Genomic DNA, 57,671 nt, shown 5'->3' with positions numbered 1-57,671 from the left:
ACAGTTGTGAAAGGCGGTACGGATTCCAGCACAATGGACCCCGCTCCAATTTTCGCCCCTTCACCGAGTTCGATATTACCCAGAACCTTGGCTCCCGCACCAATCAGCACACCCCGGCGCACTTTGGGGTGGCGGTCACCGCTATGTTTCCCTGTTCCTCCAAGAGTGACCTCCTGCAGCAGGGAGACATCATCTTCGATAATGCAGGTTTCCCCCACCACAATACCGGTTCCGTGGTCAAACAGAATACGCCGACCCAACTGGGCTGCGGGGTGAATATCCACGCCAAACAGTTCAGACGCACGGCTTTGCAGATGCAGCGCTAAATGCCGCCGGCCCCCAAGCCATAGCCAGTGGGCTACACGGTAGCTTTGTACAGCATGAAAACCTTTGAAAAACAGGAAAGGCGTCACAAAATCCGGGCACGCGGGGTCACGCTCGCGTATGGCCACCATATCGGCGGCGGCGGCACAGACAATTTCAGGCTGCGCCTCGAACCCTTCCGCAACAAGTTCGGTCAGCGCATCGGCCGCCACTGAGCGATCACCCAGCTTACGGCCCAAAAGCGCTGCCAGTGCAGAGGCAAAATCTGAATGACTGCGGATACCTGTTGCCAGCAACCCACGCACCAAAGGGTCATTACAGACGCAGGCCTGCGCGACCATCTGCTGCCACAAAACCCCCAGTTGGGAAGCGCAGGCCGTGCTGGTTTCATCAAAGTGGCTGGATAGAACGGAAGGACTATGCACCTGATCCATTGGTGAGTTCTCTCCAGAATATAACAGTGAAAGGGATTATCAAATTCCCATGGCGTGACGCACAAACGCCTTACGCAGCTTTGGAAACCGATTAACACCCGCAATACCCAGATCTCGGGCAAGACGCACAACAGGGTTGTTGTTGCTGAACAGTCTATCAAGCGTGTCCGTGGCTGCAAGCATCAACATATTGGCAGGGCGACACCGGGCCTGATACCGCGCCAGCAACGCGGGCGAACCAAGATCTTCTCCCTTGCCGTGGGCTGTGATCAGAATTTCGCTTAACGCGATAATATCACGGAACCCCAGATTAAGGCCCTGCCCCGCAATAGGATGAATACCATGCGCGGCATCGCCCACCAGAAGCAGCCGTGTATCGGTGTAACGCTGGGCATATTGGGCGGATAGCGGATACGTCCATCTTCTGCCCACAGGTGTAACCTTGCCTAGGCGCGTATTGCCCATACGGCGCTCAATCTCACGCGCGAAAGCCTGATCTGGCAATGCCGCAAAGCGTTCAGCCAGACCGTCTTTATCGCTCCATACAATAGCAGACAGGTAGGGATGGTTCTCCGTCCCGGCCATGGGAAGCTGTGCAAACGGGCCTGCTGGCAGAAAATGTTCCAATGCGCCGTTATCATGCGGGAATTCATGGGCAATCGCGCAGACAATGGCTGTCTGGCCGTATGACAGCTTGGTCAAGGGAATACCGGCTTCCGAGCGCAGGCGGCTTTTGCGCCCATCAGCCGCCACAACCACAGACGCTCTGAACTGCCGTCCATCTGTCAGCCTGATAATGGCCCCTTCCGCCTTACGCTCAATTTTTGCTTCGGCCGGAGCCAGCACCGTCAGGTTCGGATGGTCATGCATGGTTTCGTTCAATGCAACGCGCAACGCCCGTGCTTCTGCCATCCAGCCGAACGGCTGCGAGGCATCATCCCGCGTAAACTCCAGAAAAAGAGATGATGCAGGCTCACCAGGGCGGCCATCCGTGACCAGAATTTCTTCAATCGGGCAGGAATCCAGCGGCAGGACGTCCCATACCCCGGCCTCCTCAAGCAGCTTTTTGGGGCCAGCAGCAATGGCATAGGCCCGGCCGTCAAAATCAGGGTGCTCCATAGGGGCAAGCGCCACCCGGTCTATGATTGCAACCTGAATCCCTTCCTTGGCCAATCGACACGCCAAGGTCGCCCCAACCGGCCCCGCACCGACAATGCAGACATCAACATCCGGCACCGGCGGGCAAGCGGCCCCGGTGTCATGAACGGCGGATGCGGTGGTAGCAACCATGACTTTACATTCCTTAATTCACTCAGCCTGAAGCGCAAAAGAGAGGCCGCCTTCAGAAACCATGTGTTTCTTTTAACCCACCCAGCAGAAAGGCCAAAGAGGGAGGCTCGTCAACGATAGAAAAATCTGGCATGCTGGTATCGAAATGAATTAGCGTTCATGTGCTTTGCTGGTCTCTAGGCCATTGTGTTGCCATGTTCGAAGCCCGAAGGAAGACTGCCCAGATGAAGCTGGTGACCGCGATTATAAAGCCCTTCAAGCTTGATGATGTTCGGGAAGCGCTGGCCCCCCTTGGCATTCAGGGCCTGACAGTATCTGAAGTCAAAGGCTTTGGCCGCCAGAAAGGACAGACTGAAATCTACCGTGGCGCTGAATATCGCATCAGCTTTCTGCCTAAAATCAAGGTCGAAGTCGCGGTGTCAGACGCCTTGGTTGATCAGGTTATTGAAGCCATTCTTGACGCCGCGCATACGGGTAAAATTGGCGACGGCAAGATTTTTGTCAGCGAACTTGACCGCGTCATTCGTATCCGCACACGCGAAACAGGGGATGAAGCCCTGTAAAAACCATTTATTAACGAACAAATAAAAGGCACTGCTTTTAGTAACCCGAAAACAGTGCCTTTTTTAACTTTAATAATTATTTATATATTCCATTAAAATTTTCAACCTTGGTATATTATAAAAAATATTCACGTCAAATACCTCGTTACGGTCTGCGTATTCAAATCCTTCTAATATTTTACTATCATCAAAATTAGATGTATCCATATCATGGTATCCTCTTTTTATTTTAGATACCCACTCATTTTTACTTCTAGTATAGTAATGATTTATTTGGCAAATATCATATATTGGATTACCATTTATAATTCCCTCTTTTTCCCAAACCGGTTCATTTTTTAATACGTCAACGACTTTACCATTCATTTTAAAAAAATGGGCATTAATGCAATGTTCTGCCATTTTCGGATTGATAATACTTTTTATATGCTTCGCATTGTAAAATTGAGAATTTGATCTCCAAACAAAATTTTCGATAACTAACCCTGATGGAGGAGAAATAAAGCCAGAGGAGCCGAACATGGCCCAGTTTATGACTACCCCAGAAAACTCTTCATAACGAGACAGGAATTTCTTTATACAGTGCTCACCATACGGAACAATAAATTCATCTGAATCTAAAAAAGCTATCCATCTAAAATTTTCTCTCTGTGTCTTTATGCAGTCATTATAAGCGTCCATTTGATAATAAAAGTCGTTTCTATCCCATTTTTGATATCTAACATCGAATAAATTCCCAATTTTTTTTACTATTGATTCAGTTTTATCACTTGAATTGTTGTCATAAATAAATATCGTATCAAATCCCATAGATAAATAATACGATATCCACTCTTTTATTCTATTTTCTTCATTTTTCACAACGACACAAACTGCAATTTTTTCCATTTCGACATCACCTAATGCTTTGTGAAAAATGAATTTCTAACTAGGGCATCATTCCCGTCATTTATTAGCCAGTCAATAATCCATCACTTTATTTGGATCCAACTCTCTTGAGGGAATCATTCCGCCAAGGCTACGATAACGGTGCAAAACATGCTATCGACGCAGTCTGAAGATGCCCTCGGTCTGGCATAATGCGTTAACGGGAGAACAGAAATCCATGGCCTTACGGTCTTTCATGGCTTTGCCTGCAACTGGCGGGGTTAACAAATGGGCAGTTGTTTCCGCTGTTGCCGGAAGTGTTCTGTTGCTTCCTTCTGGTTTTGCCCACGCTGCGGACTCTGCCCCCGCCATTGATACGGGCGATACCGCGTGGATGCTGATCAGCACAGCCTTGGTGCTAATGATGACCATTCCCGGTCTTGCATTATTTTATGCGGGTATGGTGCGGAAAAAGAACGTACTGGCCACCCTGATGCAGTCTTTTGCCCTGTGCTGCATTATGTCCATTGTCTGGATGGTTGCCGGGTATTCTTTGGCCTTTACAACAGGCTCGCCTTGGATTGGTGGTTTTTCCCGCATCTTCCTGAACGGGTTGGGCGCTCATATCCACAACGGCGCAGACATTGCTTTTACGCTCGGCGCGGATTCCCCAAACGCCACGACAATGACCATTCCTGAGAGCATCTTCATGATGTTCCAGATGACGTTTGCCATTATCACCCCTGCCCTAATTTCCGGTGCTTACGCTGAACGAATGAAGTTTAGCGCGATGTGCGTTTTTTCCGTTATCTGGTCTTTGGTTGTGTATGCCCCAATCGCCCATTGGGTCTGGAGCCCTATTGGCTGGCTGGCTGGGTTAGGCACTGCTGACTTTGCCGGGGGCACCGTTGTGCATATCAATGCCGGTATTGCCGGTCTTGTCTGCGCCCTGGTACTTGGCCGCCGCAAAGGGTATGGTCATGATGATCTTTCCCCCTTCAATCTGACGTATGCCATTATCGGCGCATCGCTGCTGTGGGTGGGCTGGTTTGGCTTCAATGCGGGCTCTGCCGTGGGGGCAAATGGTCGTGCTGGCATGGCCATGGCCACCACCCAGATTGCAGCGGCTGGCGCAGGCGTTGCCTGGATGTTGGCTGAATGGCTGCGCACCGGCAAACCAACCGTTCTGGGTGTAATTTCTGGCGCTGTTGGTGGTCTTGTTGCCATCACCCCCGCCGCAGGCTTTGTGCTACCCGGTAGCGCGCTGATTATCGGCCTGATTACAGGCGTAATCTGCTTCTGGAGCGCGACCTCCCTCAAACATCTGCTCGGCTATGATGATAGTCTGGATGCGTTTGGCGTGCATGGTGTGGGCGGTATTGTGGGAGCGCTTTTGACCGGGCTTTTTGCCTACGGTCCGCTTTCTGCAACAGATGCCAACCCCACAGGCATTGTCGGCTCATTGCACCAGTTTATGGTACAGTGCGAAGCCGTGATTGTAACCATTATCTGGTGTGGTGCCATTTCCTTTATTCTGCTGAAGCTGATTGACATGACCATTGGTCTACGCGTCACCGCTGATCAGGAACTGGAAGGGCTGGATATGTCCCTGCATGGGGAGCGCATCAACTAATATTCTCCTTCCTAGTTTAAGCATTTTTACCCCTCCCCACTGCGAATAGTCGGGAGGGGTTTTTATTTTTCAGGCCGCGCCCTGCGCACGCAACACAGACGTTTCCAAAGTATTCGGTTCGGCATATGCTGCGGATATTCAGGGCGTTACGGCATGGGGCCGTTTATTCTCCCTGGTTTTGGATGAGGTTTTGTCCACATGACATCTTCTGCCCGCATTATGCTCGCCACACTGGCGCTTAGCTGTGCCACGGCCCTTTCCGCACCAGCAGCGCACGCTCTGAGCGCAAAAGAATGCCACAAGAACTTTGCCGCTGCCCGTACCGCTGGCACACTGAACGGCCAGAGCTACAAGGACTTTAAAGCCGCTACCTGTGATGCTCCAGCAGCAGCGACAACCCCTGCCACCACTACGGCACCTGCGGCGGCTGCACCAACAGCAACCAAAGAAACACCAGCCGCCAGCACGGCTGCCCCGGCTGAAGCCGCAAAGCCTGCTGCCGCTGCGGCAACCACCACGGCGGGTGTGGTCTTCCCGTCAGCCATTGCCTCACAATACTCCAGCCTGAGTGCTGGCAAAGGCCGCATGAAAACCTGCCTTGACCAGTATAACGCCAACAAAACAACGGGCGGTAACGGTTCTCTGAAATGGATTCAGAAAGGCGGCGGTTACTACAGCCAGTGCAACACGCACCTTAAAGCAGGCTAAAACCCCTACGCCGGAGCATTATTGCAATGCTCCGGTTTTTATTTGAGTATTCTATTTTTATAAATGTATGTGACTGTTCAAGTCTGCTTTGCTTGCACAGATAACCTGATGCAAATCTGCTTACCGCTTCAAAGACGGCATAACGTATAGCTTGCCCGTGCGGTAGGAAATCCAGATTTTGTGGGCTGCAAACCAGTCTGACCCTAACAGCATGTCAACGGAATCCTGAATGGGTGCAACGGTTAGTACCGGGGCTTTTTCTTCTTCCAGACCATATTTAAGCGTGTGAAATTTGTGCCAGTGATACATCTGGCGATGCCCATCTACCCCACTGGTAATGCCGCCCGGGTCTGCTGCAAGCGTTGCTTCAGAAACCCCTAATCGCGCCACTGCCGCTTCTGAAACAATCCGCGACCGTGCCCCACTATCGACCAATGCCTTCATGGGGTGTCCATCCAGTTCAACCTGAATGGTTACACGCCGCCCGTCAAACTGCATGGGCAGCGCACGATAGATAACATGCCAGCCTTGCGGCCCTGCGCACCCCGTACCGTTTCTGGCTGGCCGCCAGAAGGTCAGGGTGTGCCCTGCCACATCAAACTCCACATCGTAACGCGAGAGCATGTCGCCCCCGACCAATCCTTCTATCGGGGGTTGGGTCTGTGGCTTTCCCGGCAGCGAGCCGACCGGTATGGAAAGGGGACCATTTTCCAGCCCGCCAATCTTGAAAGACCTGACAAGCACGTTCGGCACCAAACGCCCTATACCGCCTGTTCCCCGCACCATTGTGTGCATGGATGGGTCAAGCGGCAGATTGATTTGCGCTGCCCCTTCGGGTGAGATCAGGCTGCCTTCTGACCCGGTATCAACAATCATGCTGGCAGCGTAGCCGTTTATCTGAACAGGCGTATTCAGAAAACCAGCGTCATTCCTTAGCGGAACGCGGGCAACGCGTTCCTGCTGGCATCCGCTTTCTCCGTCTTCAGCAGCACGAGCAGCAGTTGGCAGACACGTTGTCAGAACAGCCATTGCGACACACCCGAAGGAGAAAAAGCGCAGGATGGACATGGTTCAGGCCAGTTCTTCCGCAAAGCGGTCTGTCGCGTTCAGCAACGCTGTCAGGATACCGGGTTCAAACAGGGCATGACCGGCCGCATCAATCAGATGAAAGTTGGCTTCGGGCCACGCTTCGTGCAGATCCCACGCGGTGCGGACCGGGGTTGCCATATCGTAACGCCCCTGCACGATAACAGTGGGAATATGCCGAATACGGTCAACATTGCGGATCAACTGACCTTCTTCCAGCCAGCCAGCATGCACAAAATAATGGTTTTCAATCCGTGAAAACGCCAACGCGTAGTCAGCATCTTCATGCTGCTGTTCAATATCTGGTGCAGGCAACAGGGTAAGGGTCCGCCCCTCCCACAGACTCCAGGCCAGAGCCGCTTTATGACGAACGGTCACATCTTCTGACACCAGCCGCTTACGGTACGCCGCCATCATATCCCCCCGTTCAGCGGGCGGAATGGGGGCAAGAAAATCGGCCCATTTATCCGGGAAGATCCACGATGCGCCTTCCTGATAATACCAGAGCAATTCCGCCCGGCGCAGTGTGAAAATACCCCGCAACATCAGGGCTGTTACGCGGTCTGGGTGCGTTTCGGCATATGCCAGAGCCAAGGTGGAGCCCCATGAGCCACCAAACACAGCCCATTTCTCAACCCCGGCCTGAACACGCAGACGCTCAATATCAGCGACCAGATGCCACGTCGTGTTGTTCTCCAAAGACGCATGAGGCTTCGACCGCCCGCAACCACGCTGATCAAACAGCACGATACGGTAACGGGATGGGTCAAACAGTCTGCGCTGGGCCGCGTTACACCCGCCACCGGGGCCGCCATGCAGAAACACGACGGGAATACCCTCCGGGTTGCCACATTCTTCCCAATAGACCTGATGGCCTTCTCCGGTATCAAGATACCCGTGTTTATAGGGTTCGATTTCGGGCCACGGGGCGCGGTAGGCTGGCATCATGGTGGTTTCTCTTATCCTTCTTGGCTATGCTGGTTGCCCTGCGCACGGGGGTGCGCCCGGTTCCAGACATCCAGCAAACGGGCTTCATCAGCCAATGTATAGCGTTGTGTTGTTGAAAGGCTGGCATGACCTAGTAATTCCTGAATCACACGTAAATCAGCCCCGCCTTCCATAAGGTGCGTCGCAAAGGAATGGCGTAGCGCATGGGGGGTGACATGATCTGGCAACCCTGCCAGACCGCGCCATTCCCGCATGGCTTTCTGCGCAATGCCGGGCTGTAGCCGACCACCGCGCACACCGGGGAACAACGGTTCATCCGGCAAGGGGGAAGGATGATGTTTTTTCCAGCCTTCCAGCACCTGCTGCACCTGCGGTAACACGGGCACCAGACGTTCCTTGTTGCCTTTTCCTTTTATGCGTAGCACGCCGCTGGCTTTCATCAGCGTCAGGTCTGCCACGTTCAGATTCAATGCCTCGGAAATACGTAATCCGCAGCCATACAACAGCAGAAACAAGGCTCCGTCGCGCTGACGCGCCATGTCTGTATGCGCCAGAGACGCAATATCTTCCGGCACAGCCTTGGCGTCTTCTTTGCTCAATGGGCGCGGAAGCGGCTTTTTGGTGCGAGGCGTAGCCAGTAATCCCACTGCCGGATTTTCCACCCCGTGCCGGCGGGCCAGATACCGAAAAAACGACCGCACGGCAGATACCCGGCGAGAGCGCGTCCGGGCGGCCCGATCTGGCGTGGTTTTACGCACTTTGGCCGTAGCGGCCCGCGCCTGTTCCTGTGCAAGCCAGGCGCGCATGTCCCGCAGGCTGATTTTGGCAAGGCCAGCCATGTCTGGCAGCCCGTTCAGATGTTCGGCCATGAACCCCAGAAACCGGGCCAGATCACTGCGATACGCCTCAACCGTCAGCGGCGAGGCGCGTCTTTCCGTGGCCATCCACCCCAGAAATGTCTGCACGGCCTCGTCTGCTGTCATGCTCTCCCCTTCCGCACACAAAGGCTGTGCGGCACGCTGAAACACGGCCTTACTTGTTCAGAGTTTTTCTGCTGACGCAAGCACTGTTCTTTAGACGCCCAGCCGCTTAAACAGAACGGTATGGAGCCTGCATCGTTTTCCTCCCTACTGCCAGAACAGGACAAGCCGCCCACACCGGGACGGCAGAGGGTTTCCGTGCTGCTGCCCATGCCTTTCCCCGGCCCGTTTGATTATGTCGCCCCCACCAACATGCCGCTGAAAGCCGGGGATATTGTGGTGGTGCCACTGGGCAGACGGCGGGAAACCGGCGTGGTGTGGGAACCCAACCCCGCCCTGCCAGCAGATTTTGCGCCCCCACCCCAGCGTAGCGTGGATATGGCGCGTCTGCGCCCCGTGGCCGAACTGCTTGACCTGCCCCCGCTATCAGCAGAACTGCGTCATTTCATAGATTGGGTTGCCGCCTACACGCTGTCCCCCCCCGGTATGGTGTTGGCCATGACGTTGCGCCTGCATATGCGGGGCGTGCCCACACCCAGCACCGGCTGGCTTCCTGTATCACCGTTACCCGATACCTTGCGCATCACCCCGGCCCGGCAGAAAATTCTGGACCTGCTGCAAGACGGCACTGCCCGCACCACCACGGATATTGCAACCGCAGCCGCCGTTGGTCCGGGCGTTGTCAAAGGACTGGCTGATGCTGGAGCGCTAAAAGCAGTCAAACTGGGGCCAGAACGGCCCTTTGCCGCGCCTGACCCGCATCACAACCCACCGGTGCTGGAGGGCGAACAGGCCACGGCGACAGCCGCCCTGCATGAAACAGTTGATAACGGCGGGTTTTCTGTCACGCTGCTGGAAGGTGTGACCGGGTCGGGCAAGACTGAAATCTATCTGGAAGCCATTGCCGCGTGTCTGGAAAAAGGCAAACAGGCGTTGGTGCTGCTGCCCGAAATTGCCCTTTCTGCCCAATGGATGCAGCGTTTTACCCGGCGCTTTGGCACGCAACCCGCCATCTGGCATTCAGAAGTCGGGCAACGCGCCCGCCGTCTGACGTGGCATGCCGCGGCCAATGGCAGCGCCACAGTTGTAGTCGGCGCACGGTCAGCCCTGTTTCTGCCGTTTGAAAATCTCGGCCTGATTATTGTGGATGAAGAGCATGAATCCCTCTTCAAGCAAGAAGAAGGCGTCATTTACAATGCGCGGGATATGGCCGTAGTACGGGCTCGGCTTTCCGGGTTTCCCATTGCGCTGGTGTCTGCCACCCCCAGCCTTGAAACACTGGCAAATGTTGAGGCCGGGCGTTACCGGCACCTTATTCTGCCCTCACGCCACGGTGGTGCATCCATGCCGGAAACCCGGATTGTGGATATGCGCGACCATCCCCCCCCGCGTGGGCTGTTCCTCTCACCCGCATTGACCGAGGAAATGGCCGCCACCTTTGACCGGCAGGAACAAGCCATGCTGTTCCTGAACCGGCGCGGCTATGCCCCGCTGACCCTTTGCCGGGCCTGTGGTCACCGGATGGAATGCCCGCACTGCACCGCATGGCTGGTTGAACACCGGGCGAAAAAAATATTGTCGTGTCATTATTGCGACCATACCGAACCCATGCCGCCCACCTGCCCCACCTGCGGTGCAGAAAACAGCCTGACCGCCATTGGGCCGGGCATTGAACGCATTACGGAAGAAGCGCGAAACCTGTTCCCGGATGCCCGTATTCTGGTGATGGCCAGTGATACTCTGGGTGGCCCCGCTGCCACGGCGGAGGCTGTGGCCAAGATTTCCCGACGCGAGGTTGACCTGGTTATCGGCACACAGATTGTCGCCAAAGGCTGGCACTTTCCGCACCTGACGCTGGTAGGCATTGTCGATGCTGATCTGGGCCTTGGCGGCGGGGACCTTCGGGCGGGTGAACGCACCATCCAGCTGCTGCATCAGGTTGCCGGACGCGCCGGGCGCGCCACCACACCGGGGCGCGTGCTGCTGCAAAGCTATACGCCAGAGCACCCTGTCATGCAGGCTCTGCTGTCAGGGGATTTTGATGCCTTTATGGCGCAGGAAGCTGCACAACGCCGCCCCGGTTTCTGGCCACCCTACGGGCGACTGGCAGCCCTGATTATCAGCGCCGAAGATGCGCGCGAGGCTGACAGCACGGCTGCGGAACTGGGCCGCAAAGCCCCGTATGGGGAGGGTATTCAGGTTCTGGGGCCAGCACCTGCCCCGATTGCCGTCTTACGCAACCGCCACCGCCGCCGCATTCTGTTGCGCACGGTGCGCAGCATTGCGGTACAGCCGATCCTTCGCCGCTGGCTGGGTATGGTCAAACCCGGCAAGGGGGTTCGCATTGACGTGGATATTGACCCGGTCTCTTTCCTGTAGAAATCAACCGGGTTCTGAAGGTGTTGTTCTAAAAACAGGCCGTCCGAAAACAACCCGTTTAGTCAGGATCAGTCTTTTGTGCTGGCAGCTTTAGTGGCAGCATCAATTTCCAGCGCCAGTTGCGCCATTTTCACAGCCCCGGCGCGGCTGCCTGCCCCGCAGATAAAACGGGCCGGATGTGCAAACACGGCGTCAGGCACGCCTGATACATCCGCCAGTTTCTGACGTTCCAACCCGCCCCATGCTTCGGGCAGAGACACACGTTGGCCGAAATCACCCCGCACCGGTGGAATGGCTTTGACATTCCACTGATCAGGCCCTGCGGGGGAAACCACATACACAACCGGCAGGTCATTTTCGAAAATAACCTTTTCAGTCGGCATCCCCGTGTCCATGACAAGAATACGTTTATCTTCAGCAGCATTATAAGCGGCCATGACACGACTGGCGGCTTTCAGGCTGGCGCGCACACGGTCAACCATATTGACCAGATGGGACGCCACCGCAAAAGCGGCATTGGCAAAGCCCTGAGCTTCACGGCTTTTGGCTTCTTTCTGCCCATACAGTTCTGCCGTATCCCATGCCGGGCCACATGCAGACACAATATCAGCCAGCGACAGCTTGCCCATTTTCACAACGCCGTTGTCATCCTGATCAATCGGCAGAACCAGTGATTTATCAAGTGACTTCCAGATTGCAGCCACCGTTGCATCCTCAACGGGTTCTTTCAGAATGGCGCGTATGGCGGCTGCACCATAATCTTTCCACAACAAACCTGCGGCACTGTAGGGGGTGCCATCTTCACGCAGGGGTTTGTCTTTCATGTGGTGGTCATACCGGCCAGTAGCCGGGTCAAACACACCCCCCACATCAAAAACGATATCAGCGGTTTTAATAATGTCTGGTGTGCGTGTACGCACAAATTCCAGCCGGTCGCCTGATTTTCCATTCAGAACACGGGCTTTCAGGTCCCCTTCTGGCTCCAGCGCATAGTGCAGAATGACGTAGCCCAGAGTCTCGTCCACATGGAAGTTGCCCGAGTGGGTCAGGGCTTTGATGGGGCCCTTGCTGTTATCAAGACCAATGGGAGTATGTTCTGACATGAAAAACCTGTGAAAAAATGAAGAGTGTCGGTTTGATGCCCCCTGTCATGCAGCACGCCGTGCGCCTGCACAATGTCTATCATCAGAAAACTGCCAAATACCGCCTGTCGGCACACGGCCCGTTGTCAGACCGAGTCACGAAGAATTTGTGCAGGCTTTGCTGGTTTTCATTGGAAGCTGTCGTTTGAAATCCTGCCAAAGCAGACTCTCAACCTTGCAGCTATTTCTTCGAAAAATGCTTTTTTCGCTTCTGGTTCAGGTCATGCATCCCGGTTCGTAACGCGGCCCAGCCTTTGAATAATCCACGGCGATGCGGCGCTTCAAAAATTTCGTCCGGACCATGTGGGTCAAGGACTTCATTATCTGCCAGCCATTCTTCCACGCCAGACAGTTTCGGCATTTTATAGGGCACCAATGTCCGTCCACCCCGCAGACGCAGCGCTTCAATTGTTGCGATCAGCGAACCTGTCTGTGTGATGTGGTCAGCTATTTCCTGCCCGCTGACACCCAGATGCTCTGCCAGCAGATCATTCCGTAGACGCAGAATTTCATCATGCAAGTCCTCATTCCCAACCTCATCGGTACTGAGGATAACATCACACTCCGTATCCAGCCGGAGTGAGCGGTTATTGAAGTTTGAAGACCCGACGCGCAGGGCGCTCTCATCCACCACGGTAACTTTGGCATGAACATATATAGGTTCCTGCGCCTCAGTTACGGGATGATACAGGCGGAAACGCCCCTTCCTGTCCAACCGCTGCAAGGCTTCAACCAGCCGGGCTCGGGCAGTGTCCATGGCCACAGGTTCAAGCCACCCTTCGGCCGAAACAGGATTGATGACCACAATTTCTGGTCCGTCCTCTTCCACCAGCCGCATAGCCAGAGCATGCGCAACCTTACGGGACGCGAAATACTGACTTTCCGCATAAATGACGTGACGTGCCCGCGCGATCAGGCTGAGATAGGCTTCCTCAATTTCATGAACGGGGCGGATATCGTCCATTTTGGGAATAGTGCGGGCAATGCCCAGCCGCATATCATGAAAGGACGGTTCAACCCCCTGTGGCCAACAGTCCTGCCCTCCGGTGCTGACAGGCAAGGTTTCGCCCGTCACAATGCGCCACCGCTCCCGCGCCAGGTCCCCCACTGCGTGCGCCGCTTCGCCATCAAACACGCTGGTGGCGTCGTGCCAGGGTTTCAGGTCTTCACCATCCGGCCCCTTGCGCCTTGGGTCATGATCAAGATGCTGTCTGGTATCCCAACGCCCTACGGTCATATCAATGCCACCGCAGAAGGCGACACGGTCATCTATCACCACAATCTTGTGGTGTTGCGACCCGGCAAAAGGGTGTTTGCCATCAAGCCGGAGCGTGATGCGCGGATGTCTGGCCCACCGCGCCACAGTCAGCAGGGACCGCCAGCAGAACAGGGTTTTCAGTGCCCCCGTATCCCACCGAAGCAGCCTGATTTCCAACTTGGGTGATCTGTCTGCCAGCCAGAGAATAAACTCACCCAGACTTTCCGGCTGGCTGTCTTCCGGCTCGCCGAACGTAATGCGGGGGTCAAAATCCCAACCAAGCAGCAAAATGCTCTGGCGCGCCTGAAGCATGGCCTGACGGGCGGCCACAAAGTAGTTTTCAGCATCCACAATAAAGCCAAACCGGTTGGCATGTTCCACACGCCAGCAGCTTTTACCGGGCTGCAATACCCGTCCTGTTTCTTCTGTCTGACTTTCTGGTTGCCTGTCTGCCACGTTTTACACCCCGCTGGTCTGCGCAGTCTTTTGCAAAGGCCGCCAAACTTTTTCAGGCTGCTTCAGCATGGTTCGTTTTATGCGACAGGATGTACCGCAAAACCAGAGCAGACCATAGACTATCCAATGGCCTTGATCGCATATAAGCCCACTCGGATACGTTGACTTGGTTGATTGTAACCCAACAAAAAAGCGGGCCAAAGCCCGCTTTCCGTTTGAATCAGATTATCAAAAAATCTTTTATTTTTTCGGCAGTGCCGCATCATTGGCTGGCTTGGCTGTGCTGGTCAGAACAGTGCTGATGGTATCCCGCATCACCAGAACGCGGACGTTCGGTGCAATTTCCACTTCAACTTCTGCGGCATCGTCCCGGCTTTTCTGCACAACGCCAACAACACCGCCTGCGGTCACAATGCGGTCACCCCGACGCAGGGATTTCAGTTCATTCCGCAACTGCTTCTGCCGCTGCTGCTGGGGGCGGATAAGCAGGAAATACATGATGGCAAAAACGGCAACAAACGGCAGAAAAGACATGATGCTGGACAGACCACCACCGCCCCCGGCTGTTTGCGCATAAGCGGTAGAGATAAAGAAATCAGACATAATCGCAGGCCTTCCACAGGGCGGGTTTTCATCAACTGAGTGGCTGACCATAATTTTCGCTGCTCGCGCGTCAAGCGTCTGTGTGCATGCAAATGCTTTCTTCATGACAAAGGTTGCCCTACGCTGCCGCACTAAACCTGACCAAAAGTGCCGCAAGGACGCCGCCCTGATGACCTTCCCCCCCGATCAGCTTTCTGTTCTGGAACGTATTGCCGCTGCCCTTGAACGGCTTTCTCCCCCCGCGCCCAGTCTGGCCGGGGTGGATAAGGCTGATGCGTTTGTCTGGCACCCGGAGGGAGGGCAGCTTCTGCCCGTAGCCCATGTTTCCCACGTTCCGGCTGCGGTATTGCAGGGTGTGGACTCCCAACGTCAGACGTTGGTGGACAACACCGAACATTTTGCCCGTGGGTTACCTGCCAATAACGCCATGCTTTGGGGGTCACGTGGGATGGGCAAGTCCTCGCTGGTCAAAGGGGTGCATGCGCTGGTCAATAGTGTTAATGGCAAACCGTGCGAGCCCGGAAAGGGACGTATCGCGCTGATTGAAATTCAGCGTGAAGATCTGTCCACCCTGCCAGAACTTCTGGCCCTGCTACGCCAGAGCCCTCGCCGCTTCATTCTGTTCTGTGATGATCTGTCCTTTGAAAAAGAAGACCGGGATTACAAAGCCCTGAAATCTGTGCTGGATGGCGGCATTGCCGGGCGGCCCGAAAATGTTCTGTTCTATGCGACATCCAACCGCCGCCACCTGATGCCGCGTGACATGATTGAGAACGAACGCGCCACCGCCATCAACCCGTCAGAGGCGACTGAAGAAAAGGTCTCGCTGTCTGATCGCTTTGGTCTGTGGCTGGGGTTCCATGCCTGCCCGCAGGATGTCTTCCTTGACATGGTGCGCACCTATGCGAGAGAACGCGCCCTTCCCATCAGCGATGATGATCTGGCCGCCCGCGCCAATATGTGGGCCATCAGCCGTGGTGGCCGTTCTGGCCGTGTGGCGTTCCAGTTCATTGAAGACCTAACTGCCCAGATGGCGGAAAACCCGGACGCAACGCGTTCGTAAGCCGCCATTTCCCTTCCGTCACAACACCGAGGAAAAGAGTTTATGGCCCTCCCCATTTTTGGAGGTATTGCAGCCGAGCCCGTTGATAGCGTTGCCCACATTATCCAGATTGCGCTGACACCTGTTTTTATGCTGTCGGGTATCGGGACGTTGCTTAACCTGTTCAACACCCGTCTGGCGCGGGTGTCTGACCATATTGAACAGGCCAACGCCCTACTGTTGGATGACAACCCCGATATGGCGCGCAACCAGATACTGGAACGGCATCTGGTCAGGCTACACAGACGCACCTTAATGCTGGATGGGGCCATTCTGGCTGGCGGCCTTGGCGGCGCGTCGTCCTGCGGGGCAGCCTTCGTGCTGTTTATGGGCAGTGTGCGCGATTCCTCAGTTGCGAACTGGCTGGTGCTGATGTTTGGCGTAGCACTGGCCTGCACAGTGGGCGCACTGGCCCTGTTTCTGGGTGACAGTCTGATCTCTTGGCATGGCCTAAAACGCGAAGGGCCCCTGCCTCGCCCTGCTCCAAAAACGACATAGACGCCCGTATCTGTGCTTCGCCTTGCCTCTTTCCGTGATATGGGGTTGCATGTAGCGCAGTACGGCAGTGTCAGAGTGATGCCGCCCCGTTAGTCATAGTGATTGAGGCGAGATGGACCACACCGTTCAGACCGAAACTGAAGACCGGACAGACACAAACGGGCCGGAACGTCCAAAGACTGATCTGCGGCGCGTCCGTTCCAATCCTGATTTCTGGTACCCTGTTGCGTGGTCCAAGGAACTGAAGCCCGGCAAGACAATCGGCACACGCTATGCTGGCACACCGATTGCGCTGGTACGCCCCACCGAAGGGGCCATCTTCGCACTTGAAGACCGCTGCGCCCATCGTCAGGTGCCGCTTAGCAAGGGAAAAGTCTGCGGGCAGTCCGTTCAGTGCTGTTACCACGGGTGGGCCTATGGTCGCTCCGGCCGCTGCATTGACGTGCCTTATCTTGGCAAAGGCAAGCTGCCCAACGGCGTTCGCACCTTCCCCTGCAAAGAGCAGGATGGCCTGATTTTTGTCTTCCCCGGAGACCCCGAAAAAGCTGACTCCGTGCCTCTGTCACCCCGATTGGCCCGTGTGGGCGATGCGGCCTACAAAACCCGCTCTTTCGGACGGGAAGTGAAGTGCCACTATAGTTTCATGCATGAAAACCTGATGGATATGAATCATCAGTTCATGCACATGAAGCAAATGGGACAGATGCGCCCGCGCTTTCTGGGCCAGAAACGTGAACCCGGACTGGTGGAGGCGCGATATTCCTTCGCCCGCACCAGCGGCAAACAGCCTTTGGGTGAAGCCCTGATTTTTGGTGAACGACGCGATTCATCAGAAAAATTCCAGCACCGTGACGTCATGACAATCCGTACGGAATATCCGTATCAGACATTGTGCATCCAGACGGGTGATGAAGACCCGGTGATGGATCTGTGGATTGTCTATACCCCGCAGGACGCGGAAGAACTGACCAACCGCACATTTGGCCTGCTGTCTGTCAAGCGGCCGAAAGTGCCGGGTGTTCTTGAACTGGCATGGCCGTTCCTTGTAGCCTTTACCGAACGCATTTTTGCCGAAGACCGCGAGATTGTGGAGCTTGAGCAGAATGCGTGGCGTGAACTGGGTGGCGACCACAATGTGGAAGTCTTCCCCGTCATCAACGCATTGCGCGGATTGCTGGCAGAATGTGGTATCGCCCCCGCCCCAGCCAAAAATGCCTGACATTGCGTCTTTAATGCTCGAGGCGCCGCCTTACCGGTTGCGCCCCCTTCTGCCTGATGATGCAACAGCGCTCCACCGCCTGGTCAATGACTGGGAAGTGGTGCGTATGCTCAGCCGCCTGCCGTTTCCCTACCCGCGTGATCTGGCTGATGAATGGATTGCCTCTACCCTCAGCCTGCACCGGGCAAAGGAAGGGTGCCACTTTGCCATTCTGGATGATCAGGATCGTCTGATGGGCTGTGTCGGGCTACGGATCGAAACCCTGCCGAACATAGGCCGCGTTGGTATTCTGGGGTATTGGGTCGGGCGTCCCTATTGGGGGCAAGGCGTAGCGTCACTCACCGCCGCGCGCGTGGCACGCTGGGCCTTTGCCAATCTGGACATCACGCGCCTTCGCGCCACGGTTGCAGAAGATAATATCGCCTCGGCCCGGGTGCTGGGCCATATTGGGTTTACCCAGATTGGCACGGACAAACAGATGTTTGTCGCCCGTGGTACGGAATATCCGGTTCAGGTATTTGAAATGACCCGATCGCAACTGGAAGCCCCTGCAGAGCCAGACCCGGCTGCATCCGCAGTGCGGCGGCTTGTTCTAGTTTCAGCGGCAGCCCTGATTAACAATGATGGGGATATTCTTCTGGCCCGCAGACCGGAAGGAAAGAGTATGGCTGGCCTGTGGGAATTTCCCGGCGGCAAGGTCGAGCCCGGAGAAACCCCGGAAGCAGCACTGGTGCGCGAACTGGAAGAAGAGCTGGGTCTTGATGTGTCCCGCGCATGCCTTGCGCCTTTCACGTTTGCCTCCCACGCCTACAGCACGTTCAATTTGCTGATGCCGCTTTATCTGTGCCGTCGCTGGAGTGGTATCCCTACCCCGCGTGAAGGCCAGACGCTTGCATGGGTCAGCCCGAAAGACCTGCACACTTACGCCATGCCAGAAGCAGATCTGCCTTTTGTTCCACTGTTGCAGGAGCTGCTCTAACCTGCCGCAAGGCTCACTCTGGCCTGCGTTCCGTATGCCTCGCGCAAGCTACCCGGCCAGAGCAAAGCAGCCCGTGGCCTATTCCACTCTTGACGAATAGCGGCTGCCTTCGCATAAACCTTTCTGTTCGGTGCTTTACATTTTTCTGCGCCGGGCCCTCGTGATTTGTAAGGCCGGCTTGCGGCGAGGTAAAACAAACGCGCTAAAGAGGCTTTGGGCAGGCGTACCCTGTTCCATTGTTTCCACGGTCAGATGAGCAAGTATGACTGAAGCGGAAACACCTTATTCTCCGTGCTTCTCTTCAGGCCATCAGAGCAGAAAAGAACCGGATACTTCATCATGAGTGACAGCAAGACCTCCTCATTCTCCACATGGCGTCCTGCGACGCGTCTTCTCCATGCCGGTATGGAACGGACCGAGTTTGGTGAAACCAGCGAAGCCCTGTTTCTGACGTCTGGCTTTGTGTACGATAACGCTGAACAGGCTGCCAAAACCTTCACGGGTGAGGTTCAGCACTACCAGTACAGCCGCTTTGCTAACCCGACTGTCACTGCGCTTGAACGCCGTTTGGCTGACCTGGAAGGCGCTGAAGCCTGCGTTGCGACATCGACTGGCATGGGTGCTGTGTCTTCCGCACTGCTGTCGCATGTTAAAGCCGGTGAACGGGTTGTTGCCTCACGCGCGCTGTTTGGCTCATGTCACTGGATTGTTGCCAACCTGCTGCCTCGCTACGGCGTGGAAACCGTGTTTGTTGATGGAGCAGACCTGACCGCATGGGATGAGGCCCTGTCAAAACCCACAGCCGCCGTGCTGCTGGAAAGCCCATCAAACCCGATGCTGGATGTGCTGGACATCGCCGCCATTGCGGAACGGGCGCATAAGGCTGGTGCCATTGTTGTCGTTGATAACGTGTTTGCCTCCCCCATTTACCAGAAGCCACTGCAACTGGGGGCAGATGTGGTTGTGTACTCCTGTACCAAACACATTGATGGTCAGGGCCGTGTGCTGGGCGGTGCTGTTCTGGGCCGTCAGGACTGGATTACCGAAACGCTTCAGCCCTTTACCCGCAACACGGGCAATGCGCTGTCTCCGTTCAACGCATGGGTCATGCTGAAGGGGCTTGAAACGCTGTCCCTGCGTGTGGACGCCATGACCCGTAATGCGGCTGCGGTGGCAGATTATCTGGCCAGTGCACCCGGTATTGTCAGCGTGCGCTACCCCGGCCGCAAAGACCACCCACAGTATGATCTGGCCCAACGCCAGATGAGTGGCGGCGGCAGTCTGGTTGCTTTTGAAGTTGCCGGTGGTCAGGAAGGCGCTTTTGCCTTCATGAATGCCCTGCAACTGATCGCAATCTCAAACAATCTGGGTGATGCACGCTCCATGGTCACACACCCGGCTACCACCACCCACATGAAAATCGGGCCAGAAGAACGCGCGCGTCTGGGTATTTCTGACGGGGCAATCCGGTTCTCGGTTGGGTTGGAAGACAGCGCAGATCTGATTGATGATCTGGCTCGTGGGGTCGCTGCTCTGCCTCGCGGCTGATCGGCTACCTCCTTCAGATTACGCCACCCTTTCTGCCGTTGCCGTGGCAGAAAGGGCACACGCGGCTTTCCTGATGTGCCAACTCATGATAGGGGCAGTGCACAGTTGCCGCATGTTTTGGCACAGACGGTCTGTTTTCTGTGCACATCTCATCCCGTTTTTTCATCAGGAGCAAGAATAGCCCATGCCTGACTGGTCGGCTTCAGCGCCCATGTCCCATGACCCGGAAGACGCCTTGAACGACCTGTTTTCCTCTGTTCCGGCCTATGAAGCCGTAACGGAAGACCTGCGTGTGAGTGTGCAGGTATTCTGGCTGCCTGATCAGTCTGAACCCGATGAGCATATGTATTGCTGGGTTTACCGTATCCGCATTGAAAATGCTGGCAAATCAACTGTGCAGCTAACAGAACGCACATGGCATATTACGGACGCATCTGGCCGTACCGAATATGTGCATGGTGAAGGTGTGGTGGGCGAGCAGCCCGTTATCCGCCCGCAAAACGGGTTTGACTATACTTCTGGCGTTTCACTGACCACGGCTGGTGGCTTTATGCGCGGGTCTTACCAGATGCGTGACATTAATTCCGGCCGCCGTTTTGATGTGACCATCCCGGCTTTCAGCCTGGATAGCCCGTTCCAGATCAGACAGATTCATTAAGCAGTTTCATCGACACCGTACACGCAGGAGACAGGCATGAGCAGCGATTCTCTGCCCGATAACGACCATCGTCCGTCACGCGAAGAAGCAGAAAAAGCCGTACGCACCCTGCTACGCTGGGCAGGTGACAACCCCGACCGTGAAGGGCTGCATGACACGCCATCACGCGTTGTGCGGGCGTATGAAGAGTTTTTTGAAGGCTACGAAACAGACCCGCGCACATTGCTGGAACGTACGTTTTCAGAAGTTGAAGGGTATGATGAAATCGTGCTTCTGCGCGATATTCGGTTTGAAAGTCATTGCGAACATCATCTGGCACCCATTATTGGCCGGGCGCATGTGGCTTACCTGCCACGCAACCGTGTGGTCGGTATTTCCAAACTGGCCCGCGTGGTCGATGCCTACGCACGCCGCCTGCAAATTCAGGAACGACTGACAGCCCAGATTGCCAACACAATCAATGATGTGCTGGAGCCACAGGGCGTTGCTGTGATTATTGAATCAAGCCACGAATGCATGACAACCCGTGGTGTGCACCGCCCCGGTGTTTCCATGGTAACCAGCAGCATGCTGGGTGTGTTCCGCACCAATTCAGACACACGGCGTGAACTGATGGCCATGCTGAACCGCCCCGGCGCCAGCGAATACTGATACTATTAAAAAAGGGAGGCTCTAGTGCCTCCCTTTTTTATGCTTTGATTGCCAGAGGCAAACTATAGATTTCCAGTGCAGCAACATCTGATGCGTTAAATGTGGCACAGGACTAGTTACGGCTGAACTGCCACACTTTCAGGATCAGTCAGGCAGTATCAGTCAGGGGATTTTTCAGTCACTTTGTAGGTAATAGCCACCCGTTCATCTTTGTGCGGGTACTGCACGTCTGGCTCGATCGTCACACCGATATTTTTCTTCACATAGACGGCCTGAATCGCTTTTTCATCGCTCAGCACGTCATCGGGGGTTACGGTCTGTCCGGGCTGAAGGTGCAAGACTTTCCGCAACTCTGACGTGGCGACGTGAAGATTACCTGAAAAATCGACGCTTTCCAGTTTCAGCGGGCGCGTTGTTGTGGCCGCAGCCCCTGTTTCTTCAATCTTCCATTCAACTTCAACGTTTTTACCCGTCAGTTTCAGGTTCTGGTGAAAGCGCGCGCCTACATTGTCCTGCTGATAAACCTTCATGACATCCTGTAGGCCCTGCGTAATGCGGGACTGCGAAACGGTATCCCCTACATGGAAGGGAACAGCGGCCATCAGACGATTAGCGGGAATACGCTGATTACCAAGGATAGTCAGTTGTTTCAGCACAAGCGGCGCAGTGACGGGGGGTAAGGCAGACTTGCCATCACCCGGCACCTGCGTTGGGGCATCATAAGGGGGAGCAGAGGTTGAGGCTTGCTGCGCCCATACCGGCATGGCCCCGCCGACAAGAGCAAGACCAATGGCGGCACAGGTAAAGGCATTACGCATCAAGAAAAGGCTCCATCCAGTTGAGAATCGCTGTCATGATGCACAACGGGATGGATATGCCAAAGCACTAAATCGAGATCGTTGCCCCAAGAACTGTCAGAAACTGGGCCAACCATGCCGGGTGTGCGGGCCACGCGGGGGCTGTCACTAATTCCCCATCCGTTACGGCATCCGTTACCGGAATATCGGCATACGTTGCGCCAGCAAGTTCGACTTCAGCGCGACACGCTGGATAGGCTGAAACCTTGCGCCCCTTGATAATTCCTGCCGCGGCCAGAAGCTGCGCACCGTGGCAGATGGCAGCCAGAGGGCGGTCGGCGAATGCCTGCACAATTTCGATTACACGCGCATTCATGCGCAGATGTTCCGGCGCACGACCACCGGGAACAATCAGGCCGATATAGTCATCCGTATTGATGTCATCAAACGTGGCGTTGAGTTCAAAATTATGACCGGGCTTTTCGCTATAGGTCTGTGCCCCTTCAAAATCATGAATGGCAGTAATTACCTTATCGCCCGCTTTCTTGCCGGGGCTGACCACATCGACCTTATACCCCAGCATCAGCAGCGCCTGATACGGCACCATGATTTCATAATCTTCAACATAATCGCCTGCCAGCATCAGCAGTTTTACATCATCAGTCATGGTGGCTTCCTTCTGTCAGATGTTCCCGCAGGCGGGGCATAAGCTCAACAAAGTTACAGGGGCGATGGCGGCTATCAAGCTGAAAAACCAGAATATCGTCCCAGCCATCTTTCACAGCCCCGGTCGAACCCGGCAGGGCGAACAGGTAGGTCCCGTTTGCCACACCCGCCAAGGCGCGTGACTGGATTGTCGATGTGCCAATTTTTTTGTAAGATAACATCCGGAAAAGCTCACCAAAGCCTTCAATGCGCTTTTCAAGCACGCCATCAAATGCTTCTGGCGTCACGTCACGGCCGGTCACACCCGTACCGCCGCTGGTTATGACAACATCAACCAAAGGATCATTTATCCAGCCTTTAAGCTGTTCTGTTATCTGTTGCACATCATCTGGCACAATAGCGCGGCTGGCCAGAACATGACCTGCGGATTCAATGCGGGAAACCAGTGCCTGACCGGATGTATCCGTATCCAGTGTGCGTGAATCCGATACCGTCATCACAGCAATGCGCACGGGCAGGAAGGGGCGTGTTGTGTCTATCTTGCTCATAGGGTGAGTTCTTACCTCATTTCTGATGCAGCAACGCATCACTCATCAAAAAAAACGGGTGCTCGCCATAAAATCACCACTGAAAAAGCTGTTTGGGAACCAAATTATGTAAAAATGTTTTAATCCGAACATCACCCATTCCCAAAACGAAAAGCTCCCCTTGCCTCCGTTTGCTTCATTCACAAGAAAACCAAGAAATATGACCCAAACTTCTTCTGGCCCATTCTCCTTCCGCACTCTTTCCCTGACCTGTCTTCTTGTGTCCGCGTTTTCTGCGCAGGCGCATGCACAGCTTCTGACCGGCGGTAATAGTGCAGTCGGGCTATGGCCCAGCCTTGAAGCCAATAATGAAGCCAACCCGGTTGAAGACCCCGGCCCGCTGTTTTCGGCCCCTTATGGCCATAACCATTTCTTTGGGGACTGGTGGGGCGCGCAGCCATGGCTGCTTGACCACGGTATTCATATTCTGGCTGACGTGCATGAAGAACTTGCGGGCAACTTCAAAGGTGGCCGTAAACAGGGTGTCACCAATGCCGGCCAGGTGGGTGTTGAGCTTGATGTTGACTGGGGCAAGCTGACCAACGCCGACTTCATGAAAGGCTTCTGGAGCCACATGATGGTGGTGAACGGGCACGGCAGAAACCTCAGCACCGATTATATTGGAGATTCGATTGGTGGGGTGCAGCAGATCTATGGTGCCCGTGGTAACGTCGTGGCCCATCTTGTGTATCTATACGGTGAAAAATCGTTCCTGAACAACCATGTCGATGTCAGCGCGGGCTGGATTCCTGTCGGTAGCTTCTTCGCTGCATCACCGCTGTTCTGTATGTATATGAACGTGGCGGTGTGCGGTAACCCGGCCCCCAATAAATACACCGAGGGCAACCGTGACTGGCCATCGGGCAATCTGGGCGCTGTGGTGCGTGTCATGCCCACCAACGAAACCTACATTATGGGCGGTCTATTTGCTGTTTCACCCCACGCCTATAACGGCGGCATTTCGGGGTGGGCATGGGCGCAGGATGGTCTGGGTAAGTTCTCAACCCCGGTTGAAGTCGGCTGGCTGCCGTCCTTCGGCAAAAACCATCTGGTCGGGCATTATAAGGCTGGCTACAGCTACGATAACTCCAAATACAAAGACCTGTATGAAGACATCAACGGCAACCCCTGGGTTCTGACTGGTCAACCGGCCCGCTATCATGCTGGCCGCGCCAGTGCCTGGATCATTGCCGACCAGATGCTGATGCGCAACGGGGAAGGCCCGATCAACGGGCTGATTGCTCACGCAGGGTATATGTGGACGGACGGTAAAACCACCGCCATGTCTCACCACATCTGGGGTGGTTTTATTGAAACCGGGGAGCCCTGGGGCCGCCCGCTGGATAGCATTGGTGTTATGTACCAGTGGCTGAAAATGAGCCGTACCGTTGCACTCCAGCAGGAAGCCTCGATTTTTGGTGGCCAGCCCTTCCAGTCAAACCAGTGGGGACAGGTCTGGGGTGTGCAGTCGCACGAAAACATCTACGAACTGTTCTACAACGCCCACGTTGCCAATGGGCTGACATTGCAGCCTGATTTTCAGTACATTAACCGTCCCGGCGGCACCACAACCTTCCATGATGCCGCCGTCATGGCGCTTCAGTTCAACGTAGTTCTGTAAACTCCGGCATGGGGGTCAGGGTTAAGGCCCTGCCCCCCAGTTTGACGGCTGTTTCCGTTCGGCACGTCAGCACCAGTATCTGAAAACGGGTGGCGGCTTCCGCCAGCACATCCACCATGCGTTCCAGACGCAGGGAATCAGAGAAACTCAAAGCATCATCCAACACCAGAATGCTGCTTCCCTGCCGGGTGTAGAGCAGTTCAGCAAAGCCAAGCCGCACCAGAACTGAAATCTGCTCTCGCGTGCCATCAGACAAGGTGCTGAAGTCCTCCGTCTGTCTGCGGGTCAGGCTTTGTACGCTGAATCCAGCATCCAGCCCGATGGTGGCTGATGGAAAAACCGCCGCAAAAGCAGGCTGCACGGTGCGCATCAGCGGGGCCAGATAGCGTTCAGTCTGTGTACGTTCAGCATCGGCAAGTGTCTGCTGCAATAGCGCCAGCGCCGCACGCTCCCGCTCGCAGCTTTCACATTCCAGACGCAGACGTTCTGCCGTACGGCGGGCTTCGGCTATCTGTTCGTCCACGCCCTCACCTTCTGCCAGACGCACGCGGGTTTCCCGCCCCCGAATATCTTCACGCAACCGGGTTATGGCCGTGCGGGTGGTATCCAGCACTTGCTCCAGCCGCTTGATGCCTGTTTCCACCACCGCCAACGGCTGGTCGTCCTGCCGGGCCTGTGCCAGTTGCTCCACTTTGTCCTGCGCTGCTTTCTGGTCTTTCTGGGCCTGAAGGGCACGCTCCGCCAAGGCTTCTGCTGTTTCGCGGGCAACCCTTACGGCATCCTCGCGCTGAAGCTGCTGCACCATTTGCACAAGATTATGCAACGCTGCTTCTGCTTTCTCCTTTTGGGTTGTGACCATCGCACACGCGGCCTGCTCTGCCCGTTCTGCCTGTCGCGCTGTTTCTGCGGCCTGCGCCGCCGCTTCCTCGGCCGCCGCCGCCTGTTCTGGTGTCAGAGACAGCGCTTCCGCCTGCTGCGCGCTGCTCTCCTTTTGCGCCACAGCCAGATCTGCTTCTTTTTGAGCCACCTGCTGCCGTAACAGCCCTAATGCCTGTCGCGCTTTTTCAGGCGTCAAAGCCGTGTTTTCTGGTAGCGATGCACCATAGGCCGCCCGCGCTTCCGCCACGCGAACAACAGCCTGCCGATGCGCTTCATACCCCAATTCGGCATCTGCCACGCTTGGGCAGCCTACCTGTTCCAGCAGTTTGTCTAACCGGGTCCGCACCATAACACGTTGAGCCTCTGCGGCCTCCTGCTCCAGCCGGGCGGGAATAATCTGAAACTGCCCTATCCCTTCAATGCGCAATGTTGTCAGGGACGTCAGGCGTGTTTCGCCATCAGCGCATGGCTGTCCGTTCAGGCTAACGCGCTGGGCTGCATCAGGCTCCAGTGATACGACAAGCGTTGGAGCATTGGCGGCCTGAACGGTTACGGCTTGATCATACGCTTGCGCGGCTTTGCGGATACGCTGGATAGCCGCTTCATCTATGCGCAATGCCGCCAGAACAGCTTCCTCCTGCTCCAGTCGAGTAAAAGCAGCTTCGGCACGGCGCACAATAGCCTTTTCCTGCTCCACCACACGCTGAAGGTGCGCCAGCGCGGCAAAGCGCGAAGCCGCTATCCGTTGCTGTCGGCAGGTCTGATGCGTGCGTTCCGCCTGCTCGCGCTGCTGACGGCAAGCTTCGAACTTCTGCCGCGCTTTGACTAACTGGTTCGCCACCGCATCAAGAGTCTGCTTTGCCGCAGAGCACTCGCGCTCAAGCTGCTGTTGCCGAAGCGCGTTCTCCTGCCGTTTCTCCTGCTCCAACCGGGCAGCATCATGGGCAGCAGCGGCGGCAGCCAAAACCGAACGGGCTTTTTGTTCTTCCGCATCCAGCAGCAACACCCGGTCACGCACGATGCGTAGTTCTTTTAGCGCGGCTTCATCCTGTGCCCGGCGCTCCGGGTTTTCCTGCTCCCGCAGCGTGCGCCGTGCATGGTCAAGGGCAATCAGATCATCTTCCAACGCCGCTTTTCGGGCTTCCAGTCTGGCCAGCCCCTCACGCGCCTGCTGTTCCTGCTCCAACACCTGTTTGTAGCGGCCGGTAGGCTTGTTGGTAGATGCCGTCTGAAACAGCCCTAAGCGATCCTTCACACGGGCCAGAACCGCGCTGGCCGCAGCGCCCCCGGTCGCGTCCTCTACGCCTTGTTCCAGGCAATCACGCAGACTGGCATGCCCGGCATCAGTCAGTTGAGGCTGAAAAAAACTTTCCCCCTGCCCCACCAGCAACGCATTCCATAACCCGGCGGCTTCCGCTTTCCCTGCCTCGGTCAACCCCAGCAGGTCACGCAACTTTTCTTCTGCCTGATCGCCCTCAAATATTTCTGAACCGATGCTAAATCGCGCCCGTGATTTGGTCAGAAAACGTTTTTCAAGCGCGCAAGCTGTTCCCTTCCATAAGAACTTTACCCCCACATGCGGGGCACCGCCGCCATACGGGGCAAAGCCTTTGATAACACTGGTTTTAGACGTATGCCGAAGCGTCAAGGCTGCCCGTAACGCTGCCAGAAGGGTCGATTTTCCGGCTTCATTGGGGGCCGCAAGCACATTCAGCCCAGCACCCAGCCCCTCCAGCCGCACGGGCGATGAAAAGCGGCGGAATCCTTCAATCTGTAACTCTGTCAGAATCACGCTGCCTGCCCTCCCACTTCATTCCAGAATAGGAAGAGCCGTTGCAGGGCATCTGCCGCTATCGCTCCTTCCTCACCACCGGCCTGAGCACGGGCCAAAAGTCCCTCCGCTGCCAACCTGACAGCGCCGCCGGTACCAAAACGCTCCAGATCATCCAGTCCGGCCGAAAGATGCGGCGCGCCTGACAATCGCAGGCAAGCCACTGCCCCGCTCAAGCGCCGAACAATCGCACTTTCATACAAAGCCAGATCATCCACACTTAACAGCCCGCTTACTGCCAGCCACACCAGCACTGATCCGGGGTTATCCGGTGCGATGCCGCGTACCCTTGCTTCCAGAGCATGTATGTCATCCGCTTTGGTCAGGGTGACATCATCCAACTTTTTCCACACATATTTGCCGGTTCGGTGTCTGGTAATCTGGGGTTCCGCGCGGGGGCCGGACAGAGTGACAATCAAGGCCTCACCACCGCCCCCACCACCCGTTGTAAAACGATCAGTCTCCGGTGTGCCCGAATACGCGGTGCGGGCATCAATCTGGCAAAATCCGTGCCAGTCACCCAAAGCCAGATAAGTCAGCCCTGCCTTTTTGGCCCGATCAATCGCCACAGGGTTGTGTTCTGCTTCCTCACCATTGCCAAAGCCCGTGACAGACCCATGCGCCAGCCCGATACGCAACGCATCAGGCGGGGTTGGTGCATCATCCATATAAGCTGTCAGATCCGCCAGGACGTGCCGGCGTTGCAGCACGGCCGGAAGAAGCCACGCGTTTTCGCTTTCATCCAGCACCACCGGGCCGGGCTGACGATGCACCGTCACGTTTTCTGGCACAGCCCCTTCACGAAGCAGCCGCGCCCAGACCCCATCTGGCGTATCTGCATCATGATTGCCGGGAATAAGATGCCACCGCACATCGGGAAACTGGCGCATGCGTTCCATGGGCTGGTGCAGGGTGCGTTCGGTTGGGGTTTCATGTTCGTACACATCGCCCGCGACCAGAACATGCGTCACGTTTTCCTGCCGTGCCAAAAGGCCCAGACGCCGAATCACTTCCAGACGCTCGGCCTGCAATGCGCCCAGTGTATCATCATCCGCGAAACGGAATATTCGGCCTATCTGCCAGTCAGATGTGTGAAGAATTTTCATGAACTGACCCCGCCAATCACGTTTCGTTCTTCTGAAACATCACATTCCAAAGAAGAACGCCATGCCGGGTGTTCCTTTTCCTAGCCGGGAACATCAGGCGGTAACGCCCACAGGGCCATGGTTTTTTGCGGATCAGCCGTTCATATTTTTTGGTTCCTGCGCATTTAATGCAACCCGGACCAGCGTCAGATACATCACACAAGACTTTATATTTTATTTTAATAGACTGCTCTGGTCCGGCATCCGCGTTGGAGCGGAGTCTGATTCGGCTTTTCCGACAGTCTGCATGACGTGTTTCAGTAAGGGTTTACGGGTGAAGAAAGGATGACTGTGCAACACCCGGCGGCCTCAACTGTAGGATTCTGGAAGGGCGTGCGTCTGCCGCTGCCACGCGGCGTTTTTCCGCCCGGCTGGTTTCTGTTCTGCCTGCGCACATGGCTTTCTGTCGTGCTGGCGCTGGCGACGGCCTTCTGGCTTCAGTTATCCTCCCCCGGATCAGCCGCCGTAACCGTCATGATCCTTGCCCAGCCGCTACGAGGGCAGGTGATTTCAAAAGCAGTCTATCGTTTGGCTGGCACGTTTATTGGGGCCTTCGTCGCTCTTTTTCTGACGGCCTGCTTTAACCAGGAACGCGGTGTGTTTCTTGGGGGCGTGGCTTTATGGCTGACGCTGTGCACCATTATCGGCACCCTGGAAAAAGACTTCCGCGCCTATGCCGCCATGCTGTCAGGCTACACGGTCGCCATTGTGGGCATCAGTTGCATTGACAGCCCCGCCAGCGCCTTTGACGTAACAATCAACCGTGTATCGGCCATTATTGTGGGCATTGCGGCGACTGCCGCCATTAATGATATTTTTGGATCCCCCACTGCCTGGGAAAAACTGGCCGCCAATCTGAACCGTACGGCCAACATGGTGCGCCGGATTGCGCGTGAAGCCATTGCCGGGCACGGCATCCCCGATGAAATGGCCTGCGCTGGTCTGGCCGGAGAAATTATTTCTCTGACGTCTCAGGTTTCTTACGCCAAGACCGAACTGCCTGATGCGCATATTCGGCTGGCTGGCGCACGGTCTGCCATGGTCGCATTGCTTGAAATGCTCAGTTGCAGCCGCGCCATTGCCGCCGTGCTGCGACAAGGCGAAATTTCAGGCCCGGTGCTAAACCATATCCGCACGGCGTTTGGTGACGGTGCGCCAATCGATTCAGCCCGTCAGGCCGTGCAGGATCTGGAAGATCTGGCGCGTGAAGCCCATACGGAAGAACTGTCACGCGGCCCAACGCTTGATGAAGCGTGGCTGATCGAACGGTCCATGGCCCTGTTGTCAGACGCCCGTTGGGCCAAAGACGGGATTGATGCGTTTGAAAACGGCAAGAAAGCCCGCACCACCGCGCCTGACCTGAAAATTGACCAGCATCAGGATGTTATTGCCGGGCTGCTGGCGGGGCTGCGTACGCTGGTAGGGTTTACGGTTGCCGCTGGCCTGTGCATTATTTCAAATATTCCATCCACTTACACAGCGTTGTCTCAGGTCGCCATTATCCTGACACTGGCAGCCACCACCTATAATGCCCGTGGCTACGGTATGGGTGCTTTGATTGGCACCCCGCTTGCGGTTGTTGTTGCTGCTGTTCTCAACTTTGGCGTGTTGCCTCATGGGGCGGACATGCCATTTCTGGCCATGGCGATTATTCCCGTTATTTTTGCCAGTTGCCTGATGTTAATGAACCCGAAGACAGCCACGGTAGGCTTTAACGCTGGCGTTTTCTTCTTTGTCATTCTGGGCGTCGCGAACGAACAGAATTACGAACCTTCAGCCTTTATAGATCGCAATGTGCTGTATCTATTTTCGGCCATTGTCATTTTCATTTCACTGGTGCTGCTGCTGCCGCCCTCCGCCAACCGGCGGCGCTTCCGTGTTGCCATTACCATCGGGCATGATCTGCGGTTGCAGTTTGAAGGCCATGGAGAACAAGCTGGCTCGGCGTTGATCAGCCGTCATTATGATCGGCTGTGCCGTATTCTGGAATGGAACAGCTACCTGCCATCAAACAAGGCCAAAGCCCGCGTGTTCATGCGGCTTTCAAGCCTTGATGAACTGAATGTGGAACTGGCCCGCGCCCGCCGCCATCTGCAACGGGCCGCAACCATTCCAGCCATTCGCGCCGATGCCGAGGCCGCATATCGCTCCACCATCATCTACAATGTGGATGCCGCCCTGTACCGCATGAAGCACAAGGCCCGCCTGTTGCTTGACCACAGCATCACACTGCCCCACGGGCAGATGGCAACCGCACTGGGGGCCGTGTCTGCCATGGTGGGGGCCATTCGATTGCTGGAGCATAATCGCTCTGCCCTGCATCTATATGATCTGCTGCCCCTGCCAGACCAGCGGTGGAAGGCTTTCTGATGGAACTGGATTTAAGACCTGTTCTGGATATTGGCGGCCTTCTGGTGTCGTCCTTTGTCATCCATGCGGGGTTAGCCGTCGCCACGCTGCTTTTGCTGAACCCGCTTCTGGCAAAAGTGGGGGCCAGACGAGTGATCTGGAACGTGCCTCTGGCTGAATTCGGGCTGCTTGTCTGCCTGATCGGCCTTTATACCCTGATTCTGTGAAAGGATTTTCCGACCGTGTTTGAACGCGCCCGCCGCGCCCTGCAGTTTGTCACGACCGGGACAATCCTTGCCATTGCCGCCATTGTCGCCCTTGTTTTGTGGGACTACTACACCGCCGCACCGTGGACCCGGAATGGGCAGGTTCGTGTGCAGGTGGCCGATATTGCCCCCCGTGTTTCAGGCCAGATTATTGATGTGCGGGTCAAGGACAACCAGTTCGTCCACGCGGGTGATATTCTGTACGATATTGACCCGTTTGACTTCAAAGTGGCGGTAGCCACCGCCACAGCCCGCGTGAATGAACGGCAGGCCGACATGGTGCTGAAAGACACCCAGCAAAACCGCCGCGACAAACTGACAGAAGTTGCCGCATCGCGTGAAGAAAAGCAGGTGTTTCAAGCCACGGCAGATATTGCCAAAGCCCAGTATGGTGAGGCTATGGCGGCTCTTTCACAGGCGCGCATCAATCTGGATCGAACACATGTGCGCAGCACTGTTACAGGCTATGTCACCAACCTGATCATGCGGGTGGGTGACTTTGCTACGGCGGGCACACCGAACATCCGGGTCATTGATTCCTCATCCTACTGGGTCGATGGTTATTTTGAGGAAACCAAAATCCGCGCCATCCATGTTGGCGACCGGGTGCGTATGGATCTGATGGGCTACCGCGCCCCCATGTGGGGCCATGTTGTCAGCATCACGCGCGGTATCGCAACACCAAACGCCACCCCCGCCACTCAGGGTCTACCCTCGGTCGATCCGGTCTATACGTGGGTTCGGCTGGCCCAACGTATCCCGGTGCGTGTGCATATTGATAGCATCCCACCCGGCACACAGCTTGCAGCAGGTATGACCACAACCGTGACTGTTGTGGGCAGCAAAGGCAAACGAGCCCATGATACCCTGACCGAGACGTTTGACCGTCTGCATGATACGCTATTAGGCGGCACAGGCGGCAGCGGCACACGCGACTGACGCCTGAGCCATAGACGTTCAGGGAAGTCACTGGACGATTTCTTTCAGGACTGGCAGAGGGTCATTCATGCTTCGCTTCTTCCTGCGCCATCGTCAGGCCTCACGGTCTGCCGCTCTTTTCTCCATGCTGCTGGCAACCGGCCCTCTGGCCAGCCATGCTGCGGTGGGAGCAACCACTCTGGCCGGCAAGGCGCTAACAGTCAGCACCCCCTGCCTGAACCATCTGCACATTACGACATCCGACAGTTTATCTGACGCGGTGCAGATCACGCAGCCTCTGCCAGCGGGCATCAAGGCAGACGTCAATAAAGATCATGTCGTGGTCATCAGTCAGCAAACCTGCCCCCATGCAGGAAACCTGACAATTACCACTCAACCGAGCCTCCCGCTGACAATCGAGAATTCAGGCAGCACGGCCATTACGCTGGATGACCGGAAAGGAACGGTTTTCGTCCGCGCAGGGTCCGCCCCCTTTACCATGGGCCGCGCGGCAGAACTCGGGTTGGTTTCAGATTCCACGGGGCCGATTACCATCACCACGCTGTCTGACAGCGCCCGTATCCGCTCTACCGTATCTGCCCCGGTCACCATCAAGACCATTACTGCGCCAGCCATTGCCCTTTATCTGGGTGGCTCGGCCACTTTTACCGGGGAAAGCGGCAAGCTACTGGCACTGGAAATCACCTCTGCCAGTACGGGCGATGCCGTTCTAAAGGGTGAGACCGATGTCGGCATGTTTCACAGCCTGTCCAGCGGGAATATTGTTATCGATAAGGTAACGGGAACCCTGGCCATTCAGCGCGATGGAAGTGGGAAAGTCATAACAGATGCCGCCACCCCGCGCCGCACACATTCCGACCGGGTCAGCGTTATTCCGTAAAACCTGACGTCTTCTGTGTAAAAAGCATGTTCTTCTTGGGCTGATGCAGTAAAATCAGGCTTTCGTTCCTGTCTTTCAACATTATGATGTCAGAACTGACATGAAATCCCTGTGCCAAATGGCGCAGGCCTCTGCCCTGCCATAAAGGTGGGTAACCGCTTCAGACCAAGGAAGACCCAGCTTGTCACTCTGCCGGCTTTTTATCATGCGCCCTGTCGGCACCATTCTTATGGCCATGGCCTTTGTTCTGGCGGGTGTCTTCGCCTATCGTGCCATGCCTGTAGCCGATCTGCCCAACATTTCAGTACCCGTGATTTATGTTGTGGCGTCCCAGCCGGGTAGTTCTCCCCAACAGATGGCAAGCTCGCTCACAACCCCGCTTGAACGGCATTTGGGCCAGATTGCGGGGTTGACCAGCATGCGGTCCGAATCAACGGATAAAGACGCCTTCGTCCTGCTGTTTTTTGATGATAGCCGGGATATTAACGGGGCCGCGCGTGACGTTGAAGCCGCCTTGCAGGCCGCCCGGCGAGATATGCCAACAACGCTGCTGATGCCGCCGCAATATTTCAAGGCAAATCCGTCTGACAGCCCGATCATGCTGGCCACCATGACGTCAGACACCCGCAGCACCACCGCCCTGCGTGATCTGGCAGAAACGCGGCTTAAACCGCTGCTGGGCGGCGTTAAGGGTGTAGGCTGGGTGGATGTGGTTGGCGCATCAAAGCCCGCCGTGCGCGTGGAGATGAACCCGCTTTTACTGTATAAATACGGGGTCGGGTTTGAAGACGTCCGGTCTGCTCTGGCCTCAGCCAACGCCAATACCCCAAAGGGCTTTATTGACTCCGGGGGGCAACGCCTGACGCTGGAAACCAACGATCAGGCCCGCACGGCAGAACAATATCAGGATCTGGTAATTGGCTACCGTAACGGCCGCCCCGTGCGATTGGCAGACGTTGCCAAAGTGCGGAATGGCCCACAAGACGAGCGCAAGGCTGGCTGGTATAATAAAAAGCCTGCCATTATTGCCGTCATCCGCCCCCAGCCGGGCGCAAACGTCATTGAAGTAACGGACGCCATTCGGGCACGGACCACTATCCTCGCAAGTGCCCTGCCGCCTGACGTGTCTTTCAAACTGGTATCTGACCGGTCTGTCTCTATCCGCGGTGCGTTGATTGATACGCAATATACGCTGGTTATCTCCGTCTTGCTGGTGGTGCTGGTGGTGCTGGCTTTTTTACGAAGCTGGCGTTCAACGCTGATCCCCGCCATTACAGTGCCCATTTCACTGGCTGGCTCTTTGGCCGTCATGCATATGCTGAACTTCTCGCTCGATACCCTGTCGCTCATGGCGCTGACCATCGCCACCGGCTTTGTGGTGGATGATGCCATTGTGGTGGTGGAAAACATTGCCCGCCACATGGAAGACGGTATGAGCCGTATGGAGGCAACGCTTCTTGGCTCTCGCGAAATTGCGTTTACCATCCTTTCCATCACCATTTCGCTGATTGCAGTCTTTCTGCCGCTGCTGCTGCTTGGGGGCGTGCCGGGCAAGATTTTCTTTGAATTTGCCATGACGCTGACAACAGCCGTCTCGGTCTCTTTCTTCCTGTCAATTTCTCTCACGCCGATGATGTGCGCCTACATGCTGGAAGTGCATCATGACGGCGCACCCGCCAAACCTAACCGGAACATCCTCAGCCGTATCGCGACGCTGCTGGCGGATACCACCGACAAAGGTATGGCCCACCTGATGCGTGGGTACACACGCTCCCTGCGGTGGGCATTACGGCACCCGTGGCTTATTTTCTCGACGTTGCCGCTCAGTTTCTTTGCGACCATCGGCATTCTGATTGTCATGTCGAAAACCATTCTGCCGGCTGAAGATATTTCCCTGATTGAAAGCTACCTCAGCACTGACCAGACAAGCTCTTTCAAGGCAACGTCAGCCAAGGCGCAGAAGGTGATTGACGCCATGATGGTTGACCCAGACGTGGAATCCGTTCTGGGGTTTGCTGGGGAAGATTCTGCCAACAATGCGCAGGTTTTTGCCCAGTTGACGGATAAGGCTGGCCGGTCTTCCACGCCTGAACAGATTGCCGCCCGCGTGCGCGCCCGTGTGCGCGACATTCCGGGCCTTACTGCCAGTATCTCCAATTCAGGGGATATCAACGGGGGTGGCCAACGGCAGCATGAAGGGACCTACACCTACATTTTCCAGAGCGACAACGACGAAGATATTTACACTTGGGTGCCGCGCCTGACCGAAATTTTGCGCAAGAGCAAGGTGTTGGTTGGGGTCAACAGCCACTTATCAGGCAATGGCACAGCCATGCATGTGCTGATCCAGCGTGATACGGCAGCACGTTATCTGATTACACCGCAGCTTATCGGCAATGCTTTGTACGATGCCTTTGGCCAACGGACAGCATCTGCCATTTCCACCCCGCTAACGACCTATTATGTGGTGATGGAAGTTGAGAAATACTTCCGCGAAAACCCGGAAACGCTGAAAACGCTTTGGGTTTCGACCTCTGGCGGCACGGCCTCTGGCGCTATCGCGTCAAACACTGTACGCGTGAAAAAGCCGACTGACGCAACCGCATCAAAAGCCACCACCCTGAGCGAGCAATCATTCCGCAACGCCATTGCCAACCGGCTGGCAGGCGGTGGGGCTGGGGCGTCCAATGGATCTGCCGTGTCTTCATCTTCTGAAACCATGGTGCCGCTGCCAACTGTTGCCCGATTGGTGACAACCCCCACCCCCTTGGAAGTCAGCCACGAAAACGGCTTTATTTCAGGCTCGATTTCCTTTGACCTCGCCCCCGGAAAATCTCTGGGCGACGCCACGTCTGAAATTCAGAAAGCCATGGTCAGTCTGCACACCCCCATAGCCCTGCATGGTGATTTTTCCGGGCAGGCCGGGGATATGCAGAAAAACATGATCAACGAGTTGCTGGTCTTCGTTGCGGCCCTTGTGACCATGTACGTCACATTGGGTGTGTTGTATGAAAGTTATATCCAGCCACTGACTATCCTTTCCACCCTGCCCTCCGCCGCTGTGGGGGCAATGTTGACCTTATGGATCTGCCAGCAGCCCTTCTCGCTCATCGCCATGATTGGCGTTATTCTTCTGATTGGCATCGTCAAAAAGAACGCCATTCTGATGATTGACTTCGCCCTGCATGTTGAGCGGGAACAGAACATGGCCCCGCAGGATGCCATCTATCAGGCGTGTATTACCCGCTTCCGCCCTATTCTGATGACAACACTTGCGGCCGCCTTTGGTGCTGTGCCTCTGGTTTTCGGCCACGGATACGGGGCTGAACTGCGCCGCCCGCTGGGCATAGCCGTTATTGGTGGTCTGGCCACCAGCCAGTTGCTAACTTTGTATTCCACACCTGTTGTCTATCTGTTCATGCATCGGCTTGGGGCATGGACCAAACGCAAGGGTACAGCCATACGCAACCGGTTTAGCCGGTCTGGCCACCCCGCATCAAACACCGCGCCCTCCCGCACGCCGTAACGGCGGGAGGCGCTGATAGCCATTTCCCCCAAAAGTCGGTAAGACACAGGCCATTGTTTGAACCAGACAAGGACCTGACTCTATGTCAACCGACACTCTGCCTGACCGCCTTTCCGTTAATCCGGCCAGCCCCTTTTACAATGAAGCCCTGCTTGAACGCGGCATTGGCGTACGTTTCAAAGGCGTCGAAAAAACCAATGTTGAAGAATATTGCATCAGCGAAGGCTGGGTACGTGTTGCCGTTGGCAAAACGGTCGACCGTCATGGCAACCCGCTGACCATGAAACTTCAGGGCCCGGTGGAAGTTTGGATCAAGGACTGAACTGCTTCCCACACATGGCACATGGATAATTAAAGACCTTATATAATTATCCCCTTGTGTTAATGTAACCGTGTAAATGTGACAGCGTCCAGGGAGATCACACATGACCCAGCCAGCTACCGGCACCCAGCCGGACCTTCGCTATACTGTTGTTATTGTGGGGGGCGGGTCTGGCGGTATTGCCGTGGCAGCACGTCTGCTGCGTGAACGCCCGTCTCTGGATGTTGCCATTATTGACCCTGCTACCACCCATGCCTACCAGCCGGGCTGGACGTTGGTCGGGGCCGGTGCCATGACGCTGAAAAGCACGCTGAAACAGGAAGGCGCGCTTATTCCCTTTGGCAGCACATGGATCCGTGCGGCCGTGGCGTCTTTTCAGCCTGACGAAAACCGTGTCACGCTGGAAGATGGACGCACCGTTGCTTACAATCGTCTGGTGGTCTGCCCCGGCCTGCAACTGGATTGGGACAAGATTGAAGGCCTGAAAGACACGTTGGGCCGCAACGGAGTATGCAGCAACTATTCCAAGGAAACGGTGGAATATACCTGGACCTGCATCCAGTCTCTGGCAGGTGGCACAGCGCTGTTCACACAGCCCCCCATGCCGATTAAGTGCGCTGGCGCACCGCAGAAAATTGCGTATCTGGCGTCAGACTACTGGCGCAAGCACGGCACCCTCTTCCGCACAAATGTTGAATTCTGCCTGGCGGGTGATGCGCTGTTTGGTGTGGCGTACTACCGTCCGTCCTTGCAGGATGCCGTGGATTATTACGGTATCAACCTGCAATACAAACACAATCTGATTGCCGTAAACGGGCCAGAGCGCAAAGCAACCTTTGCCATCACGAATGCCGAGGGCAAAACCGAGCATGTGGTGAAAGAGTTTGACATGCTGCATGTCACCCCACCGCAAAGTGCTCCTGATTTTGTTAAGCAAAGCCCACTAGCAGGAAGCGGCGGGTGGGTCGATGTTGACCCTGCCACCCTTCAACACACCAAATATCCCACCATTTTTGGGCTGGGTGATGTGATTGGCACCTCTAATGCCAAGACCATGGCTGCGGCCCGTGCCCAGACCCCGGTTGTGGTGACAAACCTGCTGGACTCACTTGATGGGAAGCCGCTTTCTGGTGCGTATGACGGTTACGGTGCGTGCCCGCTGACAGTCGGGTATGGCAAAATCGTGCTGGCCGAATTCCTGTATGGCGGCAAACCGGCACCCAGCTTCCCTTACGACCAGCGGAAACCCAGCCGCTTTGCTTGGTATCTGAAATCTACCGTCTTCCCCCGCGTGTATTGGGACATGATGCTCAAAGGCCGTGACATTTCGGTGCCCCACCACCCGGAATGGAGCAAAGCATAACAGCCGCTTAACCTGCTGGCGTGATGGAACCCCCTGCTGTGTCAGGGGGTTTTCTTTTGCAACCACGCCAAAACCACAGGCTACGTGCAGCGCATATTTGTCAAAAACGTCTCCTGTTTTGTAAAGTCTGTTTTCTCCCGCTCTCTGGTCAGTTCTTTGTCGGCACAGAACACCTCTCATTTGGCTGTATTCTAACCGCACCCGACCATTTTCTTGTCCTCCAGCTTAGGGATGCCTCGTGTTTCACCAGACACCCATTGCCCGCTCCTGCCCGTTCCTCCCACCCGCTTTCCTCTTCTGCTGCTGTTCTGTGAAACGCGTTCTCATGGTGGGAGCCCTCCGCTCATGATGGCGCGTATTCTTGTGCTCTCCTTTGGGGCCTTCGTCTGGCAGGTAACGGAAATTCTGCCCATCGGCTTGCTGACTGACATTGCCCATGGCCTGAATGTGTCAGAAGCGCAGGTCGGTCTATTGGTTACAGGCTATGCGTGGCTGGTGGCTTTAACCGCCATTCCCCTAACCATTTTAACATCTGGCATCGATCGGCGTTTTCTGGTGGCCCTGCTGCTGGCACTGGTCGGGGCGGTCAATCTGCTGTCTGCTATGGCCCCCAACTATGCCGTCATGGCACTTTTACGGGTTGTGCTTGCTCTTGGGCATGGCATCTTCTGGTCCATTATCTCCGGGTTGGCTGTGCGCCTTGCACCTGAATTGCCAATCGCCCGTGCAACTGCGCTGGCATTTACAGGGGTGGCTGTCGCATTTGCCGGGGGCATCCCGCTGGCGTCTGCTATCGGCCATTGGGTTGGCTGGCGCGCTGCTTTTTCCCTTAGTGGTGCGTTGGGTGTTGCTGTATTGGCTGCGGCACTGGTTCTTTTACCCCCGCTGCCCAGCGCCCGGCGTCACATTGATATCCGGCACCTGATACGACAGCCTACGCTGCGTTACATCGCGCTTTTAACAGCCTGTGCCGTCACCGCGCATTTTGCAGCTTACACATATGTCGTGCCGCTTCTGCAAAGCCTTGTTTCAGCCACATCGGCCCAGATTCCCCTTATGCTGCTGGTCTTTGGTGGCGCGGGTATTCTTGGTAACTGGCTGGGCGGTCGCCTGCCGTTTTCCGCAGGTCGTTCTGTTGGGCTGGCGTTGGTAGGGTTAGTTGCTAGCCTTGGTCTGCTAATGCTCTCCAGCCAGATGCCCGCCCTTGCGTGGGTTGATCTGACATTGTGGGGCGTTATCGCTGCCCTTATGAATCTGGGCCTTCAAAGCTATGCCCTTGAACTCGCCCCAAGCCAGCATGAAGCCGCATCCTCATTCTGCGTGACGGGTTTCAATGCGGGCATTGGCACAGGTGCGCTGGTGGGTGGCCTCACGCTGTCATCCGGTGGAGCATTTGCCGTTCTGGCATGTGGCGGCATATTGGCCTGCGTGGCGTTGGTTGTGTTGCAAAGAAAGCCTCTCCAGAAAGCTGCAACCTCACCCTGAACCCTACGACTTATGGCAATAAAAAAGGCCCCCTCTGGGGCCTTTTTTATTGGCGATGGTTAGAAAGAACGATGGGAAGCAAAGAAGCGCCTCACCGTTCATCACTTTCCCGCTTTGGCAGCATGGCGGGCACAAACAGCAATGTTGCCAATAATGTGCAGGCAAGAGACAGCAGCAGCAGACGCCCCATGCTGGCTGTGCCCGGATGATGTGACAGAGCAAGTGACCCAAAAGCGGTGCCCGTCGTCAGTGCAGAAAACAGAACTGCGCGCGCTGTGGGGGATGCCAGAGGATACTTCACGCCATCCCGCCAGTTCATGACGAAATAGATGTTGAAGGAAACCCCAACCCCCAACAGCAATGGCAGCGCGATGATGTTGGCGAAGTTCAGTGTTTCAGGCAGCAGCACAATCAGAATGACCGTCATAAGGGCTGACAGCATCAACGGTGCCAGCACCAGCGCCATATGGGTCACGCGCCGCAAGGCGAGGAACAGGATAAGCGCGATCATGACAATGGCCGCCGCCGCTGCCTGTTCAAAGGCTTTCACAATTGACCGTGCGCTTTCAACAATATCAACAGCAGTGCCGGCAATATTGGGCTCAACCTTTTGCAGGGATGTCACGAATTTCCGTAACGCACCGCTGTTTGACATCACGCCGGTCGGGTGAACCTCAACCAAGGCCCGTCCATCGGGCAGCAGGTAATCGTCAGCCAGTTCTGGCGGTACGTCTTTCAGCGTGACCGGCTTCGCCTGAAGCATGACCCGTAGCTGGTCAAGTTCCTGCGGCAGGAAGCGCACAAGTGCCGTATTGGCCCCCTGCACAATCTGGTCAGAGGATGTTGCTAGTTTGGCCAATGCAGCCTGAATACGACGCAAGGGGTCCTGTGGCGGCAGTTTATCCAGAATACCGCCCAGCGCCGTTGCGGTATTCTGGGCTGCATCACGCAAAGCCTGTGCATCAGGCGCAGGTTTGGGGGACGGCACAATAAGAGTCGGCAGTAGAATAGAGGCTGCATCCTGAATCAGGGCCAGCTTTTCGTCCTGCTTTTCCGGCACGAAAGACCCAAGCCACATGGCGTCGTGCACACCCGGCACATCAGAAAGACGCGCGGCCTGTGTTTTTGCTTCATCAAGAGATTTAACCAGCAGTTCCGCACTGTAGGGGGATGACTGCGGATTGGTCATGAGCAGATGAAGCGCCTTCATCCCCTCGGAATTCGGGTTTTTGGTGTGCAGTGGGTCACCATCAAACTGCAAACGCGGCACAAGCACCAGACCCAGCACAGCAACCACGCCAAATACCGCCAGAATAACCTTACGATGATGACGGATTTTCACATCAACCGGCTGCATGAAAGCATAGCCCATGCTGGGGCAATCAAGCGGTGGGTGACAGATTTTCAGCAACGCAGGCAGGAGGCCAATGGTGCAGACAAATGCCACCATCATGCCAATACCCGCAATCAGCCCAAGCTGGGCAACACCCAGAAACGCTGTCGGGGTAAAGGCCAGAAAGCCAGCAGACGTTGCAAGGGCAGCCACCAGAATCTGGTGCCCCGTTTCATCACCCGTTTCGGCCAGAGCCGCTAAAATACCCTGCTCGCTGCCACCATCCTGATGCTGCGCACGGAACCGCACCGAAAACTGAATAGCAAAATCAACTGCAATCCCAACAAACAGAATAGCAAACGCCACTGAAATCAGATTCAACGTGCCAACGGCAACAGCGGCAAAGCCTGTGGTCAGCAGCAGACCAACAACCAGTGTCACCACAATTGGCAGCACCACACGCCAGGACCGCACTGCCAGAACAAGCCACAGTGTCACCAAGGCCAGTGACCCCAGCAGGCCTGCCACCATGCCTTCTGCCACCGTGGCAAATTCTTCATCATCAAGCTGCACCTGACCTGTCAGATGCACTTTCACATGCCCGTTGCGCACGAATTCAAGCGAATCCGCAGCCTTTTTCATGGCATCAGCCGCAGCACCACCGGGCTGAAAAGACCCGTAATCCAGCTTGGGCTGTGTCACCACAAACTGGTAGCGGCCTGACAGATCAGACAGTTTGCCGCCCAGCAGTCGTTCCCAGGACAGAAGCTGTGGATGGCCCGCAGCAGCCTTTTCCATATTGTCTGCAAAGCCACCAAGTGCAGCCTGAAAACCACCAAGGTCAGCCTGCCCCTGCTTCACACCTTCGGCAATCATGGACAGGGTCCCAAACAGCCCACGGGCTGAAGGGTCCTGTGCCAGAGCGGACAGAAAAGGCTGCGCCGTAATCGTGTCGTTCAGCACCTGTGAGAGCGGCTGGGGTTCAAGAAACATCAACCCGTTGCGCATCAGATACGGATTAGCGTCCGGGCGTTCAGCAAAGTTGAAATGTGTATGGTCAGCAGAAAGACGTTCCGCCAACAGACGGGCTGTCTCACGCCCTTCTTCAGGCAGATCCGCTTCAATGACCGCAACCAGCAGATTTTCCTTTTGCGGGAATAACCGCCCCATCTCATCTGAGCGCTGTTTCCATTCCAGACGGTCAGACAGCATTTTGCTGGTGTCTGTTGTCACACCCAGAAAGTTCATGCCGGCAAAAACAGCGCCGCCCGACAGGATGAAGAAAAGTGCGACAGTTGCATAAGCATGACGCGCACAGAATGTAATGAAACGACCTATGGGTGCGGAGAGCATAGCTGGCGATCAGTTCCCGAAAAATTCACGGCACAAGGCAAAAACGTTACGTTCGTTTGGACCAACCGCCCTACCTGATGCAAGGGAGGATATGCACACCAGCCCACTGACACTTTACAGACCAGAGCTTGAAAGCGGGTTTTCACCCACAGATTGCGGGCAGGATGGTGCAGAAACGTGGCTGGGTACATGCCATTTATGTTCAAGCCATTGCCACACCCCAAGGGATGGCAAACCCCATGCAATTTCGCGCAGGCGCTTGATGAGTGAGAGAGCAAGCGCCATTTGCGGCGGCACACCAAACAGGCCACCGACAAGAATATACCCGCCTTCAGACACACCAAGCGCGCCCGGCACGGCAAAGCCGATCGATTTTGCGGCTTCCCCCACCCCTTCAATCACAAACCCTACAGCCAGCGAGCAGTCATACCCCATGAAATGCAGAATCAGGCAGACTTCCACAGCCCCCAGCGCCCACCCCAGATACTGAAGCAGAAACCCGGAAACCGCATTCCGTTTGACCTTATATAGTCCCAGCACTTCCTGATGCAGGCCGCGAATACCATCCACGCCGCTCCAGCCAAGATGCCCGGCTATTTTCACCAACAGCACCTCGACAAAGGCCACAGCCCCCAGCCACTGGCTGGCGAACATTGCCAGACCAATACCCAGTGCGACCAAAGCGCTTTCAAGCAGTTCGTCTGTCACGGCGGAGCGCTTGACCAGAAAAAACAGAAGCCCAAGCCCCATGAAGGTGAACAGAACCTGACTGAGCAGTTCAAGCGTCAGGTCGCAGATGGTGGCAGCAGCCGCACGGCGCGTACCCAGCCCCCGCTTGGCCAGCAGGCGGCTTGACCAGACCTCGCCCCCAACCTGTGCAACGGGGAGAAGATTATTAATGCCTTCACGCACGCAACGCAGGGCAAAATAGTCCTGCAATGGCAATGGTGCGCTATATTTCTGCCCCGCAATGACCCGCCACGCCTGGGCGGAAAGAGCAACCTGTACCGTATGAAACAAAATGGCGGCCAGGATACCCCAGCCGCCAGTCATAACCAGTGCAAGAATAGAACGGGCACCAAACTGCATCAGCATCCAGACTGTAAGACCCAGCCCCAGAAGACCTGCGATGACGGTAACCCGCTTCATTCATTCCCCCGTTCTGTCAGGGCTCCATTCTGGCACGGCAGCCCATTATTATCTGACCTTAATCTGCCGCAGCAATGCAAGTGACTCGACACAGGCAGCCGCTGCTTCACGTCCTTTGTTATGAATGTCGTTACGGGAACGAAGTTCCGCCTGTTCTTCGGTATATGTTGTCAGAACGCCAAATGCGATTGGCACCTCGGTGGCCAGAGAAGCCTGCATCATGCCGATGGTGGTACCCAGACTGATGAATTCAAAGTGCGCTGTATCACCTTTGATAACGCACCCAAGGCAAATTACGCCTTCAAAACGACCGGATTTTGCCAGCGTCTGGGCCAGCAGCGGCATTTCAAATGCACCTGGGGCAGCAAAAATATCATCTTCAGCCACGGTAATGTTGTGTTCGCCCAGCCATTCAATCGTTCCATCACGCAGACCGCCTGTCACGTCTTCATTAAAGCGGCTGACAATCAGGGCCAGACGCGGGGCGGGCGTCAGGTTAAGGTCTGGCAGGGAAACGGGGATCCGTGTGCTCATAAAACTATCCTTGTCTCAAACAATAGCGGCTATCAAACTTCAGGCGTGGGCACCCACGTCCGCATCACTCGCGGAAAAGTGACTTAACCGATGCCCCATACGCTGCCGCTTGGCGTGCAGGTAGGCGCGGTTAAAGGGATTAACAGGTGTTTCAAGGCCGATTCTCTGACGCACCACAAACCCACGGGCTTCAAGGGCCCGCACTTTGTCTGGATTATTGGTCAGCAGATCAAGCTGCCCCACACCAAGGTCACGCAAAATAGCAGCGGCAGCGGTCCAGTCGCGCACGTCGGTTGCAAACCCCAGCTTGTGGTTGGCATCGACCGTATCCAACCCTGCATCCTGCAATTCGTAAGCCCGGATTTTGTTAACCAGCCCGATGCCACGGCCTTCATGCCCGCGCACGTAAACAAGTACGCCGGTTTCAGCCTGCCCGATTGCCTTCAAGGCCGCATGCAACTGGGTGCCACAGTCACAACGTAAAGAACCAAGGGCATCGCCCGTCACACATTCTGAATGAAGGCGCACCAGCGGTACAGCCCCTGCTGCGGCCGGGTTCCCTTTAACAAGGGCCACATGCTCAACATCCTGCGCATCACGGAAGGCATGGATAACCAGATCCTCCCCGCCATATGCGCTGGGCAGAGCAGCTTCGGCCAGGTCAGCCAATGTTTCCTCATGCGCGCTCTCCCCTGTGGGGGCAGGTTCTGTCACATCATGGGCCAGAGGCGTCAGCCCATGGTGGCTGACCCAACGCACCAGCTCCGCAATGGAGATAATCGGCATGTCATGCTTGCGGGCATAGACTTCCAGCTCCGGCCGACGGGCCATGGTGCCATCATCGTTCAGAATTTCGCAGATAACGGATGCCGGACGTAGCCCTGCCAGTTTCAGCAGATCAATCGAGCCCTCGGTGTGCCCAATGCGCTCCAGCACCCCACCCGGCGCAGCCCGTAGGGGGAAGATGTGGCCCGGCGTTGCCAGATCAGCCGGGGAAGCAGTTTCTGATGCAGCCACCTGAATGGTATGGGCGCGATCAGCCGCCGAAATGCCGGTTGTCACCCCTTCACGCGCTTCAATAGAAACCGTGAAAGCCGTGCTATGGCGGGCCGTGTTGTCAGTAACCATGGGGGGCAGCCCCAGACGGTCAACCTGCGCCGGTGTCAGTGGCAGACACACCAGACCGCGTGCATGCGTCACCATGAAGTTCATGGCTTCCGGCGTCATGAATTCCGCGGCCATGACCAGATCGCCCTCGTTCTCGCGATCTTCATCATCAACCATAATAATCATGCGCCCGGCCCGCAGGGCTTCAACCGCCCGTGCCAGCGCCGCAGAGGGAAGAGCAGTCATCAAAGCTGCTCCTTTCACTTCGTCTGGCATAGAACCTCCACATATTTTGCAATCACATCCACTTCCACATTCACCGCATCACCAAGGGTGAGTGTGCCCAGCGTTGTGTGCGTCCAGGTATGAGGGATGATCATCAGCGCGATTGGAAACACGCCGTTTTTTACATCCCCGATTTCATTCAGGGTCAGGCTGATGCCATCCAGCGTGATGGAGCCTTTTTCAACCATGTAGCGGCGCAGGTTTTCAGGAACCTCAAACACCACGCGTCGGGCATCGCCCGAGGTGGTACACTCGGCAAAGCGGGCAGTGCCATCAACATGGCCCTGCACAATATGGCCAGAAAGCCGGGTGGATGGTGTGACAGCACGTTCCAGATTCACGTACCCGTCAGCCTTCACCGCACCCAGAGTTGTGCGATCAAGCGTTTCACTGCTGATGAAGAAACGGGCCACACCGGTTGAGGCTGGTTCTACCGCTGTTAGGCACACCCCATTCACGGCAATGCTTTCGCCCTCGGCAATATCCTTCAGCCCGGTATCGACTTCAATCATCAGCGATTTGTCACCCGGTTCGGCTTTGAGAACGCGGCCCAGAGATTCGATTATTCCGGAAAACATGCTTGCTCCTGCGTGCATCGTGCCCACTCCGGAAACAGAGCAAGCGGCGTGACATCATGGCGGGTTGAAACGGTATAATGGTCTACCCCCGCGGCGTTCTGGCGAATGGTCAGCCAGTCGTCCCACAGGTTCATTTCCTTCAGGGCAGCCAGAAGGGTTGGCCCGGCTTCGACCAACACCCACAGGGCATCGGTTTTGCCCAGCAGGGCCGGAAGGTCTGAACAATTACGGCAAAACAGCACATCAAACTGTTGCTGCCGTGCTGCCAGCCATGCCTCGGGCGTGTTGGCCTGCTGGCCACACACCACCAACACGCGGCGGCGGTCTGCATGGTCAGCAACATGCCGGACGGTGAAGGACGGGTTATCGGCTGTTACTGTGCCAGTGCCAGTCACAATACCATCGGTCGCACGGCGCAGCACATGCGCGAACGTGAGCGAGGCTGGCGACGTAAATGTTGTCTGCCCTGAGGGCGGCACCATTGTGCCTGCGCTGTTCAATGCCTGCTTGACCGTAATCCACGGCCGACCCTGCGTCATTTTGCACGCAAACGGCGCAAGCAACGCTTTGCACAGCGCGAACAGATCTTTCCCATTCGGGCTTTCCGCCAACCAGTGAACGGCAACCCCGGCATCCGCCAGACAGGCAGCGCCACCACCCGCCACTGTCGGGTTGGGGTCAGCACAGCCAATCCACACCGTTTTAACGGGGGACTCCAACAGCGCTTCAGTGCAGGGACGGGTGCGGCCGGTATGATTGCATGGCTCAAGGGTGACAACAGCGGTTCTGACACGGTCAAAAACACCAGCTTCCTTGGCCTGCTCAAGTGCCAGACGTTCGGCATGGAGCGTGCCTGCCTTGTGATGCGCGGCAATGGTCAGCACTTCACCTTCGGCATCAAGCAGCACACACCCAACCGCCGGGTTAGGGGCTGTCTGGCCGACAAAGCGACATGCCTCGGTCACCGCTGCACGAAATGCCCGTGCAACCTGTTCCGGCACAAACTGTAAGGGGTTTTGTTGCAACGCCCTGTATCCACTTCAGCCTTGACCATAAACCGGACAGACTCAGGGCATACAGCAGCGTTCACCGCCAGCTTCTTCAGTTACGAAGAAGCAGACACTGCCATCGTTCTCTCTCATCCGGACTATACCGTCGGCTCCGGAATCACACCGGATCTGCTGACCCTGCCGAAGCAGGCGCTCGCGGGCTTACAGCAGAAAATTCTGCCACTTACCGCCGGTAGGGAATTGCACCCTGCCCTGAGAACGTCACACCCGCCAGAAAAGCGGCTGTAATTCGTATGATGGGGATATTACGCGCCAGTTGCAAGAGAGAAATTCATCACGCTTCTGAGCGGGCTTTTATCACCCCTTTCCCATGTGACCCTTTTTCCCATACCCAACGCGACAGCAGGCGGGACGCCATTCTTGCAAAATGTTTCGGTTTAATTATGATTAAGGCATGCCATGTCTTTTAATTCAAAGGACATTCACACAAAAACGGATCATGCTGCGTCACTTCTAATGAAAGCCCGTTCATGAGCCTTAGCCCCGGCACGCTTTCTCTGTTTTTTGCCAACACACCTTTTCAGAAAAAAGCCAGTGCACCGTTTTTTCAACGCTCTTCCCTGCTGGCCCCGCAGGGCTGATGCAGATACCATAGGGCCATGCCCAGACCCGACACGTACTTAACGGAATATCCATGACCAAACCCAATAAACCGGGGCAACAGCCTGTACCTCCAGCAGAAGAAGGCTCCGGTCTTGCCGGATGGATAGACCGTCGGCTGCCGGTTATCAGCGGGTTCAGGGCTGAATATATTGACTTCCGCATGCCCAAAAACCTGAACGGATTGTGGAACTTCGGGGCGATTCTAACGGTCGTTCTGCTGCTGATGCTGGCAACAGGCACGTTTCTGGCCATGCATTTTACACCCACAGCAGCCGAAGCCTTCCTTTCGGTTGAAGCCATAGACCGTCAACTTCCCGGCGGGTGGCTGCTGCGGGCCATGCATATGACCGGGGCCAATCTGTTTCTGGCCGCGCTCTATATCCATCTGTTCCGCGGGCTGTATTACGGGTCCTACAAATCCCCGCGTGAGATTTTATGGATCAGCGGTCTGCTGCTTCTGGTTATGGTCATGGCCACCGCATTTGCCGGCTATGTGCTGCCGTGGGGCCAGATGTCCTACTGGGGGGCGGATGTTATCAGCAAGGCCGTCGGCGCTGTGCCGGTCATTGGAAACACGCTGGAGCATATTCTGGCAGGCAGTGACCATCTGGGCGATATTTTCCTGCACCGCTTCTTTGTCATCCATTTTATTCTGGCGTTTCTGGTGGTGGCCGTTGTGGGTATTCACGTCGTTGCCGTGCATGTTGCGGGGTCAAACAACCCTGTAGGCATCGAACCCAAGACCCCGAAAGATACCGTGCCGTTTCATCCTTACTTCACCAGCAAGGATCTGTTCGGTCTGGTGCTGTTTGCCCTTGTCTTTGCGCTACTGATGTTCTTCTGGCCCGGCCTGCTGATGGAGCCGGATAATTACGCCCCGGCCGACCCCATGCACACCCCGGCGGATATTGAGCCAGAATGGTACTTCCTGCCTTTTTACGGGATGCTACAGTCTGTTCCGTCAAAATTTGGTGGTCTGCTGGCCGCCGCAGGGTCTTTGCTTATTCTGTTCGCCTTGCCGTGGCTTGACCGCTCGCCGGTGCGATCCATGCGGTTCCGACCCATCTGCCGCGCCGGGCTGCTTGTGCTGGTGGCCTCTTTTGTGGTGCTGGCTCTGGTTGGGAAACACCATGCACAGGGGAACTGGATGGCTCTGGGGCGTTTGGCCACACTGTATTATTTCGGGTATTTTCTCGTGTTGCTGCCTGTAGCCGCACGCAAGGAAAAAACACGCCCGTTGCCTGCTTCCATTTCTGCCGCACAGGGAGACGCCTGATGTCTGCTTCCTCCCTGTTGCGTCGTGTTTCTCTGGTCTGTGGCCTTGCTCTGGCCGCTGTTGCGGCTCCTGCATCCGCTGCTGAAACGCCCGCCCCGCCCCATCAGAAATGGAGCTTTGACGGCGCATTTGGTCAGTTTGACCAAGCCAGCCTGCAACGTGGGTTTGTGGTGTATGACCATGTCTGTTCAACCTGCCACGGTATGCGCAGCCTGACCTACAATGACCTGTCTGGCATTGGCATGAGCCAAAAAGCGATTACGGATCTGGCCCATAGCAAGCAGTTCCCCGGCCCGGCAGATGAAGATGGGCAGCCCACGACCCGCCCCGGCACGCCGGATGACCACTTCAAATCCCCCTTCGCCAGTGACGCTGCTGCGGCTGCCATGATGGGCGGTGTTGCCCCACCCGACCAGTCGCGACTTGCGTTAATAAAACCCCACGGAGCAGACTGGCTTTACGCGTTTCTGACCGGCTACCGCATGCCCCCGCCCCCGGGAGCCCCCATGGTGCCCGGCAAGTTCTATAATGAATGGGCTGACGGCCACCTGATTGGCATGCCGCCACCATTGGTTGACGGCGGCGTCACCTTCCCCGATGGCACAAAGGCAACGGTTGAACAGCAAGCGCGCGATGTTTCAACTTTTCTGGTCTGGGCGTCTGACCCGCACCGCAATGCACGCCACCATATTGGCAAAGGGGTTGTGCTTTACCTGATTGTTCTGCTTCTGCTGGCATTTGCGTGGAAAAAGAAAATCTGGAAACGCCTGGACGGAAACTGACACATGGAAAACACTCCCCCCATGACGCAAGAAACACCTGAGTCTCCAGCAACGGAGCAGGAACCAGGCCGCCGTGATTTTCTGGGCATGGTGACCACTGCCGGGGCTGTAACCGGCGTAGCTGCCTGCGCCATCCCTTTTCTGGAAAGTCTGACCCCGCAGGACAGTGCATCCGCCCATATGCCGGTTGATGTTGATGTATCCAAACTTGCACCGGGCCAGCAAACAACCGTGGTCTGGCAGGGCAAACCGGTCTTCATTCTGCGACGCACACCAGAAGACCTTGCCAAATTGCAGGATGCCGCGTTGTCAGACCGCCTGCGGGATGCAGCCTCGGCTGATCTGCAACAGCCTGCATATGCCAAAAACTGGCACCGTTCCCTGACGCCAGAATATGGAGTTTATGTCGGAATCTGCACCCATCTGGGGTGTGTGCCGTCTTACGCCCCAGCCCCCGGAGCCGCCCCTGCGGCGGATGCCAAAAACACACTAGCTGGGGGGTATGCATGCCCGTGTCATGGGTCAAAATTTGACCTTGCGGGCCGTGTTTTCAAAGGGGCTCCGGCTCCGTATAACCTTCCGGTGCCGCCCTATTTTATGCCGAACCCGACAACCATTCGGCTGGGGGAAAACCCCAAAGGGCAGGATTTCGACTTCTCAACCATCGTCCAGATCTGAAGCCAGTTGATGCTGCACGGAGGGAAGGGTACACCCTCCGTGCAGCCCTATTAGATCAGTGCGTCGCGTTGTGCAGTTTGGTGACTGTTTCCAGAGTTTTGCTGACATGCGTTTCTGGGTCTTGGCTAACGTAGCTCAGAACGACCTTGCCATCTGGTGCAATCACGTAAGAAATCCGGTCAGAATGCACGAAAGACCCCTGTGAGCTCAGGGATTTATAAAGCGTCGCCACTTTCCCACCCGGATCTGCCAAAACGGCAAATTTGCTGCGACATTCGTCTTTTGAAAATTCGGCCACACGGTCCACATTGCCAGCGGTCACACCGACAACCGTTGCGCCCTGCTTCGTGAAATTATCGGTTGCTTCGGCAAAAGCATGTGCTTCCAGCGTGCAGCCTTTGGTGAAGGCCGCCGGGAAAAAGTACAGCACAACCGGACCTTTCTTCAGTGCCTCTTTCAGGGAAAATGTTAGCGGCGTGCCGCCCAAAGCCCCTTTAAGCTGAAAATCTGGGGCCTGTTCCCCTTCTGCCAAAGCAGCATGGGCCTGCTGTGCCACCACAACAGGCAGAGCCGTCGCGCAAACACCCACACCCGCCAGCGCAAGCCCAGCGCGCAGAATTACCCCAGTTAGTTTTTTTGACGTTTTCATTAGCGTTCCCCAGTCAGCTTTTATTGTGCCTGCCATCATGGCCCTAAAAGAGCAGAGCACCAATCGTCTTTAACAGGGTCAGAACGCCCAGACCGCGTCACAGTTAAACCAGAGCATATTATTAGTGCCATTTGTAACAATCGGGTTCTGCTGGGTGCCAGCCTGATTGAACGGACGGGTACCGTTCAAAGACTTATCCAGTCGTACTTCGGGCCGGATGGTAAACTTGCCCAACCCCAGATGTTTGTTGACGAATTCAGGCCGATAAGACGCCCCCACGGTCAGTTCACCATAGGTTGTCGGAGGAGCCGCATAATATGAATAGGGCCGATTGCTTAACGACCGTGTGTAGGAGGTCGTGCTGGCATATTCACTGACGGTGCCGCCAGTATTATCACGGAAGACCTCGCCCCTCATATTCAAGGTCAGCCACGGTTTGATATCCCACGCCAGATAGCTGGTCACGCCATACACATCATCCCGCGTCGCATTATCGTGCAGATACGTGCCATCAACCGTCACACTTAGCTTACTGTTAAGGTGATAGGTGGCCATGATGTCACCGTTATATTGCATCAGGTGATTGGCGGCTGGGCCTATACCAGAACTGCTCCAGCCATCAGGCGATGTGACAGGGCGACCATTATTACCCTCCGGCCCAAAGCGCCCAACAGCGTGGATATCCAGCTTTCCATCCAGCAAATGGTTGAAGGCGAAACCGAAATATCCCTTTGGTTTGTTATTGTTGCCAGATGCCCCGAACGTGGTGGAATTACCGGCGTCTATCCCCAGTATCCAATCCATATGTTTTGTCAGGTGCAGTGTGGCAACAATCCCTACAGTCTGAAACGGCACAATGTAATCAGACGCATAATTGAATGTGTAGAACGGTCTGGCGAGTGCCGGTGTACCTTCGGCCCCCATAAGGCCGTACATCTGCCCGATCTGCACATCTATGCCATGCCTGAAAATCCACGGGAGATGGGCATCCAGATGCACCTGCGTTGGTGCCCACTGATACAATCCGCTGATTGCGCGCTCCCCCATGCCGATCGTCGGATCATACCGTGCATCCGAGCCATACATGGCTTCCAGCACAAAACCGATTCCATACCCGCCTCCGACATCTGTGACAGGGTGCGAGAGAGACCCCATGATCTGGTTCATGGTGATGGTGTTGGCGCGGTCATTATAATACTGGCCAAAATTGCGACCAGAACGTGTCCATGGGTTTCCGGTAATCCCTGCTTCAACAGAAAGATGGCCTTCCAGCCCGTCCCAATACGATGTTGCGACCCCGTTTTTGGGGTGAAAGAGATTACCAACATGCGGTTTGGGAGCATCCGCACCCGGCTGAGGAGCCGTTGAGGCAGCAGGCTGAACCTGCATGCCATCCGTTGGGGTTCCGGCAGATTTATCGGCTTTTGGTGCTGCGGGGGCCGGGGAAGCAGTTATCCCCTTCTGCACGCGCGCAGGCGAAGGGTATTTATGGGCGCGTGACGGATGTGTCAGCCCAGACCGGGACTGGGGTGGATGCGCCACAGATGACCGAGCGTGTGCAGGCATATTGCCCCAGCCTATTGCCGTAGCCATGCACCCGATAGCCAGCCCTGTTTTCCAGTCTTTACGCAGCATAGGCTTTCTTCATTTTTCTTTATTCTTATAACGATTCCGAAATTACTTTCGTAACCTTAGTTTAACTGCACCTTATACCAAACGCACCAGAGTGTAGCCCCCTTTGCCTCATTTTAAGAGGGGGGCTGGCAGGTAGCTGATATGCCAACATCTTTCTGCGGCAGCCCTATAACAGACAAAACTTTTCCTACGTACAGTGCACCATATCACACTCCTGGTGTGATATGACTTTCCAAATCACCGCTTATCAAATCATCAGATGGAAGTCATTGTTCCCCCACACAGTGAGGCAACCCTTTTTGCCCCCTAAACATCTGCAAGATGGAGAAGTAGAATGGCTGATATTGTTGTTGTTTATCACTCCGGTTACGGCCACACCCGCAAAGTGGCAGAACATGTTGCCAACGGCGCGGGCGCTGAACTGGTCGCCATTAACGAACAGGGTGACCTGACGGATGCCGACTGGGCAAAACTGAGTGCTGCCAAAGCAATCATCCTCGGTGCGCCAACCTATATGGGCAACGCAAGCTGGCAGTTCAAAAAATTTGCTGATGCAAGCTCAAAAATCTGGTTCACCCGTGGGTGGGAAAACAAGATTTTCGGCGGCTTTACCAACAGTGCCAGCTTGAATGGCGATAAAGGGACGACGCTGGCATGGCTGCAAACCCTTGCCGCACAGCATGGAGGTATCTGGGTCAGCCTCGGGCTGCTGCCAAGCAACACCAAGGAAGCCAAACGCACCGACCTGAACAACCTTGGTGGGTCAGTTGGCCTTCTGGTGCAAAGCCCGGCAGATGCCAGCGTAGATGAAATTCCGCAGGGGGATCTGGATACGGCCGTTAGCTACGGTAAACGTGTTGCTGATATTACTGCCCGCTTTTCAGGCTCGTAAGACTACACTTTTTAGGTAAGCCACACAGGCAGCCCCGTATCATGAGCCAACGGCTTGGGTACGGGGCTGTTTTCTTTACACGGCAAGGATAGCGCACCAACACTCTAAAACCTTTTTTAGATACCCTTTATTTCACGAATGGTTTGATAAAATTCGGTCTAGCTCACAACACCCAATTACTCGAAAAGCGGCAAGCTCAAGTATGTCTGCCATGCTTTACAGCCTCTTTCTCACGGCCAGACGACTCCCCATTTTATACGCAGCGATGATGCTACAAGGAAGAACAGTGACTGCCTCCCTTAGCCAACTTGTTTTTACAGACCGTTCTGGCACCTGCCTTGATAGTTTTATTTATTGTTCAAAGCATTTTGAAAGACCGTTATGAGCCATCCTTCTCATTCCTCCCCTTCTGCTCTTACTCTTAAAAAAGAACTTGAGGACCTAAACCGCAAAATTGCTGAAGCGGAAAAGACAGGTTCTGAACACGTCCACGCTTTGCAAAAACGTGCTCACGAAGTCACGGAACAACTGGCGCGGCTTTCTTCCTGACGCTCCCCACATCTTGCAGCCATGTGTTGATGTTCCATCAGCACTGCTTTCCGTGCTGGCTGGCAATCCAATAAAAAGATGTATCGATTAACCAGTCATGCGTTCGCGTTCCTTCTGTTTATTTAACGCGATGCGCTTTTAGTGCTGTTCCGGGGTCGTTATGTCTGGCCGTTTACAAGCCAGAATGCGCCCCCTATTTGTAAATGGGACGATAAAAGATATGCGCTTTATTCCCCTGCTTGCCGTTGCCGCAAGCCTTGCCATTACCCCGGTTGCTGGCCATGCGACCTCACTGCACACGCATTGGGAACAATATAAAGCCGGGCGTGCATTCCGCCACCTATCTGCCGATGGGCAGAAGGCACTGGGCGATATTCTGAAGGCGCATGACCTTCTGTCTGCTGGCAACACGGATGCCGCTATCCCGGCACTTTATGACGCCAACAAGCGTCTGGTTGCCGCAGGAAACGCCAGCAAGAAATTCAACGCTGCGGAATCAGCCCTTCAGCCAGCACCGCAACATGCTCCGGCTGCTGCTCACGTTGCTGGGGCCGCGCCTGATGTGTGGATTCCGGTTGGGGGCGAATTTATTGCCAGTGAAACCCTGGCCCCGGAAAAGAAAGCCGCCATTGCGACAGCAAACAAGCAGCTTCAATCGGGTGACACCCAGCAGGCAGCACAAAGCATGCAGATTGTTGGCGAAGATGTTGACTTCATCGTCGCCCTCGCCCCGCTGGCACAGACACAGGGTGCCCTTAACCGTGCGACTGTCTTCACCGAAGGCCGTCAGACCAAAGACGCACTTGATGCGCTTGATCAGGCACTGAACGGACTAGTTTTTGTGTCTCAGGATTTTGTGGAAACGTCCATTCCCTCTACAAAATCTGCACCTAAAGCTAAATAAGTTACGTATAGCAAACGGCAGAAGGAGATATTCTCTTTCTGCCGTCTGCATCTGTTTGTGACGTAAGTTGAAAAAGAATTTTGACTGTTACGCGGCAAATCCGCTTAAGTGGTTTTAACGCCCTACTCTCTCAGCAAAGAAACACCATGCATATGATGAAAAAAACAATCGTAATTGCCTTGGCTGCTTTTTTGCTTTCTGGCTGCAAAAATTTTTACCATAGCAGCTGCCCCGGCTTTGCTGGTGAAAACCCGGAAGCACGGGATGGTATTCGCTCGGTCATTGAAACCTGTAACTGATTTTCTCTGCTCGTAATCCGTAGGCGTTTTCACTCAACACTGGTTTTTCAGCCTTTCTGCGCGCAACCCCCTTGTCCGCTATCACGTTTGTGGATGTGATGTTCTTTTTGGCGGGGTGTAGAGAAGATTGATGACCAGCAAGCCGTTCCGTGTGCTTTTCCCTGTTCTGGCTATTCTGTTCATGGGACTGATGCCGCCATCTCTGACTGTTCAACATGCAGCACAGGCGGCTGAAACAGCAGACAGCACACCCGCTACCGCCCCGAGCAAGCAACCGGCAACGCCGCTTATTTCCGATATTTCGGTTGTGGCGTCAGACGCCACGTTGGACCAGATGGGCAGTGAAATCCGCTCCATCTATCAGGATAGTCTGAAAAATTATTCCAAAAGCGAAAATGCGGCTGTTTTTGCGTCCTTGCTGAAACGCGCCACCGTTGCCTCGACCCGTGCAGATGCGCTGCTGGCCAAAATCAAGCCCTATGAGTCCGTTTATCAAAGCTTTCTCGATATTCTAGGTAAGCCACCCGGCAAGGATGAAGCACCAGAAGCGGCGTCTATGACCGAACAGCGCAAAGCGCTGACCGCAAAGCAACGAGATATTTCCGGGCGGATAACACGCCTTAAACTATATCAGTTGGAAGCCCAGCAACTGGTTGATGAACTGCGTCAACACGGCACAGCCATTCAGCAGGCTACCCTGACGCAACGCTTCCCCTCCCCCATCGGCGTCAATTTCTGGACGCAACTTGTTGCCTCCTCCGGCGATGACGCAAATCGTGTCTCCGCGTTCGCTCAAGAGACCGGAAGCGTCCTGCTGGAAGCGTTCAAAGGACGACACGCCCTGCTGACATTGGGGTGCATGGCGGTATCAGGCCTGCTGCTGGCCCTCTATTTTTTCTGTCACAACATTGTCCGCCTGTTGGTTGCCCGCTTTCTGCCTACCGGGCGTATTCGCCCGATCGCAGCAACCGTTATTTGCGCCATTATCAGTATTCTTGCGTGGGCTTTTGCCTTCCGCATTACGTGGGCGGGTATCGCCTTCAACAACCCCGCTCTGGGTGAAGACCTGGATACGCTGGCAGACATGGTAGCGGCTCAGGTGCCACTCTGTGGGTTTGTTATTGAGCTGGGCATCAGTCTTCTATCGCGTAAGCCCGAATGGCGGGTTTTCCCCATGCCAGATAAAATTGCGCGTAATTTACGGCTGTTCCCTATCTGGTTTGCGGTAGCCCTGATTATTCGTGGTGTGCTGCGCTATGTTGACACCAAAAGCGGCCTAAGCATTCTGCCCATACAACTGATGGACGGTCTTTACACTCTGGCTGTCAGCCCGCTGCTGTTCGCCATACCGCGCCAGCTTCGCCTGTCCGCAGAAGAAAATGATGATGCTCAGCCAACGGTGGCCCCATTTCTACGCACCGTTGCTATGGCCATTTCGATTGTCTGTTGGCTGGCCGTGCTGTCTGGCTACATTCCGTTGGCTTACACCATTATTTCCTGGGTGTCGGTCATGGCCGTTTCCATGACGGGGCTGTTGCTGATTTCCCTGCTGGCAACAGCTTTGGGCAGCAGTGTTTTCCCGTCTCATGGGCCTATTGGGCAACATCTGGTGCAACTGGGTTTGGCGGCGCGGCTGGTTGATCAGGCCAGTGTGGTTATTCCGGGTTTGATCAGCGTATTTCTGTTGGTCGTGGCATTTTCCGTCGCAACAGCAGGAGCAGATTTTGACCCGGCACAGGTTGGCAACCGTATTTTATACGTGTTCCGTGGGCAAAGCGGTGCATCGACAGAAGATAGTTTCCATATCTCGCTGGATGCTATTTTGCTCTGCGCGTTGCTGCCAATTATTGGCTATTATGCCATTCGTATTCTTAAAAACTGGTTTCGCCAACGCTTCTTCCCCACAACGCGCCTTGATATCGGGGTGCAGGCGTCCATCATGAATATTGTCAGCTATTCAGCATGGATCCTGATTGGCCTTAGCATGGCGTCGGCCCTTGGCGTGACCATGAA

General features: G+C 55.6%; 49 protein-coding genes and 2 riboswitches (2 of these 51 running past the window's edge). Of the genes, 27 read left to right on the top strand and 22 right to left on the bottom strand.

The window, feature by feature from the left end; translation table 11 throughout:
* A protein-coding gene (gene cysE / locus Abin_RS02805; RefSeq protein ID WP_048844783.1) for a serine O-acetyltransferase crosses the window boundary here: on the bottom strand, nucleotides 1-758 show its 5' portion. 97 nt of this gene lie to the left of the window's left edge; only the first 758 of its 855 coding nucleotides appear in the window; it begins with the start codon at nucleotides 756-758; its stop codon lies off the left edge, out of view.
* Nucleotides 759-797: 39 nt separating this feature from the next.
* On the bottom strand, nucleotides 798-2,048 hold the full coding sequence (locus Abin_RS02800; RefSeq protein WP_048844782.1) for a UbiH/UbiF/VisC/COQ6 family ubiquinone biosynthesis hydroxylase: 1,251 nt from the start codon (nucleotides 2,046-2,048) through the stop codon (nucleotides 798-800).
* Nucleotides 2,049-2,272: 224 nt separating this feature from the next.
* Here Abin_RS02800 and Abin_RS02795 point away from each other — a divergent pair, with 224 nt between their 5' ends.
* Nucleotides 2,273-2,611 carry a P-II family nitrogen regulator gene (locus Abin_RS02795; protein WP_048844781.1) on the top strand — a complete coding sequence of 113 codons (339 nt, stop codon included), beginning with the start codon at nucleotides 2,273-2,275 and terminating at the stop codon, nucleotides 2,609-2,611.
* A 69-nt stretch (nucleotides 2,612-2,680) separates the two neighbouring features.
* Here Abin_RS02795 and Abin_RS02790 read toward each other — a convergent pair whose 3' ends face one another.
* Nucleotides 2,681-3,499: a glycosyltransferase family 2 protein gene (locus Abin_RS02790; protein ID WP_048844780.1), complete on the bottom strand. Its 819-nt coding sequence runs from the start codon at nucleotides 3,497-3,499 to the stop codon at nucleotides 2,681-2,683.
* A gap of 217 nt (nucleotides 3,500-3,716) precedes the next feature.
* Here Abin_RS02790 and Abin_RS02785 point away from each other — a divergent pair, with 217 nt between their 5' ends.
* Nucleotides 3,717-5,111 (top strand): ammonium transporter, encoded by a 1,395-nt coding sequence (locus tag Abin_RS02785; RefSeq protein WP_048844779.1) that lies wholly within the window; start codon nucleotides 3,717-3,719, stop codon nucleotides 5,109-5,111.
* Between the two features lie 198 nt (nucleotides 5,112-5,309).
* The gene (locus Abin_RS02780) at nucleotides 5,310-5,819 is read left to right on the top strand and encodes a hypothetical protein (protein ID WP_048844778.1); all 510 of its coding nucleotides are present in this window, start codon (nucleotides 5,310-5,312) and stop codon (nucleotides 5,817-5,819) included.
* 120 nt (nucleotides 5,820-5,939) lie between these two features.
* Here the strand turns inward: Abin_RS02780 and Abin_RS02775 are convergent, their stop codons facing one another.
* Genes Abin_RS02775 through Abin_RS02765 form a run of 3 tightly spaced genes read right to left on the bottom strand, consistent with a single transcriptional unit; the run spans nucleotide 5,940 to nucleotide 8,836 of the window.
* The gene (locus tag Abin_RS02775; protein WP_255319245.1) at nucleotides 5,940-6,887 is read right to left on the bottom strand and encodes a retroviral-like aspartic protease family protein; all 948 of its coding nucleotides are present in this window, start codon (nucleotides 6,885-6,887) and stop codon (nucleotides 5,940-5,942) included.
* 3 nt (nucleotides 6,888-6,890) lie between these two features.
* Nucleotides 6,891-7,853, bottom strand: a complete 963-nt coding sequence (gene pip, locus Abin_RS02770) for a prolyl aminopeptidase (protein WP_146867606.1) — start codon at nucleotides 7,851-7,853, stop codon at nucleotides 6,891-6,893.
* Between the two features lie 11 nt (nucleotides 7,854-7,864).
* Nucleotides 7,865-8,836, bottom strand: coding sequence for a tyrosine recombinase XerC (locus Abin_RS02765; RefSeq protein WP_048844866.1), 972 nt, complete (start codon nucleotides 8,834-8,836; stop codon nucleotides 7,865-7,867).
* A gap of 120 nt (nucleotides 8,837-8,956) precedes the next feature.
* Here Abin_RS02765 and Abin_RS02760 point away from each other — a divergent pair, with 120 nt between their 5' ends.
* Nucleotides 8,957-11,212, top strand: a complete 2,256-nt coding sequence (locus tag Abin_RS02760; protein ID WP_255319244.1) for a primosomal protein N' — start codon at nucleotides 8,957-8,959, stop codon at nucleotides 11,210-11,212.
* 68 nt (nucleotides 11,213-11,280) lie between these two features.
* On the opposite strand, the gene Abin_RS02755 is transcribed toward Abin_RS02760, so the two are convergent.
* The 3 genes from Abin_RS02755 to yajC all read right to left on the bottom strand — a co-directional run bounded on the left by Abin_RS02755 (nucleotide 11,281) and on the right by yajC (nucleotide 14,674).
* A complete protein-coding gene (locus tag Abin_RS02755) occupies nucleotides 11,281-12,315 on the bottom strand; it encodes an MYG1 family protein (protein ID WP_048844777.1) in 1,035 nt (344 codons plus the stop codon).
* A 220-nt stretch (nucleotides 12,316-12,535) separates the two neighbouring features.
* Nucleotides 12,536-14,068: a phospholipase D-like domain-containing protein gene (locus Abin_RS02750; protein ID WP_255319243.1), complete on the bottom strand. Its 1,533-nt coding sequence runs from the start codon at nucleotides 14,066-14,068 to the stop codon at nucleotides 12,536-12,538.
* A gap of 240 nt (nucleotides 14,069-14,308) precedes the next feature.
* Nucleotides 14,309-14,674 carry a preprotein translocase subunit YajC gene (gene yajC / locus Abin_RS02745; protein ID WP_174766813.1) on the bottom strand — a complete coding sequence of 122 codons (366 nt, stop codon included), beginning with the start codon at nucleotides 14,672-14,674 and terminating at the stop codon, nucleotides 14,309-14,311.
* 166 nt (nucleotides 14,675-14,840) lie between these two features.
* Between yajC and Abin_RS02740 the strand changes: the two genes are divergently transcribed.
* The 7 genes from Abin_RS02740 to folE all read left to right on the top strand — a co-directional run bounded on the left by Abin_RS02740 (nucleotide 14,841) and on the right by folE (nucleotide 21,326).
* On the top strand, nucleotides 14,841-15,734 hold the full coding sequence (locus Abin_RS02740; protein ID WP_048844862.1) for an ATP-binding protein: 894 nt from the start codon (nucleotides 14,841-14,843) through the stop codon (nucleotides 15,732-15,734).
* Between the two features lie 42 nt (nucleotides 15,735-15,776).
* Entirely contained in the window at nucleotides 15,777-16,271 is a 495-nt protein-coding gene (locus Abin_RS02735; protein WP_048844776.1) for a DUF2721 domain-containing protein, read from the top strand.
* Between the two features lie 112 nt (nucleotides 16,272-16,383).
* A complete protein-coding gene (locus Abin_RS02730; protein WP_048844775.1) occupies nucleotides 16,384-17,490 on the top strand; it encodes an aromatic ring-hydroxylating oxygenase subunit alpha in 1,107 nt (368 codons plus the stop codon).
* Nucleotides 17,483-18,469 (top strand): 8-oxo-dGTP diphosphatase MutT, encoded by a 987-nt coding sequence (gene mutT / locus Abin_RS16055; RefSeq protein ID WP_048844774.1) that lies wholly within the window; start codon nucleotides 17,483-17,485, stop codon nucleotides 18,467-18,469. The genes Abin_RS02730 and mutT overlap by 8 nt, the downstream gene beginning before the upstream one ends.
* 147 nt (nucleotides 18,470-18,616) lie before the next feature.
* Nucleotides 18,617-18,696: riboswitch (SAM riboswitch) on the top strand.
* 112 nt (nucleotides 18,697-18,808) lie between these two features.
* Complete coding sequence (gene metZ / locus Abin_RS02720) at nucleotides 18,809-20,017, top strand: O-succinylhomoserine sulfhydrylase (RefSeq protein ID WP_048844773.1); 1,209 nt, start codon at nucleotides 18,809-18,811, stop codon at nucleotides 20,015-20,017.
* A 184-nt stretch (nucleotides 20,018-20,201) separates the two neighbouring features.
* Nucleotides 20,202-20,675 (top strand): Co2+/Mg2+ efflux protein ApaG, encoded by a 474-nt coding sequence (apaG, locus tag Abin_RS02715; protein WP_048844772.1) that lies wholly within the window; start codon nucleotides 20,202-20,204, stop codon nucleotides 20,673-20,675.
* A gap of 36 nt (nucleotides 20,676-20,711) precedes the next feature.
* A complete protein-coding gene (gene folE, locus Abin_RS02710; protein ID WP_048844771.1) occupies nucleotides 20,712-21,326 on the top strand; it encodes a GTP cyclohydrolase I FolE in 615 nt (204 codons plus the stop codon).
* 158 nt (nucleotides 21,327-21,484) lie between these two features.
* On the opposite strand, the gene Abin_RS02705 is transcribed toward folE, so the two are convergent.
* The 3 genes from Abin_RS02705 to moaB form a co-directional block, all read right to left on the bottom strand.
* A complete protein-coding gene (locus tag Abin_RS02705; RefSeq protein ID WP_048844770.1) occupies nucleotides 21,485-22,144 on the bottom strand; it encodes a POTRA domain-containing protein in 660 nt (219 codons plus the stop codon).
* Nucleotides 22,145-22,211: 67 nt separating this feature from the next.
* Nucleotides 22,212-22,790 carry a DJ-1/PfpI family protein gene (locus Abin_RS02700; RefSeq protein WP_048844769.1) on the bottom strand — a complete coding sequence of 193 codons (579 nt, stop codon included), beginning with the start codon at nucleotides 22,788-22,790 and terminating at the stop codon, nucleotides 22,212-22,214.
* Complete coding sequence (gene moaB / locus Abin_RS02695) at nucleotides 22,783-23,337, bottom strand: molybdenum cofactor biosynthesis protein B (RefSeq protein WP_048844768.1); 555 nt, start codon at nucleotides 23,335-23,337, stop codon at nucleotides 22,783-22,785. Before moaB ends, Abin_RS02700 begins: the two co-directional genes overlap by 8 nt.
* A 199-nt stretch (nucleotides 23,338-23,536) precedes the next feature.
* Between moaB and Abin_RS02690 the strand changes: the two genes are divergently transcribed.
* Entirely contained in the window at nucleotides 23,537-24,997 is a 1,461-nt protein-coding gene (locus Abin_RS02690) for a carbohydrate porin (RefSeq protein ID WP_048844767.1), read from the top strand.
* On the opposite strand, the gene Abin_RS02685 is transcribed toward Abin_RS02690, so the two are convergent.
* Nucleotides 24,981-27,668 (bottom strand): AAA family ATPase, encoded by a 2,688-nt coding sequence (locus tag Abin_RS02685; protein ID WP_048844766.1) that lies wholly within the window; start codon nucleotides 27,666-27,668, stop codon nucleotides 24,981-24,983. The genes Abin_RS02690 and Abin_RS02685 overlap by 17 nt on opposite strands.
* Nucleotides 27,665-28,813 (bottom strand): metallophosphoesterase family protein, encoded by a 1,149-nt coding sequence (locus tag Abin_RS02680; protein WP_048844765.1) that lies wholly within the window; start codon nucleotides 28,811-28,813, stop codon nucleotides 27,665-27,667. Before Abin_RS02680 ends, Abin_RS02685 begins: the two co-directional genes overlap by 4 nt.
* A 324-nt stretch (nucleotides 28,814-29,137) precedes the next feature.
* On the opposite strand from Abin_RS02680, the gene Abin_RS02675 reads away from it, so the two are divergent.
* The 8 genes from Abin_RS02675 to Abin_RS02640 all read left to right on the top strand — a co-directional run bounded on the left by Abin_RS02675 (nucleotide 29,138) and on the right by Abin_RS02640 (nucleotide 39,982).
* Entirely contained in the window at nucleotides 29,138-31,222 is a 2,085-nt protein-coding gene (locus Abin_RS02675) for an FUSC family protein (RefSeq protein ID WP_048844763.1), read from the top strand.
* A gap of 5 nt (nucleotides 31,223-31,227) precedes the next feature.
* Nucleotides 31,228-31,428, top strand: coding sequence for a DUF1656 domain-containing protein (locus Abin_RS02670; RefSeq protein ID WP_084593422.1), 201 nt, complete (start codon nucleotides 31,228-31,230; stop codon nucleotides 31,426-31,428).
* A gap of 15 nt (nucleotides 31,429-31,443) precedes the next feature.
* A complete protein-coding gene (locus tag Abin_RS02665; RefSeq protein ID WP_048844761.1) occupies nucleotides 31,444-32,406 on the top strand; it encodes an efflux RND transporter periplasmic adaptor subunit in 963 nt (320 codons plus the stop codon).
* Nucleotides 32,407-32,473: 67 nt separating this feature from the next.
* Nucleotides 32,474-33,286, top strand: a complete 813-nt coding sequence (locus Abin_RS02660) for a hypothetical protein (RefSeq protein WP_052948148.1) — start codon at nucleotides 32,474-32,476, stop codon at nucleotides 33,284-33,286.
* A 181-nt stretch (nucleotides 33,287-33,467) separates the two neighbouring features.
* Nucleotides 33,468-36,812, top strand: a complete 3,345-nt coding sequence (locus Abin_RS02655) for an efflux RND transporter permease subunit (protein ID WP_048844760.1) — start codon at nucleotides 33,468-33,470, stop codon at nucleotides 36,810-36,812.
* 82 nt (nucleotides 36,813-36,894) lie between these two features.
* On the top strand, nucleotides 36,895-37,134 hold the full coding sequence (locus Abin_RS02650) for a DUF3297 family protein (RefSeq protein WP_048844759.1): 240 nt from the start codon (nucleotides 36,895-36,897) through the stop codon (nucleotides 37,132-37,134).
* A gap of 103 nt (nucleotides 37,135-37,237) precedes the next feature.
* On the top strand, nucleotides 37,238-38,497 hold the full coding sequence (locus Abin_RS02645; RefSeq protein WP_048844758.1) for an NAD(P)/FAD-dependent oxidoreductase: 1,260 nt from the start codon (nucleotides 37,238-37,240) through the stop codon (nucleotides 38,495-38,497).
* A gap of 345 nt (nucleotides 38,498-38,842) precedes the next feature.
* Complete coding sequence (locus Abin_RS02640; protein WP_255319242.1) at nucleotides 38,843-39,982, top strand: MFS transporter; 1,140 nt, start codon at nucleotides 38,843-38,845, stop codon at nucleotides 39,980-39,982.
* Between the two features lie 91 nt (nucleotides 39,983-40,073).
* Here Abin_RS02640 and Abin_RS02635 read toward each other — a convergent pair whose 3' ends face one another.
* The 6 genes from Abin_RS02635 to ribD form a co-directional block, all read right to left on the bottom strand.
* Nucleotides 40,074-42,668, bottom strand: coding sequence for an MMPL family transporter (locus tag Abin_RS02635; RefSeq protein WP_048844757.1), 2,595 nt, complete (start codon nucleotides 42,666-42,668; stop codon nucleotides 40,074-40,076).
* Between the two features lie 114 nt (nucleotides 42,669-42,782).
* Entirely contained in the window at nucleotides 42,783-43,817 is a 1,035-nt protein-coding gene (locus Abin_RS02630) for a flippase-like domain-containing protein (protein ID WP_048844756.1), read from the bottom strand.
* Between the two features lie 48 nt (nucleotides 43,818-43,865).
* Nucleotides 43,866-44,351 carry a 6,7-dimethyl-8-ribityllumazine synthase gene (gene ribH / locus Abin_RS02625; RefSeq protein WP_048844755.1) on the bottom strand — a complete coding sequence of 162 codons (486 nt, stop codon included), beginning with the start codon at nucleotides 44,349-44,351 and terminating at the stop codon, nucleotides 43,866-43,868.
* Nucleotides 44,352-44,390: 39 nt separating this feature from the next.
* Nucleotides 44,391-45,704, bottom strand: coding sequence for a bifunctional 3,4-dihydroxy-2-butanone-4-phosphate synthase/GTP cyclohydrolase II (locus tag Abin_RS02620; RefSeq protein WP_048844859.1), 1,314 nt, complete (start codon nucleotides 45,702-45,704; stop codon nucleotides 44,391-44,393).
* Nucleotides 45,705-45,718: 14 nt separating this feature from the next.
* Nucleotides 45,719-46,321: a riboflavin synthase gene (locus tag Abin_RS02615; RefSeq protein WP_048844754.1), complete on the bottom strand. Its 603-nt coding sequence runs from the start codon at nucleotides 46,319-46,321 to the stop codon at nucleotides 45,719-45,721.
* Nucleotides 46,306-47,346, bottom strand: a complete 1,041-nt coding sequence (ribD, locus tag Abin_RS02610; protein WP_255319241.1) for a bifunctional diaminohydroxyphosphoribosylaminopyrimidine deaminase/5-amino-6-(5-phosphoribosylamino)uracil reductase RibD — start codon at nucleotides 47,344-47,346, stop codon at nucleotides 46,306-46,308. Before ribD ends, Abin_RS02615 begins: the two co-directional genes overlap by 16 nt.
* 101 nt (nucleotides 47,347-47,447) lie before the next feature.
* Nucleotides 47,448-47,595, bottom strand: a riboswitch (FMN riboswitch).
* 430 nt (nucleotides 47,596-48,025) lie between these two features.
* On the opposite strand from ribD, the gene Abin_RS02605 reads away from it, so the two are divergent.
* From Abin_RS02605 to petA, 3 genes are read left to right on the top strand one after another with little or no spacing between them, the layout of a single operon-like run.
* Nucleotides 48,026-49,270: a cytochrome b gene (locus tag Abin_RS02605; RefSeq protein WP_048844751.1), complete on the top strand. Its 1,245-nt coding sequence runs from the start codon at nucleotides 48,026-48,028 to the stop codon at nucleotides 49,268-49,270.
* Nucleotides 49,270-50,052, top strand: a complete 783-nt coding sequence (locus Abin_RS02600) for a cytochrome c1 (RefSeq protein ID WP_048844750.1) — start codon at nucleotides 49,270-49,272, stop codon at nucleotides 50,050-50,052. The genes Abin_RS02605 and Abin_RS02600 overlap by 1 nt, the downstream gene beginning before the upstream one ends.
* A 21-nt stretch (nucleotides 50,053-50,073) precedes the next feature.
* Nucleotides 50,074-50,730: a ubiquinol-cytochrome c reductase iron-sulfur subunit gene (gene petA, locus Abin_RS02595; protein WP_048844858.1), complete on the top strand. Its 657-nt coding sequence runs from the start codon at nucleotides 50,074-50,076 to the stop codon at nucleotides 50,728-50,730.
* A 55-nt stretch (nucleotides 50,731-50,785) separates the two neighbouring features.
* On the opposite strand, the gene Abin_RS02590 is transcribed toward petA, so the two are convergent.
* Both Abin_RS02590 and Abin_RS02585 read right to left on the bottom strand, forming a co-directional pair.
* Nucleotides 50,786-51,379, bottom strand: coding sequence for a peroxiredoxin (locus Abin_RS02590; protein ID WP_048844857.1), 594 nt, complete (start codon nucleotides 51,377-51,379; stop codon nucleotides 50,786-50,788).
* A gap of 78 nt (nucleotides 51,380-51,457) precedes the next feature.
* Nucleotides 51,458-53,014, bottom strand: a complete 1,557-nt coding sequence (locus Abin_RS02585; RefSeq protein WP_255319240.1) for an outer membrane beta-barrel protein — start codon at nucleotides 53,012-53,014, stop codon at nucleotides 51,458-51,460.
* Between the two features lie 334 nt (nucleotides 53,015-53,348).
* Between Abin_RS02585 and Abin_RS02580 the strand changes: the two genes are divergently transcribed.
* The 4 genes from Abin_RS02580 to Abin_RS02560 all read left to right on the top strand — a co-directional run.
* Entirely contained in the window at nucleotides 53,349-53,906 is a 558-nt protein-coding gene (locus Abin_RS02580; RefSeq protein WP_048844749.1) for a flavodoxin family protein, read from the top strand.
* A gap of 769 nt (nucleotides 53,907-54,675) precedes the next feature.
* The gene (locus Abin_RS02570; RefSeq protein ID WP_048844748.1) at nucleotides 54,676-55,359 is read left to right on the top strand and encodes a YfdX family protein; all 684 of its coding nucleotides are present in this window, start codon (nucleotides 54,676-54,678) and stop codon (nucleotides 55,357-55,359) included.
* Between the two features lie 152 nt (nucleotides 55,360-55,511).
* Nucleotides 55,512-55,658, top strand: coding sequence for a lipoprotein (locus Abin_RS02565; protein WP_158319882.1), 147 nt, complete (start codon nucleotides 55,512-55,514; stop codon nucleotides 55,656-55,658).
* 130 nt (nucleotides 55,659-55,788) lie between these two features.
* Nucleotides 55,789-57,671, top strand: the 5' portion of a protein-coding gene (locus Abin_RS02560; protein WP_052948147.1) for a DUF3772 domain-containing protein. It continues 565 nt past the right edge of the window; the window shows 1,883 of its 2,448 coding nt (coding positions 1-1,883); its start codon is at nucleotides 55,789-55,791; its stop codon lies beyond the right edge, outside the window.

It is taken from the genome of Acetobacter indonesiensis, assembly GCF_000963945.1.
Taxonomy (GTDB): Bacteria; Pseudomonadota; Alphaproteobacteria; order Acetobacterales; family Acetobacteraceae; genus Acetobacter; species Acetobacter indonesiensis.
Note: the sequence above shows the minus strand (reverse complement) of the source record. Positions and strands in the feature narration are given on the sequence as shown.

Coding starts and splice junctions, on each gene's coding strand:
- Abin_RS02800 (WP_048844782.1), bottom strand. CDS start 2,048: ATGGTTGCTACCACCGCATCCGCCGTTCATGACACCGGGGCCGCTTGC.
- Abin_RS02795 (WP_048844781.1), top strand. CDS start 2,273: ATGAAGCTGGTGACCGCGATTATAAAGCCCTTCAAGCTTGATGATGTT.
- Abin_RS02790 (WP_048844780.1), bottom strand. CDS start 3,499: ATGGAAAAAATTGCAGTTTGTGTCGTTGTGAAAAATGAAGAAAATAGA.
- Abin_RS02785 (WP_048844779.1), top strand. CDS start 3,717: ATGGCCTTACGGTCTTTCATGGCTTTGCCTGCAACTGGCGGGGTTAAC.
- Abin_RS02780 (WP_048844778.1), top strand. CDS start 5,310: ATGACATCTTCTGCCCGCATTATGCTCGCCACACTGGCGCTTAGCTGT.
- Abin_RS02775 (WP_255319245.1), bottom strand. CDS start 6,887: ATGTCCATCCTGCGCTTTTTCTCCTTCGGGTGTGTCGCAATGGCTGTT.
- pip (WP_146867606.1), bottom strand. CDS start 7,853: ATGATGCCAGCCTACCGCGCCCCGTGGCCCGAAATCGAACCCTATAAA.
- Abin_RS02765 (WP_048844866.1), bottom strand. CDS start 8,836: ATGACAGCAGACGAGGCCGTGCAGACATTTCTGGGGTGGATGGCCACG.
- Abin_RS02760 (WP_255319244.1), top strand. CDS start 8,957: ATGGAGCCTGCATCGTTTTCCTCCCTACTGCCAGAACAGGACAAGCCG.
- Abin_RS02755 (WP_048844777.1), bottom strand. CDS start 12,315: ATGTCAGAACATACTCCCATTGGTCTTGATAACAGCAAGGGCCCCATC.
- Abin_RS02740 (WP_048844862.1), top strand. CDS start 14,841: ATGACCTTCCCCCCCGATCAGCTTTCTGTTCTGGAACGTATTGCCGCT.
- Abin_RS02735 (WP_048844776.1), top strand. CDS start 15,777: ATGGCCCTCCCCATTTTTGGAGGTATTGCAGCCGAGCCCGTTGATAGC.
- Abin_RS02730 (WP_048844775.1), top strand. CDS start 16,384: ATGGACCACACCGTTCAGACCGAAACTGAAGACCGGACAGACACAAAC.
- mutT (WP_048844774.1), top strand. CDS start 17,483: ATGCCTGACATTGCGTCTTTAATGCTCGAGGCGCCGCCTTACCGGTTG.
- metZ (WP_048844773.1), top strand. CDS start 18,809: ATGAGTGACAGCAAGACCTCCTCATTCTCCACATGGCGTCCTGCGACG.
- apaG (WP_048844772.1), top strand. CDS start 20,202: ATGCCTGACTGGTCGGCTTCAGCGCCCATGTCCCATGACCCGGAAGAC.
- folE (WP_048844771.1), top strand. CDS start 20,712: ATGAGCAGCGATTCTCTGCCCGATAACGACCATCGTCCGTCACGCGAA.
- Abin_RS02705 (WP_048844770.1), bottom strand. CDS start 22,144: ATGCGTAATGCCTTTACCTGTGCCGCCATTGGTCTTGCTCTTGTCGGC.
- Abin_RS02700 (WP_048844769.1), bottom strand. CDS start 22,790: ATGACTGATGATGTAAAACTGCTGATGCTGGCAGGCGATTATGTTGAA.
- moaB (WP_048844768.1), bottom strand. CDS start 23,337: ATGAGCAAGATAGACACAACACGCCCCTTCCTGCCCGTGCGCATTGCT.
- Abin_RS02690 (WP_048844767.1), top strand. CDS start 23,537: ATGACCCAAACTTCTTCTGGCCCATTCTCCTTCCGCACTCTTTCCCTG.
- Abin_RS02680 (WP_048844765.1), bottom strand. CDS start 28,813: ATGAAAATTCTTCACACATCTGACTGGCAGATAGGCCGAATATTCCGT.
- Abin_RS02675 (WP_048844763.1), top strand. CDS start 29,138: ATGACTGTGCAACACCCGGCGGCCTCAACTGTAGGATTCTGGAAGGGC.
- Abin_RS02660 (WP_052948148.1), top strand. CDS start 32,474: ATGCTTCGCTTCTTCCTGCGCCATCGTCAGGCCTCACGGTCTGCCGCT.
- Abin_RS02650 (WP_048844759.1), top strand. CDS start 36,895: ATGTCAACCGACACTCTGCCTGACCGCCTTTCCGTTAATCCGGCCAGC.
- Abin_RS02645 (WP_048844758.1), top strand. CDS start 37,238: ATGACCCAGCCAGCTACCGGCACCCAGCCGGACCTTCGCTATACTGTT.
- Abin_RS02640 (WP_255319242.1), top strand. CDS start 38,843: ATGATGGCGCGTATTCTTGTGCTCTCCTTTGGGGCCTTCGTCTGGCAG.
- Abin_RS02635 (WP_048844757.1), bottom strand. CDS start 42,668: ATGCTCTCCGCACCCATAGGTCGTTTCATTACATTCTGTGCGCGTCAT.
- Abin_RS02630 (WP_048844756.1), bottom strand. CDS start 43,817: ATGAAGCGGGTTACCGTCATCGCAGGTCTTCTGGGGCTGGGTCTTACA.
- ribH (WP_048844755.1), bottom strand. CDS start 44,351: ATGAGCACACGGATCCCCGTTTCCCTGCCAGACCTTAACCTGACGCCC.
- Abin_RS02620 (WP_048844859.1), bottom strand. CDS start 45,704: ATGACTGCTCTTCCCTCTGCGGCGCTGGCACGGGCGGTTGAAGCCCTG.
- Abin_RS02615 (WP_048844754.1), bottom strand. CDS start 46,321: ATGTTTTCCGGAATAATCGAATCTCTGGGCCGCGTTCTCAAAGCCGAA.
- Abin_RS02605 (WP_048844751.1), top strand. CDS start 48,026: ATGACCAAACCCAATAAACCGGGGCAACAGCCTGTACCTCCAGCAGAA.
- Abin_RS02600 (WP_048844750.1), top strand. CDS start 49,270: ATGTCTGCTTCCTCCCTGTTGCGTCGTGTTTCTCTGGTCTGTGGCCTT.
- petA (WP_048844858.1), top strand. CDS start 50,074: ATGACGCAAGAAACACCTGAGTCTCCAGCAACGGAGCAGGAACCAGGC.
- Abin_RS02590 (WP_048844857.1), bottom strand. CDS start 51,379: ATGAAAACGTCAAAAAAACTAACTGGGGTAATTCTGCGCGCTGGGCTT.
- Abin_RS02585 (WP_255319240.1), bottom strand. CDS start 53,014: ATGCTGCGTAAAGACTGGAAAACAGGGCTGGCTATCGGGTGCATGGCT.
- Abin_RS02580 (WP_048844749.1), top strand. CDS start 53,349: ATGGCTGATATTGTTGTTGTTTATCACTCCGGTTACGGCCACACCCGC.
- Abin_RS02570 (WP_048844748.1), top strand. CDS start 54,676: ATGCGCTTTATTCCCCTGCTTGCCGTTGCCGCAAGCCTTGCCATTACC.
- Abin_RS02565 (WP_158319882.1), top strand. CDS start 55,512: ATGATGAAAAAAACAATCGTAATTGCCTTGGCTGCTTTTTTGCTTTCT.